Here is a 44,782-nt window from a genome sequence, read left to right on the forward strand (position 1 = left end):
TCATGGATGGCAGCCAGCCCCGGGTGATCGAAAACGCAGAAGGCGCGCGGACAACCCCGTCCATCGTCGCATTCACTGAAAACGAACGACTCGTTGGCCAACCAGCCAAACGTCAGGCCGTTACCAACCCCGACAACACCATCTTTGGCGTCAAGCGCCTGATTGGCCGCCGCAATGACGACGCGGATCTGGCCAAGGACAAGAAAAACCTGCCCTTTGCCGTCATCGACGGCGGCAATGGCGACGCATGGGTCGAGGCACGTGGTGAGAAATACTCGCCCAGCCAGATCTCTGCCTTCATCTTGGGTAAGATGAAAGAAACGGCCGAGAGCTACCTTGGCGAAGACGTGACCCAAGCGGTCATCACTGTTCCTGCGTACTTCAACGACGCACAGCGTCAGGCTACCAAAGACGCAGGCAAGATTGCCGGCCTTGAAGTGCTGCGGATCATCAACGAACCGACAGCCGCCGCGCTGGCCTATGGCCTGGACAAGGAAGACAGCCAAACCATCGCGGTTTATGACCTTGGTGGTGGTACGTTTGACGTGACCATCCTGGAAATCGACGAAGGCCTGTTCGAGGTCAAATCCACCAACGGGGACACGTTCCTGGGTGGTGAAGACTTTGACATGCGGATCGTCAACTACCTCGCGGACGAGTTCAAGAAAGAGCATTCGGTCGACCTGACTGCCGACAAGATGGCGCTGCAGCGCCTGAAGGAAGCGGCAGAAAAGGCCAAAATCGAACTGTCCTCCTCCAGCCAGACCGAAATCAACCAGCCCTTCATCTCGATGGGGTCGAACGGTCAGCCACTGCACATGGTGATGAAGCTGACGCGCGCCAAGCTGGAAAGCCTGGTGGGTGACCTGATCAAGGCATCGATGAAGCCCTGCCAAGCCGCGTTGAAAGATGCGGGCCTGTCGGCTTCGGACATCGACGAGGTTGTTCTGGTCGGTGGTATGACCCGCATGCCGAAGGTGATCGAAGAGGTCACCAAGTTCTTTGGCAAGGAACCCCACAAGGGTGTGAACCCGGACGAAGTGGTTGCCATGGGTGCTGCCATCCAGGCCGGTGTTCTGCAGGGTGACGTAAAAGATGTCGTACTGCTCGACGTAACCCCGTTGTCGATGGGGATCGAAACATTGGGTGGTGTATTCACGCGCCTGATTGATCGCAACACCACGATCCCAACGAAGAAATCGCAAATCTTCTCGACGGCAGAAGATAACCAGAACGCTGTTACCATTCGTGTTTTCCAAGGTGAACGCGAAATGGCGTCGGACAACAAGATCCTGGGCAACTTCAACCTGGAAAACATCCCACCTGCGCCGCGCGGCATGCCGCAGATCGAGGTGACCTTTGACATCGACGCCAACGGCATCGTGTCTGTGGGCGCCAAAGACAAAGGCACCGGCAAGGAGCAGCAGATCACGATCCAGGCCTCCGGCGGTTTGTCGGATGAGGACATCGAACAGATGGTCAAGGACGCCGAGGACAATGCCGAGGCGGATAAGGAACGTCGCGAGCTGATCGAGGCGAAAAACCAGGCCGAAAGCCTCATCCACTCGACCGAAAAGTCGCTGGAAGAGCATTCGGACAAGGTCGATCCGACAACAGTCGAAGCGATCGAGCTGGCCATTGCCGCGCTCAAGGACGAGATCGAAACCGAAAACGCCGACAAGATCAAATCCGGCATCCAGAACGTGACCGAATCGGCCATGAAACTGGGCGAAGCGATCTACAAGGCAGCGCAGGAAGACGGCGACGACGAACCGCAGGCGGCTGATGAGCCTCGTGCGGACGAAGACGACATCGTCGATGCCGAATTCGAAGATCTCGACGACGACAAACGCGCCTGATTTTGGGCCTCAGAGGAACCAATCACGAGGCCGGCCACAAAGGGCCGGCCTCAGACGTTCCAGCAAAGGACATAATCCATGGCAAAACGTGACTATTACGACGTTCTTGGAGTCTCGAAAGGTGCATCCGCCGACGAGATCAAGAAAGGTTATCGCAAGAAAGCCAAGGAACTGCACCCTGACCGCAACGCGGACAATCCAAACGCCGAAGCACAGTTCAAAGAAGCGAACGAAGCCTATGACGTTCTAAAGGACGCCGACAAGAAAGCCGCTTATGACCGGTTCGGTCACGCAGCATTCGAAGGTGGCATGGGCGGCGGCGGTGGGCGTCCCGGCGGTGGCTTTGGCGGCGGCCAAGGCGACTTCGGCTCCGCCTTCTCTGACGTATTCGATGATCTGTTCGGCGACTTCATGGGCGGCCAACGCGGTGGCGGCGGGCGCCAACGTGCATCGCGTGGTTCTGATCTGCGATACAATCTGCGTGTCTCTCTGGAAGACGCGTTTGCAGGGCTGCAGAAAACGATCAACGTGCCCACATCCGTGCAATGCGACAACTGCTCGGGAACTGGAGCCGAGGGTGGATCCGAACCGACGACATGCCCGACATGCTCCGGCATGGGCAAGGTCCGTGCGCAACAAGGCTTCTTCACTGTCGAACGTACATGCCCGACCTGCTCTGGTCTCGGCCAGATCATCAAGGATCCATGCAAGGTCTGCTCGGGCGCTGGCCGTGTCGAAAAGGACCGTGCGCTTTCGGTGAACATCCCTGCGGGTGTGGAAACCGGAACGCGCATCCGTTTGGCTGGCGAAGGTGAAGCCGGGATGCGTGGTGGTCCATCGGGTGATCTCTACATCTTTATCGACGTGGCTGATCACAAGCTCTTTGAGCGCGATGGCACAAACCTATTCTGCCGTGTACCGGTGAGCATGGGAACAGCGGCATTGGGTGGATCCATTGAAGTCCCTACCATCGACGGGGGCCGTGGCCGTGTGCAAATCCCTGCTGGTTCACAGTCGGGTCGGCAGATGCGCCTGCGCAACAAGGGTATGCCCGCTCTGCGCGGTGGCGGTGCGGGTGACATGTTCATCGAATTGGCCGTGGAAACCCCGGTCAACCTGACAGCACGGCAAAAAGAGCTGCTGCGCGAATTCGAAGAGCTCTCGGAAGAGAACAACCCGGAATCGTCCAGCTTCTTTTCAAGCGTGAAATCCTTTTGGGATTCGATGAAGGGCTAAAGCCTTATGTAAGGCGGAGTAAACTCCGCCTTACCAGAACTCACCCTCCAGCACGTGGAAGAGAAACCTATGAAGCGGATCAAGATCCGCGTTACGGGAGCGTTGGTAAGGCGGACTTCAATCCCCCATCAACTCTTCTCAATCAACTTCCGAACCTTGGTTAATCCTTCGCTAACCTAAACTGCGACACTCTACGGGCATGTCGCATTTCGCAGAACAACCACTGCCTTTCGATCTCGACGAGGCCACACCTGTCCCGCTTCCCAAGGGACGTACACCATCCTACATGGCGGACCATCGCAAACGGCTGCGCACACGCTTTATGGATGGGGGCGCCACCGCTCTACCTGATTATGAGATGCTAGAGCTGGTTTTGTTTCGCGCCATCCCAAGGCAAGACGTCAAACCGCTCGCGCACACACTGATGGCCGAATTCGGCGATTTCAATCGCGTCATCACCGCCCCGGTTGAACGGTTGCGCGCATTCAAGCGTGTTGGCGATGCCGTCATTTGCGAGCTGAAAATCGTGGAGGCAGCCGCCCAGCGCATGGCGCGCGCCAAGGTGATGAACACGCAAGTGATCACCAGTTGGGATGCCTTGCTGGATTATTGTCACACGACAATGGCGCACAGGGAAACGGAGCAGTTTCGCGTTCTCTATCTTGACCGTAAGAACGTGCTGATCGCGGACGAAGAGCAGGCCAAGGGCACCGTCGATCACGTACCAGTCTATCCGCGCGAAGTGGCAAAACGGGCGTTGGAGTTGAATGCATCCGCGTTGATCCTGGTACACAACCACCCATCCGGTGATCCAACCCCCAGCCAGTCAGACATCGATATGACGGCCAAGATGGAAATGGCCTGTTCCGCCCTTGGGATTACATTGCACGACCACCTGATCGTCGGCAAAAGCCGCGAACTGAGCTTCAAGTCCGAAGGCTACCTCTAGCGCACCCACACCTCGACCCGCCGGTTTGCCTTGCGGCCCCAAGCGCTATCGTCGCACGCCATCGGCAGTGCTTCTCCAAACGCATCTACATCCAATTGGATACGGTCAAAATTTGCTGTCTCTGCCGCCGCTACAACTGCACGACGCACCGCATCAGCGCGGCGCAGGGCAATATCCCGATTTGCAGTTGCAGGACCGTCTCCATCGCTGAACCCAACCAACAGAACCTGTCGCGCGTCGTACTTGCCCTGCTCCATTGCCCGCGCCAGCTGCTGCACATTTGATCGCGACTGTGCATCCAAACGCACCGATCCAGCCTCGAAACGGAAGGAGGTCGTTAGGCGGGCCATGCCATAGAACGTACGCGTCATGCGCTGTAGCTCCTCGAGCGATATCTCGGGCCCGGCGGATGTCACGGCGTTGGCAAAGCGATATCCCTGATCGTTGATCGAAACCTCTTCTGGTGCCTGATCGACGAACCCGGCACGGCGAATGACCACCTGCGCGGACGGACCACGCGTAAAGGCCAGAAACTCTCGTCCGATTTTGGGCAAACGCCTCGCAGGCAAGTACAGAAACATCGGTGCGGTAAGTGGATAATCTTCTGTCTTGATGGTCTCCCGACCCGCAGACAGGGAAAACCCGCAAGCTCCCGTCAACGTAAGTGCACGCGCATTGCCGGTGTCAGCATAGCTGGCGATGCCAATGGCAAATGGGTCGGCCAAAACAGCATTCACGACATCCAAGCCGCGGTCATGGCGCGTGATCACATCCGCAAAAGTGGAGCGTGCGGGACCCATAACATCATCTTCGACCGATTGACCAAGCCCCGTCCGAGCGCCCGGCAGGTGCAACGAAATAGGGGCATTCGCTCCGCCGAGCTCCGCCCAGTTCGTGATTGTACCGGCAAAGACCGCGGCCAGATCCTGGGGAGAGATACGATCAACAGGGTTTGATGGGGCAACGATCGGCACCATGGCATCAAGCGCCAGCACGCGACTGCGGTTGGCTTGCGTCATGTCACCCATCCCGGCATCACGGGCAAGCTGGCGTTCGTCAGGCCGAATTTCACGCAAAGCCATAACGATGTCCGCATCATTGGCGAGTAGGTCCGCGAAACCCTCATCTGTCGTGGATACGTGAAAAAAGAAGCGCGCAACGGGCTTTCCGGTTTCTGTATCTGCCAACTCATAAACGAAGTTGCGCGCGTCGATCTCTTCCCGCTCAGCCTCGTAATTGTTGCGCAGCGCAAACCCTTCGATCAAGGCAGGCATCAGAACAGCGCCCATAGTGGATGAACCGGATACGCTGATCTCGGCCACAAAGTCCTGAAGGCTGGGGCAGGCGGGTCCATCGCACAGCACACCAGATCCGTCGACGGTTAGTTCACCATAGACGGTTTCAATGCGGTAGAACTCACCATCAAATCCCAGAAGCGTCCCGCTCAGTTCAACTTGCCCATCGGGCGACGTGAGCGTGACATCCTGTGCAAGAAGGACGGTTCCCCAAAAAGAAAGTGCGGCGAAAATCGCCGCACGTATCGAAGCCATGGTAAGCCTTTGTCGCTGCGGTCAGTTGCTGGCGACTTTCATGTCTGAAACCAAATTGTTCAACACCAGAAAACTGCCAACTGCGTCACAACCGGGCACGGCCAGGGTCAAATCCTGAGTTTTCATCTTGCCGCCGGTCATCATTTCCAGCGATTGCGCCTCAACTTCCAGCCCACAGTTGGCCGCGGTCACCTCGGCCTCAACGGTCAGATCAATCGTGCCGGACCGCGCCGATATTCCCGACGGAAAGGTATAAACTTCGGCCATCAAGGGTTCCAAAGACTGGCTATCGCCAAGACGAACGATGTATCCGTTCTTGCCATCGGTCATGCCGTCGGCGTTCTGAGCAACACCTGACCAGACATGGCCATCCTGCCCATAGTCGGCCCCGAATTCGCGAGCATGCAGTTCAAAACCTGCGCGCCCACGCCATTGCAAGGTCGTGCGCTCGTACTGTCCCAGGTCAGGCACGGTTGCTTGAGCGACCGCACCATCCCCGTTGGTCAAAGCAAGGATAAACACCGCCTGCTCGGTCAATGCCGGGACGGTAACAGTCAGTCCACCAGCAGAATCCGTTGTTTCGGTGAACATCATGCCGTTGTGGTGCACCGTCAGCCGTTCATTGACAGCACATGGCGCGTCCAAAGTCAGGGTGACCATGGCAGCTGGCTCTACCTGAGCATTTGCCGTGACTTTGCACTCTGCAGCCTGCGGAAGGATATCGGCACCCTCCAGCAATTCAGCAGTGGCAGGGGCCGAAACACGATGCACGAGACTGTCCACGCGTGGTACTGGAGTTGCAGCGGCATCACTGGCGGACGTCAGCTCGATCTCTTGAACCTCAAGAAGAATGTCCGCACTGGCGGTGCTACTAAGCTGTTTGCCGGACGGAATGATTGAAGACTGGGCTACCGGGCGGGCGACCGCACCATATCGTTCGCGCGCCGTCTCACCGCTTTGCATGACAAAACCGATACCGACTGCGATTGCCAGTGTCGCGATTCCGGTCGCGATTTCTTTTGTATGTCCCATCGTCCCATTCCCTTCCCACGGATTGGTTAAGAAAGGGATTCGCACAGCAACACGGCCAGGTTGTGACCGACCTTAGGACTCTTTGAGGCAGGAATGCGGCGGCTGGATCAGACCAGCGCGCCGTGGCAATGCTTGAACTTCTTGCCGGAACCACATGGGCAGGGTTCGTTCCGACCCGGATTTCCCCATGTGCTTGGATCGTTTTCATCAAAGCCGTTTTCGACCGCTTCGGCGGTTGGCGCAGGCGGTGCATTAGTCTCTGCCGCGTCTTGCACCTGTTGTTGCTGCGCCGCCATCTGGTTGAGCATCTGCTCACGCTCTTCATCGGTCAGTGGCCGAATGCGGGACAGCTTGTTGGTCACTTCAGTACGCAGGCTTTCGAGCATTGTTTCGAACAGCTGGAACGACTCGTTCTTGTATTCATTTAGCGGGTCACGTTGTGCGTAGCCGCGGAAGCCGACAACCGACCGCAAGTGTTCAAGCGTCAGAAGGTGCTCTCGCCATTTGCCATCAATTGCTTGCAGAATGAGCTGCTTTTCAATGCTGCGCATGCTCTCTTCGCCGAACGCTTCTGCCTTTTCAGCCATCAACTTGTCGCTGGCTTCGATCAGTCGTTCGCGGATCTGCTCATCATCCACGCCTTCTTCTTCGCACCAGGCCATCACAGGCACGTCGATCCCGAGGTTTTCGATCACGGCAGCATAGAGGCCTTCGGTGTCCCACTGATCGGCATAGCTTTTGGCGGGCATGTACTGATCAATAAGGTCATCAATAACCTCGTCGCGCATATCAGACGTGATTTCCGACAGGTCCTCGGCTTCCATGATCTCGCGGCGCTGGGTGAAGATAACCTTGCGCTGATCATTCATCACATCGTCAAACTTCAGCAGCTGCTTGCGGATATCGAAGTTGCGTCCCTCGACTTTAGCCTGCGCACGTTCGAGCGACTTGTTCACCCACGGGTGCACAATTGCTTCGCCTTCTTCCATCCCGAGGGTCTTGAGAACCTTGTCCAAGCGGTCGGACCCAAAGATGCGCATCAGGTCGTCTTCGAGGCTCAGATAGAATGACGTGCGACCCGGATCACCCTGACGACCGGAACGGCCGCGCAGCTGGTTATCAATGCGGCGGCTTTCGTGACGCTCTGATGCCAGAACGAACAGACCACCGGCGGAAAGCACCTTCTGCTTTTCGTCTTCGTGCTCTGCCTCAATCCGCTTGCGCACCTCTTCGGGATCGGCCTCGGGATCAGCGGTGATCGCCTCGAGTACTTTCATTTCGACATTGCCGCCAAGCTGAATGTCGGTGCCACGGCCCGCCATGTTGGTCGCGATGGTCACGGCGCCCAACTTGCCGGCATCCGCGATAATCTGCGCCTCTTGCTCGTGCTGGCGCGCGTTCAGAACATTGTGCTCAATACCTTGCGCCTTCAACGCCTCCGAAAACATCTCGGACTTGTCGATTGATGTGGTGCCGACCAGAACCGGTTGCCCTTTTTCATGGGCCGCCTTGATCTCATTGATCATGGCATTGTACTTTTCCTGCCCTGTACGAAAGACCTGATCGTCTTCGTCCACGCGCGCAATCGGTTTGTTGGTGGGGACTTCGACCACACCAAGTCCATAGATCGTCTGAAACTCTTCGGCCTCCGTCGCTGCTGTCCCAGTCATACCCGCCAGCTTGTTGTACAGGCGGAAATAGTTCTGGAAGGTTACCGACGCGAGCGTCTGGTTCTCGGGCTGAATTTGCACGCCTTCCTTGGCCTCGATGGCCTGGTGCAAACCGTCGGACAGACGGCGACCGGCCATCATACGCCCGGTAAACTCATCGATCAAAACAACATCACCGTTCCGAACGATGTAGTCCTTGTCTTTTTGAAACAGCTTGTGGGCGCGCAAACCCTGATTGACGTGGTGCACGATGGACGTGCTTTCTGGATCATAGAGCGACGCCTCAGGCTCGATCAGACCACGCACGCGTAATTGTTCTTCCAGAAACTCGTTGCCTTCGTCCGTGAAGGTGACGTTTTTCTGCTTCTCATCAAGGGTAAAGTGATCTTCCTCGATCAGGGGAATGATACTGTCGATGGTGACATACATCTCGGACCGGTCCTGCAGCGGGCCCGAGATAATCAGCGGTGTCCGCGCCTCGTCGATCAGGATGCTGTCGACCTCGTCCACGATGGCGTAGTTGTGGCCGCGTTGGACCATATCCTCGATCGTGGGCTTCATGTTGTCGCGCAGATAGTCGAACCCAAGCTCATTGTTCGTCGCATAGGTCACGTCGCACGCATAGGCTTCGCGCTTGGCATCCTCGTCCATACCGGCGATGGCTATACCAGTGGTCAGACCAAGGGCGGAAAACACCTTGCCCATCCATTCAGCGTCACGCTGCACAAGGTAGTCGTTCACGGTCACAACATGGACGCCCTTGCCGGTCAGTGCGTTCAGATATGTCGCAAAGGTCGCGGTCAGGGTTTTGCCTTCACCTGTCTTCTGCTCGGCAATATTGCCCTGATGCAGAAAGATCGCGCCAAGAAGCTGAGTGTCATAGGCGCGCAAACCAAGGGTCCGCTTGGCGGCTTCACGGCAGTTCGCAAAGGCTTCGGGCAGCAGGTCATCCAGACTTTCACCGCCCATGGCACGCTCTGCCAAAGCCTGCGTCTTATCCTTCAGCTCTTCGTCACTCAGCGCTTCAAACTCTGACTCGAGTGCATTGATCTTTTCGACCAGCGGACGCGCGCCCTTGACCTTGCGATCATTGGGTGTGCCAAACACCTTCCTGGTGAGAGTTCCGAAACCGAGCATGCGTTCTCCAGCCGATCAATTCATGTTGTGCAGCAATTGCTTGCCGGACGCGCGCCAAGCCCATAAATACGGTGGGCGAAAACCGGCCCGGGCCGCGTCCATAGGGCGATGTAAGGGTCACGCGAAACCGTGTCAATGCGCGCCTCAGGTGGGGCGCTAAAGCCCAAGGACTGTTCCATGAAAAAACGTTTCCTTTCCCTGCCAGCGCTTAGTCTGGTCGCCGCAATGGCGTTGCCAGCCGCTGCACAGGATGCAGACACGGTTGTCGCGACTGTAAATGGTACTGATATCACCGTTGGTCACATGATCGTGGCCCGGGCATCTCTGCCGCAACAATTCCAGCAACTGCCCAATGATGTGCTGTTCAGTGGCATCTTGGAACAGCTGATCAACCAGACGCTGCTGTCGCAAGCATTTGATGGCGAATTGCCCAAACGCACGGGCTTGCAGATCGAGAATGAAACGCGATCCCTGACCGCCGGCGAAGAACTGGAAAGCCTGTTTCAAGAGAAGCTGACGGACGAGGCGATCCAAGCTGCATACGACGCCAAATACGAAGGCGCTACGCCTCAGGAGGAATACAACGCCTCGCACATCCTTGTGGAAACCGAGGAGGAGGCAAAGGCGATCAAGGCCGAGATCGAGGGCGGCGCAGATTTTGCTGCAACAGCACGTGAAAAGTCGACCGGCCCATCGGGTCCTAATGGTGGTGAACTTGGCTGGTTCGGCAGCGGTGCCATGGTCCCCAGCTTCGAGGCCGCGGTCATCGCCCTAGAAGTGGGCGAAGTGTCGGACCCGGTGCAAACCCAGTTCGGCTGGCACGTGATCATTCTGAACGAAACCCGCACCCCGGACGCCCCCAAGTTGGATGACGTGCGCGAAGAGTTGACCGAAGAAGTGCGCACGGCCGCCGTTGAAACCTATGTTGCGGAATTGATTTCTGGTGCACAAATTGATCAATCAGGTGCGGCAGAAGTTGATCCATCGGTGCTATCCGACTTGACCCTGGTGGAATAATATATGGCTGGCACATTGCCGCGGTCGCCTCTTGCGCCCGATCACTTCCCCGATCTGCCACCCATTGACGGCGTGACCTTTGCAGCTGTCGCTGCGGGAGTGCGCTATTCCGGGCGCCTGGATGTCATGCTCGCCATGTGCGCGCCGGGCACGACCATTGCAGGAGTATTCACAAAGTCGTCTACTCGCGCAGCCCCCGTTTTGGACTGCCAGGCGAAGTTGGGAGAGCGAGGTGACGCGGGCGCTGCCATCCTGGTAAATGCCGGGAATGCCAACGCTTTCACGGGCCGAAACGGAACGGACGCCGTGGCAACCTTAGTTGGCGCAACGGCCAACGCGGCAGCCCTACCGGAAAGCCGCATCTTTACCGCATCCACAGGGGTCATTGGTGAGCCTCTGCCACATGACAGGATCACGGCACATCTGGCGAATTTGGTCAATAGCCAGTCACCCGCCGCGATTGGGGATGCCGCTGCAGCCATCATGACCACGGACACCTACCCAAAGGGTGCCACCCAAACGGTGACCGTCGAGGAGAAATCTGTGACAATCGCAGGCATCGCCAAAGGCAGCGGCATGATCGCACCAGATATGGCGACGATGCTGGTGTACATCTTTACAGACGCAAAGATCGAACAAGGGGATTTGCAAGCGTTGGTCGCTGATACCTCTGACCAAACCTTCAATTGCATTACCGTGGACAGCGATACGTCGACCTCAGACAGCCTGCTTGTTGCCGCAACCGGGACGAGCCGTGTGGATGTTACCGACAATGCCGACTTCGCGAACGCGCTCCATGCGGTCATGCTGGATTTAGCACACCAGGTTGTCCGTGATGGGGAAGGGGCGACAAAGTTCGTGGAAATTGAAGTGACCGGATGCGCGGATAAGGCAGCCGCCAAGACCCATGGTCTGTCCATCGCCAACTCGCCGCTTGTGAAAACAGCCATCGCGGGGGAGGATCCCAACTGGGGCCGGGTGGTCATGGCCGTCGGTAAATCCGGCGCTCCTGCAGATCGCGATACGTTGTCGATCTGGTTCGGAGATACTCTGGTGGCAGAGAACGGTTGGGTCAGTGCAACCTATCGCGAAGAAGACGCAGCCGCGCACATGAAGGGTGATCACATCCGCATTCGCGTCGACTGCGGCATGGGATCTGGAAACGCCACCGTTTGGACCTGCGATTTGACCCACGGGTATATCGACATCAACGCGGATTACCGGTCGTGAAAACCGTTCTTGTTTCTGCTGTCGCGCTGATTGACGTGGATGGCCGCGTATTGATTGCCCAGCGCCCTGAAGGAAAATCCATGGCGGGACTGTGGGAATTCCCGGGGGGCAAGGTCGAAACCGGGGAAACGCCAGAAGCAGCGCTAATCCGCGAATTGCAGGAAGAGTTGGGCATCAACACGTGGCAGTCCTGTCTGGCCCCTCTCACTTTCGCCAGCCACAGCTATGATGATTTTCATCTTTTAATGCCGCTTTTTGCCTGCAGGAAATGGGAAGGTACGCCGCAATCACAGGAAGGGCAGGCTTTAAAATGGGTCCGTGCAAAAGATCTGAAGGACTATCCAATGCCCGCGGCTGACCTGCCCTTGATCCCCATTCTCCGGGACTGGCTGTAACATCGGGTAACATTTTTCTTAAACTGTCAAAAAAAGTGACGATTTTGTAACATTGTTGATGACTTATTAACCTTCGCACTTATAGTTGAAGCATAACTTTCTTTTTGGGGAGGAAAGTCATGCTACGCACGATTGCTATGGGCAGCGCCATACTTATCCAGGGTATCTATGTCAGAACCCTACCGGACGGACGAGTGACTGTCAGAGTTGACGGAGCTCACTATTCTGGAACTCCTGTTTCGCAAGCTGCTTAACGCGACAATCTGAAAAAAAAGGGACGGTGTTTTGCACCGTCCCTTTTTTCTATTTTCGTATTTGGATTGCTTAGTCCAGCGTACGCGTAATCTCTTCACGCTCGAAGATTTCGATCACATCTTGTGGACGTATGTCGTCGTAGTTTTCGAATGCCATACCGCATTCCTGACCCGACTGAACCTCAGCGACCTCATCCTTGAAGCGTTTCAGCGTTTTCAACGTACCTTCGTGGATAACCACGTTGTCACGCAGCAAACGTACACCTGCGGATCGACGTGCCACACCTTCGGTAACCAGACACCCGGCAACCTTGCCGACTCCAGATACCTTGAAGACTTCCTTAATCTCGGCATAGCCGATGAAGTTTTCGCGGATCTCGGCGCTCAGCAGGCCGGAAGCGGCGGCTTTCACATCGTCCACAAGGTCATAGATGACCGAGTAGTAACGAATTTCGACACCCTTCTGGTTTGCGGTGTTCCGGGCGGATGCATTTGCACGCACATTGAAGCCCATAATCGGCGCTTGGCTGGCTTCAGCCAAACCGACATCGGTTTCGGTGATGGCACCAACACCCGAGTGCAATACGCGCACGCGGACCTCATCATTGCCGATTTTCTCCATTGCCTGAACGATAGCTTCGGCAGACCCCTGCACGTCCGCTTTGACCAGAATTGGCAATTCGCTGACATTCTCGTCCGCCTTGGCGTTCGCCATCAGCTGTTCGAGGGTCGTCGCCGCACCAGCCGCGGCACGCTTGTCCTTGGCTGCTTTCTCGCGATATTCGGCGATCTCACGCGCCTGCGCTTCGGTCTCTGTCACGTTCAGAACGTCGCCTGCTTCGGGCGTGCCGTTCAGGCCCAGAACCTCGACCGGCACCGACGGTCCAGCCTCTTTCACGCGCTCACCCTTGTCGTTGATCAGCGCGCGGACCTTACCGTACTGCTCACCCACAACAAAGATATCGCCCTGACGCAATGTCCCGGTTTGAACCAGAACGGTCGCGACCGGACCGCGGCCAACATCAAGCTGCGCTTCGATCACAGCACCTTGGGCGGCGCGATCAGGGTTGGCTTTCAGTTCGAGGATCTCAGCCTGAAGCGCGATCGCTTCCAGCAGTTCGTCAAGGCCTTGACCGGTGATGGCGGACACTTCAACATCCTGCACTTCACCGGACATCTTTTCGACGATGACCTCGTGCTGCAGCAAGTCGGTACGCACCTTGTCCGGGTTCGCCTCGGGCTTGTCGCACTTGTTGATCGCTACAATCATCGGCACTTCAGCGGCCTTGGCGTGGTTGATGGCCTCAATGGTCTGCGGCATCACAGCGTCATCCGCCGCGACCACCAGAACCACGATATCCGTCACCTGTGCACCGCGGGACCGCATCGATGTAAAGGCCGCGTGGCCCGGCGTATCCAGGAAGGACAGCACCGCGCCGCCATCGGTTTTCACCTGATAGGCACCGATATGCTGGGTAATGCCACCGGCCTCACCAGCAACAACCTTGGCATCGCGGATTGCGTCCAGAAGCGATGTCTTGCCGTGGTCAACGTGACCCATGATGGTGATCACGGGCGGACGACCTTGAAGATCCTCGTCCTTGTCTTCGACTTCCTTGATCACGTCTTCGACGTCGGCGTCGGATACACGTTGCACTTTGTGTCCGAACTCTTCGATGATGAGTTCAGCGGTATCCGCATCAATGGTCTGGTTCTGAGTGACCATCATGCCATTGTTCATCAACGCCTTGACCACGTCACCGACGCGTTCAGCCATGCGGTTCGCCAGCTCGGATACAACAATCGCTTCGGGCAGTTGCACTTCGCGCACAACCTTTTCACGCTCAACCGAACCGCCCATCGCTTTTTGACGCGCGCGTTCCTGTTTGCGTTTCATCGCAGCCATCGACCGCTGGCGACCGCCATCTCCCGACAGGGCCTGGTTCAGGGTCAGCTTGCCAGAACGGCGTCCGCCATCATCACCACGTCCCCGGTTGTTGGGGCGCTGGTCGCGATCACGATCCGTCTTGCGTGGCGTGGATGCAGGTTGTGCCTGACGCTGTGCGGGCTTCTGCGCCTCGGCCGGAGCCGCGGCAGCAGCCTGAGCGGCGGCAGCGGCTTCGGCCGCCTTGCGCTTCTCTTCTTCTTCCTTGGCCTTCAGGGCCTGCTCGCGCTCGCGCTCGGCCTGCTCCTTGGCTTCTGCTTCGGCACGGCGACGCTCACGTTCAGCCTCGCGCGCCTTTTCCTCGGCTTCGCGTTTCGCTGTCTCTTCGACCTCGCGTGCCTTGGCAGCTTGCACAGCCTTCAGGCGGCGCTCCATCTCGGCATCAGAAATACCAGCAGGGCGACGGCTTGGATCACCAGCAGAACCACCACCAGCGCCAGCAGGCTTTGCAGCACCCGGCTTGGGCACCACAACGCGCTTGCGTTTGGTTTCGACGACGACATTCTTGGTCCGCCCGTGGCTGAAACTCTGTTTCACATTGCCCGGACGCGCGCCGCTGCGCAGACCCAAAGTCTTCTTCCCGTCAGTATCGCTCATAAAGCTCGTCTATCCTTCCCGGCGGCCCTTGCCGCCGTCATATTCGCGCACGCCGCGTAAACGGTTGGCTTCCTCTACAACACGTTGCGTGAGTCCACCAGAGGCGAGCGCCCCATGTATCACAGTTTGACGGCCAAAGGCCAAACCCAGCTCATCTGCCGTCAGCCAGCCGATATACGTCCCGAAATGTGGCGTACTCAGCTTGGACTTCCCACGGCCGGATCCATCGACCGCCTGGACCAGAACCTGCGCCTCTTCCATCTGGAGCATGTTCTTGACCTTTTCATATCCCGCCACGGCACGTCCGCCCTTGCGGGACAATGCGATCAAATCGACCACGCGCCGCGCCAGCTGCCGCTCAACCTCATCGACCAGATCGTCTTGCACCTGCACGGGTTGCTTGGCGCCCCGTGCAAACAGTTTCTTCTTCACTGCCTTGTCCAAGGCCGACCGGTCCGCCGCAACATAAATACCACGACCAGGCAATTTGCCTGCAATGTCCGGCACGATCTGCGCATCCGGACCCACGACAAAGCGGATCAACCCATGCTTGGGTTGCACCTCGCCCGTGGCAATGCACTTGCGCTCCGGTCCATCCGACCGATCCTTTGAGACGCCACCGCGACCCATCAGGCCCACCCGAGGCCTGAGATCAGGCCTCAGCCTCCTCGGTTGCTTCTTCGCCGTCTTCTTCTGCAGCTTCAGCTTCCAACTCGGCGGGGTCAACCCAACCCAGCAGGATACGCGCTGTCATAACCAGTTGCTGTGCTTCTTCCAAAGACACGTCAAAGGGTTCCAGAACACCATCGTCCTTGTGGCGTTCGCCATCGACGGTTGTCCAGCCACCGGCCAGTTCCCAGTCTGCGCAAGTTGCAAAATCTTCGAGGGTTTTGACGTCGTCCTTGGCGAGCGCCTCTACCATTTGGGGTGTAAGCCCATCGAATTCAATAAGGCTGTCCTCAACGCCCAGCGCGCGGGCATTGTCGAGCGCTGCCTTGGCTTGGGCTTCAAGCACGTCGCGCGCACGGGCCTGCAATTCTTCGGCCGTGCCTTCGTCCACACCGTCGATGACCAGCAGTTCGTCCAACTCGACATACGCAACCTCTTCAAGGTTGGTGAACCCTTCGGACACCAACAGCTGAGCGAAGAATTCGTCCAAATCCAATGTGTCCATGAACAGCTTGGTGCGCTGTTCGAATTCGGCCTGACGGCGCGCCGATTCTTCGGCTTCGGTCATGATATCGATGTCGAGGTTTGTGAGCTGAGATGCCAGACGCACGTTCTGACCGCGACGACCAATGGCGAGCGACAGTTGCTCTTCGGGCACGACCACTTCGATCTTGCCGGCCTCTTCGTCCAGAACCACCTTGCTCACCTCGGCGGGCTGCAATGCGTTCACAAGGAAGGTTGGCTGATCTTCATTCCACGGAATGATGTCGATCTTTTCGCCCTGCAGCTCGTTCACAACCGCCTGCACGCGAGAGCCGCGCATACCGACACAGGCACCGACAGGGTCGATGGAGTTGTCATAGGAAATGACAGCGATCTTCGCGCGCGAACCGGGGTCGCGGGCCACCGCCTTGATCTCGATGATGCCGTCGTAAATCTCCGGCACTTCCATCTTGAACAGCTCTGCCATGAATTCCGGTGCGGTGCGGCTCAGGAAAATCTGTGGGCCACGCTGCTCGCGGCGCACATCCTTGATGTAGCAACGAATGCGATCATTCGGGCGATACGATTCGCGGCCGATCTTTTCGTTGCGGCGCAGGATCGCTTCGCCTGCACCCACATCAACGATGACGTTGCCATATTCTTCACGCTTGACCAGCGCATTAATGATAGTGCCTGCGCGATCTTTGAATTCTTCGTATTGACGGTCACGCTCAGCTTCGCGGACCTTTTGCAGAATCACCTGCTTGGCAGATTGCGCGGCGATGCGGCCCATCTCGACCGGGGGGACTTCCTCGACAAAGGTGTCACCAACTGCCGGATTCTCCATGTACTGCTTGGCCTGCTCAACCGTGAATTCGGCCTGGTAGTTTTCCAGCTCTTCTTCTTCGACCACGGTGCGGACGCGGGTAAAGGTCGCCTTGCCGGTCTTGCGATCGATGGACACACGAATGTCCATCTCGGCCCCGTAGCGGGACTTGGCCGCACGGGCGAGGGACTCTTCCATCGCCTCGACCACCAAACCGGGGTCGATCATCTTTTCGCGCGCAACGGCTTCTGCGGTCTGCAGCAGCTCAAGCTGGTTTGCGGATGTAATGGCCATCAGCGGTCCTCCTCTGACCCTTCGGTCTGAATCTCGTCAAAATTGTCTTCGTTCAACACGCCCGCGGCTTTGCGTTGGCGCAGCATTTCCTTGATCAGCTCATCCGTCAGGACCAGCTTGGCATCACTCAACCATTCGAACTTGAGGCCAATGGTGATCTCTTCGCCGTTCCCACCGCCGGGAACGTTGATCAGCACCTCATCATCCTCGACACCGGTCAGCACACCCTTGAAGCGGCGGCGGCCGTCAATCAGTTCATCGGTTTCCAGTTTCGCCTCGTAGCCTTCGAACATGTCGAAGTCCTTGAGGCGCGTCAGCGGGCGGTCAATGCCGGGCGACGACACTTCGAGTGTATAGGCATCCAATATAGGATCCTCGACATCCAAAGTCGCGCTGACTGCGGTCGAAATCGCGGCGCAATCATCGACCTCAATCCCACCATCGGGCTTGTCCGCCATGATCTGCAGCGTCGTTTCCTTGCCGCTCATCAGCCGAATGCGCACCAGCTCATAGCCCAGATCCTCGATCACCGGAGTGATGATCTCGGCCAATCTGCGGTCGATGGCTGCTTTGGCAATCAGGTCGTTGGTCATAGTGTCCAAGCACAAAAAAACGGGCGCGCGGCCCGTCGATGTTTCCCGGTGGAGCGTTGGGTTTGGACCCCAGCGCGCCGCTGTTGAAAGGCATATACGCATGAGGGGGTGAGTCTGCAAGCCCCATGCGATTTAGCTCAGGCCATCCACCATCGTTCCGCCATGCGCAGGTTGTCCAGTGGCCAGGATTTTCCGACTGTTACGGGCACGGTGACAGAGCGGCTTGCGATATGCGTCGGGGAATGAGTGTTGGGCAACGTCTGAAAATCACGTGGGTCGGCATAGTCATCCAAGAAGATCACGTCGGCCACATCCACCAACCCATCACGCAGCGCCTCACCTCGTACACTGTCCGCACTGAACTGCACGAACTCAACGCTGTCGAACCAACCCGCGTTCTGCTTCCAGTGGTTTTGCACCCGGGTGCCGATGAAGTGACGGCTGTCATCGAGCTTCTGAACTTCGTACATCCCAGTGCCCGCAGCACCGCGCACCTCGAATCCCGGTTGTGCCAACAGATAGGGCAAGCTGGGGTTGGGCGTGTCCAAAGTGATCTGAAGCGTCAGCGGGTCCAACACCTCAGACTCCCAGATCAATCCTGATACAGCCGACGCATCAAACGCGCTTCCATCGTGGAATGTCACACCTTCACGCAAATCGAATCGCCATACACGCGCCTCGGCATCCGACGACCATTCCGTCGCCAATTCGCCCCGCAACGTTCCATCGGCTGCAATTTCAGTCAGGTTATCAAAGACTGTCGCCGCGACGGCCTGATCGAACAACTCAGGCGACAAAGCCGCCCGCAACCGTCCACCTCGTCGCGGCAGCGCAGACGCACCTGTTGCCGTCAGCAACGCTGCGGCAGCACCGGAAGCAAAGAGCGCGCGACGGTCGATCCGGGTCATTTTCCTGCGATCCTGTCCATAGTGCGCACCAGTTCAGCCGAAATCCCCGGTTCAGACAAGGCATGACCGGCATTTCGGACCATTTTCAGCTCACCCATCGGCCAAGCCTGAGACAACGCATAAGCACTGTCCGGAGGGCAGATCATATCATAACGGCCCTGAACAATGGTGCCTGGAATATGTTTGATCCGACCTGCATGAGCGAGGATCTGGCCATCAAACTCCAGGAATCCGGCATTGGTGAAATAGTGATTCTCAAGCCGTGCAAAGGCGCGAGCATAATCTCCGGGGGCTTCACCCCCCGACCCGGAGGAATGGATCGAAGCCAGCGCATTCTCCCACGCTGACCACGCGCGGGCAAAGCGTGTTTCGAGCGCGACATCGCCGGAAAACAGTCGGCGGTGGTAGGCGCCAATCAGATCGCCACGTTCGTCTTCGGGGATCAGCCCTTCGAAGCGGGCCCAAACCTCGGGCCAGAACTTGCCTGCCCCGCCACCATAAAACCAGTCCAGCTCGGCTTGCGTCATCAGGAACACGCCCCGCAGAACCAGATTCCGCACGCGTGACGGGTGCGCTTCGGCATAAATCAGGGCGAGGGTTGCACCCCAACTGCCGCCAAAGACAATCCAGGCGTCAATGTCCAGCGTCCTTCGAATCATTTCGATGTCATCGACCAGATGCCAGGTCGTGTTGTTCATGACGGAGGCATGCGGACGGGACCGACCACAGCCGCGCTGATCAAACAGGACAATGCGGTAGTGTTCGGGGTCGAAGTACCGCCGCATCGCCGGACTGCACCCGCCACCGGGACCGCCGTGCAGAACGACAACAGGCACACCATCCGGATTGCCGCATTGCTCGACATAAATCCGGTGCCCCTGCCCAACTTCGAACATCCGTTGGTCGTAGGGGTCCATAGGCGGATACAGATATTGTACCGCGCGCTTTTGATCGCTGTGTTTGTCCATTACTGACCTACATAGGGCTTGAGAGCCACATGAGCATACGGAGACGCAAATGCAAACGCATCAAACCACCGTTGACCCATCGGAAATCGCAAAATTCGAGGCGATGGCAGCGGAATGGTGGGATCCGAACGGGAAATTCAAGCCGCTGCACATGCTGAATCCGTGCCGTTTGGACTATATCACCACCCAAATTGCCACGGAGTTTGATCGAGAACTGACCGCGCCAAAGGCGTTCGAAGGGCTGCGGCTTCTGGATATTGGTTGTGGTGGCGGGCTTTTGTCAGAGCCGATGGCGCGGCTTGGTGCCGATGTGGTGGGCGCCGATGCGGCGGAACGAAACATTCCGGTGGCCAAGGTTCACGCAGAACAATCCGGCCTGACGATCGACTATCGCCACACGACGGCCGAGGATATGGCTGCCGCTGGTGAGCAGTTCGACGTTGTTCTGAATATGGAAGTGGTCGAACACGTCGCAGACCCCCTCAGCTATCTGACCGCCTGCCGTCAGCTTTTGAAGCCGGGCGGGCTGCATATCTGCTCGACCATCAATCGGAATCCAAAATCCTATCTGATGGCAATCATCGGAGCCGAACATGTGATGCGCTGGCTGCCCAAGGGTACACATGAGTGGAACAAGTTCATTACCCCCGATGAACTGTTTGATCTGATGCGGAACGCGGGCCTCGACCCCGTGGACCGCAAGGGGTTCATCTTCAATCCACTGACGTGGGGTTGGAAACTATCGGACACCGATCTGAGCGTGAACTACGTCACGGCCAGTCTTAATCCGGCTTAGGCTTGTTAGACATCTGCTCGCGCAGCTGGCGCAGGATGGGTAGCGTGGCACGTACGCTGTCCTCGCCCAGCTTGTCGATAACCTCGCCTACCATGGGAGCGATCGCGCTTAGCGCTTGATCACGGGCGCGACGTCCCGCGGGACTGATGGCGATCATCTTGCGGCGCGCATCATCCCAATCAGGTCTAATATGAATGTAGCCGGCCCATTCCAAACGGCTCAGCGTGTTGGTCATGGCCCCACGGGTGACATTGAATGTTTCAGCCAGTTGCGCCGGGCTGCGTTCGCCTTCGTGCCAAGCCAGATGATTCAACACGGAAAAATGGGAAATCTCCATTCCCTTGGGCAACACGCGGCTTAGGCGGTTGCGAACCATCTGGTCCGCCGCCAACACCTCGCTGAACAGCGAAATCGCAAGTGCGTGTTTTTCTGTGCTCATGCGCCATCAGGGGCCCTCGAACGAACGCGCGTTGTCCCGTGAAGGGATACGGCGGCGGGCCTCGGCCACCTTTTCCAAGTCCAGATCAAAGACATAAATGCCGGGCGCTGTGCCTGCGTCAAGTATGACCTCGCCCCACGGATCGACAACCAGACTGTGCCCATAGGTGTCCCGGGTCTTGTGAAGCGCGCTGGAATGCGTGCCTGTCTGGGCGGGTGCGATCACCCAAGCCCCACCTTCGATCGCGCGCGCCCGCAACAAGCTGTGCCAATGGGCCGCACCAGTGACGGGCGAAAAAGCCGCCGGAAAGGTCAGAATGTGTGCCCCCGCCGTAACCAGGGCATCCGCCAATCTGGGAAAGCGCATATCGTAGCAAATGGCCATGCCCACGGCGCCAAAGTCGGCCTTGGCCAATACAGCGCGGGTGCCAGGTTGGTATCCTGCCGACTCTTGGAACGTCTCTGTATTGTTGATCACGACATCGAACATATGAATCTTGTCGTAGTGCGCGATGATGTCCCCGCGGGGACAAATCAGGAAAGAGCGGTTTAACAACCGTTTGTCTTCCGTATCGCTCTTAAGCCCGAGCGATCCGATTAGAATGTGTACACCGTTTTGCTTGGCCAGATCACGTAGTGCGGCAAGGGTCGGATCGTCATCCTGATGGTGCAGAACATCATGCTGATGCATGCGGCTTGTGCTGACGCAGTTCGTGACCTCCGGCGTCAGGATGAACTCGGCACCCATATCAACAGCCTGCTGCACCATCTGAACGGTCCGGGGCAGGTTTGCCACCGGATCGTCAGATACATTCAGCTGCAGCAACGCCGTTTTCATTTATGCGGCAAGCAACGGATCAAGCTTGCCTTCACGCTCAAGCGCATAGAGATCGTCGCAGCCACCGACGTGAGTGTCGCCGATAAAGATCTGCGGCACTGTCCTGCCGCCATTGGCGCGTTGGATCATCTCAGCCTTGCGCTTTGGCTGGGCCAGTACATTCACTTCTGAAAAGGTCACGCCTTTTTCTTTAAGCAAGCGTTTGGCCGCGTGGCAAAAGCCGCACAGAGGCGATGTATAGATTTCGACAGCTTTCATGGCGCAAGTCCTTTTGGCGCAAATATCAGGTTGCGGCGTATTTAGGCATCTTTCGCAACCCGCGCCAGTACAGCCACGCACACCTCTGTTGCACCTGCCGCACGGCAGGCTTCGGCACAGGCAACGAGCGTTGCGCCCGTTGTCATGACATCATCGACCAGAATAACACGCCGATTGACGATGCGATGTCGACGGCGCGGCGTGACCCGGATCGCGCCATCAAGGATATCGGCACGCTCAGCCTTGGTTTTTCCATCAAGTGATGGCGTGCGACGCGGACGTTCGAGCAGATCGGCACACGCCTCATGTCCAGTCATCGACGACAGGTGTGCTGCAATCAGAGCAGACTGGTTGTAGCGGCGCTTGACCAACCGCATCCAATGCAGCGGCACCGGTGCAATGAGCGCATTGTCGGCGGCCATGTCGGCCACGGCTTGCCGCATCCATCCCGCTGCAGGCTTGGCGATTTCCTGTCGATCCCCATGCTTGAGTTGCAGAACCAGCTTGCGGCCCATTCCGGTGTAAATCAGCGCCGCACGTCCATGTTTCCAGGGCTTTGGAGCGCGCAGGCAGGTGTCGCAATGCACCACTTCATCCTGTGAGGAACCCGGCAAAGGCATGCTGCAACTGTCACACACCGTGCCCCCAACAAAGGCGGTTTGACCCCAGCAGGCACCGCATAGCCCAAAGTCACTGTCCACCATCTCTCCGCACCCGAGGCAACGCGGCGGATAGATCGCGGTGAGTGCGGTTTGTAAAAGCCCCATGCCTGTCCTACCTATGCCGCCATGATGCAGCCCGCTCCATTGACCGATTTACAGGCGTTGACCCGCAATCGTGCCCGCGCCGATGCCTCTGCCCTTTTCCTGCAAGAGGCAGCGCGGGATGAGGTCGAGGATCGTGTGGCGATGGTTAACAAATCCTTTTCATCAGCCGGAATCGTGGCCGCATTTCCAGACATGTGGCAGGGACGCCTGGGCGCGGCACAGGTTGTCGAAGAGGCCGAGACACTGCCCTTTTCACAGGGTGCACACGATTTGTTGATCCATAGCCTTGGCTTGCATTGGGCAAATGATCCCGTTGGTCAGCTGATTCAATGCCGCCGCGCCTTGCGGCCTGATGGGCTATTGCTGGCCGTGGCTTTGGGTGGGCAAACCTTGCACGAGTTGCGATCTTGTCTTGCTGAGGCCGAGATTGCCGAAACCGGGGGCCTGTCCCCACGTGTCGCGCCGATGGCAGAGGTGCGCGATCTGGGCGCTCTCTTGCAAAGGGCTGGATTGGCCTTGCCGGTGGCAGACACCGTTCCACTGCGCGCACAGTACCAATCCATGTGGCACCTGATGCGTGACTTGCGCGCCATGGGCGAAAACAATGCACTGAACGCGCGGCCTCGCATTCCAATTCGACCCAGTATTCTGAAACGTGCGGCCGACATCTACTCAACGACGTTCCCAGGGGACGACCATGGAATTGTGGCAAGCTTCGAACTGATCGTTCTGACCGGATGGGCGCCCGATGAAAGTCAGCAGAAACCACTCCGTCCCGGATCGGCACAGGCGCGTTTGGCGGACGCACTTCGCACGGACGAAACGTCGCTGCCAGATTGACCTGTAAGTAAAACCGTTTATCTGAGGCCCATTGCAGACCAGGATATGACCCAGATGCTTGATACCAGCAAAACCGCGACCCGCCCAACCCACGCGGCGGACGATCACCCGGCAATCCCGCCGGCGCGTGTGGGCATCCTGCTGGCCAACCTTGGGACGCCAGACAATTACGACTACTGGTCGATGCGCCGCTATCTGGGTGAATTCCTGTCGGACAAGCGTGTCATCGACTACTCACCTTGGATCTGGCAGCCACTGCTGCAATTGATCATTCTGACCAAGCGTCCTTTTTCGTCAGGTGCCGCATACAAGTCGATCTGGAACGAAGACGCAGGCGAAAGCCCCCTGATGACCATCACCAAGGACCAGACCGCCAAGATCAAAGACGCCATGCATGCGCAGTACGGCGATCAGGTCATGGTCGATTTCTGCATGCGTTATGGAAATCCATCGACCAAATCCAAGGTGCGCGAGATGGTGGAGGCGGGGTGTCAGAAGATCCTGTTCTTCCCATTGTACCCACACTATGCCGGCGCCACCTCAGCCACTGCAAACGACCAGTTCTTTCGTGCGCTGATGGAGGAAAAGTGGCAGCCGACCACGCGCACAGTCCAGCCTTACTTTGAGCATCCAAAGTATATCGAAGCGCTGGCCCAATCCATTGAGCGTGCCTATGGCAATTTGGATACGCGTCCGGACATTCTGGTGTGTAGCTATCACGGCGTGCCACTGCGCTACTTGATGGAGGGCGATCCGTATCATTGCCAGTGCCAGAAGACGACACGCCTGTTGAAAGAGCGGCTTGGCTGGAGTGATACCGAGATTACAACAACCTTCCAGTCAAAGTTCGGGCCGGAAGAGTGGCTGAAGCCTTACACTGTAGAAGAAGTGGCGCGGCTTGCCGAAGCTGGAAAAAAGAACATCGCCGTATGTGCGCCTGCATTCTCGGCGGATTGCATCGAAACGCTTGAAGAAATCAATGAAGAGATCAAGGAAAGCTTCGAAGAGGCTGGTGGGGAAACGTTTACCTACATCCCATGCCTGAACGATGACGATGCGCACGTTGATGCACTGAGCGCGGTAATCCAGGAAAACCTACGCGGTTGGCTGGACTAGTTTTCCGGCATCTTAACGAAAAAAGGCGGCTCGTGATGAGCCGCCTTTTTAATAGTATGAATCCGTCAATTAGTCGGAAACAGCCGCCGCGACGAGAATCAGAAGCAGCAGGGGCAGAACGATGCCGCCCGAGGAGCTTTGCGTCTCTTCAACGATTACAGGTGCTTCGATGACAGGCTCGGCAGGTGCGCCAGCAAATGCGGTCGAAGCAGCAGCAGTCAGAGCAGCAGCGAGAACGAGTTTTTTCATATTAACCTCCAGTTACGCGCACCAACAACTATCGTTGGAACGCACCCAAGACTTACCTCGTGAGTCTCTGTAAACAGCAATACCGGGCGATTGCAAACCGTGTTTCAAGCACTTAGCTGCCGATCCGCCGCAATGTCGTCAAATTAGCAACACTTGCGTTCCGACATTCGCCATTTCGTACAGCTCTTCGATATGTTCGTTGTACAAACCGATACATCCATTCGAAGATTTGCGACCAATCTTGCGCGTATCGTGGGTGCCATGAATCCTGTAGTAGGTCCAACTCAGGTGCAATGAACGCGTACCAAGAGGGTTCTGCGGACCGGGACCAATATAGTCCGGCCACTCCGGATTCCGCTTCTTCATGGACGGCGTTGGACGCCAATCCGGTTTCGGATCTTTCAGGATTACGCGAGTACGACCGCGACGGGTCAGGTCTTCGGTCAGTGGCACACTGGAAGGATAGAGTTTGTAGATTGTCTGCTCTTCGTTCCAGTAGTGCACTGCACGGCTGTCGATATCGACCAGGATCGCGCCGTTGCGCAGATTGTCGAAATAGGGTTGCCAGTCCAGCGAACGGAAGCTGGAAATATTGCGCCGCGCGGACAGTGTCGGGTCGCGTGAGGCCTGACCCGCGGGAATGTTCTGCGCCAGCGCAGGAGCGCCAATCAACGCGGCGGAGCCGGCTAAAAAAGCACGCCGACTTGGTGTGTTAAACGATTTCTTGGACATTGAATGCCTCTCCGGTGGTGTAATCCTGCCAATCGGCGGAAGAATATTGCCTGAAAGTCGCAGTCGCAAATCAAACAGATGTCATCACGCAGCATCACGCCGATGTGGGTTTGTAATGCAACGTTCAAGCCGCTATCGAGTTAAAAACAACAAAGATGATGTGCAGGAACAATGCGAATTTTCTCGGTCCTTCTGGTCGCTCTTCTTACTCTCGCGGCGTGTGCAACACCCGACGCACCGACGCTGGATGATGATGGGCGTGCGGCGCCCAAACTGTATCGTATCCGCAGCGGGGATACGGCCAAGCTCCAGTTCCGTATGCTGGATTCAGTCAATGCATTGCGCAGCTCACAGGGTGCTGCTCCGGTTGAACTTGATCCTCAGTTGAATGCTGCGGCCGCGACGCACTCTCGGGATATGTCTTTGCAGAACCGCCCGTGGCACTTCGGGTCTGATGGCTCATCCCCAATCGATCGTTTGCAGCGCGTGGGCTACACAGGAAGCCTTATCGGCGAAAACATCTCGGAAACATACGAGACTGAGCTTGAAACCCTGGCCGCGTGGATGGAGCAGCCCGACACGCGCCGCACCATCCTATCCCCGCAGGCACGCGACATGGGGTTCGCCTGGTTCCAGGAAAAAAATGGCAAGATTTGGTGGACCATGGTGATGGGCAACCCCGCCAACACGCCCCTGATCCCTGCAGCAAACCCATCTGCGTCGCGGTTGGTACCGCCTGATCCAGAGGAAACGGCAATTGGCGAAACAGATGAAGACACTGTGATCATCACGACGCCAGCGACTTAGGGCCCTCTACGGATTGATCTGGATGGGGGTGCCGTTGCGCACCATAGCATAGACATCTTCCATCTCTCGGTTTGGAACCGCGATACAACCCCACGTCCAATCACTGCGTTTCCGTTTGAACGGGCTGGACTCACCGTGAATAAAGATGTCGCCCCCGGGTGGCTTGCCCAATGCCGCCGCTTCCGCCCGGTCCAGTGCGTTCGGGTATGAAATACCCAGGGACAAATGAAACTGGCTGTTCGGATTGCGTCGATCAATTAGGTACGCACCCTCGGGCGTACGGCCATCGCCTTCAAAGAACTTGTCCCCGATGGGTGCAAATCCAAGGTCGATCTCATAGTCCTTAAGCACTTTGTCATCGTGCAGAAGGTACATGCGTCGCGCTTCCTTATTCACCACGATGTAGGTGACGTCAGGCCCGCTATATGTTCGAAACTTGCTGCGAGAAGAACAGGCACCCAGCGTCATGGCTGCGGCCCCGCCCATCATCAGATGTCTGCGCTTCATGAATGTTCTGTCCCAATAGGTTGTTTTTTTGTATTTGCCCGGAAATTACCACGGTTTACATCAGCGCGCCTAGCAAGATTTAGCCGGTAGAGATCACCAGAACGTGATCACTTGTCCTTCAGCTGCGCCTCTATCGCGTCCAGACGCTTCAGAACTTCGTCCCGGTAGCTATCCGTTGCCGCATTGCTTTCCTCCGCATGCGCATCCTGCATCGAATTGACGATCAGACCGACCAGAAGGTTCACCACGGCAAAAGTCGTAACCATGATGAATGGAACAAAGAACATCCAGGCGTAGGGATACACCTCCATCACCGGGCGGACGATGCCCATGGACCACGATTCAAGGGTCATGATCTGAAATAGGGAATACGCACTCAGGCCGAGATCACCGAACCAGTCGGGAAAGCTAGTGGAGAATAGCTTGGTTGCCATCACGGCACCAATGTAGAAGATCAACGCCATCAACAGAAACACGCTGCCCATGCCGGGCAGGGCGGTCACGAACCCTTCGACCACGCGCCGCAAGCTGGGGGCGACGGAAATGACGCGCAACACGCGCAGGATACGCAGCGCGCGCAAAACAGACAGTCCGCCTGCATTGGGCACCAAAGCAACCCCAACAATCACAAAGTCGAACACATTCCATCCATTACGGAAAAACCGGCCGCGGTAGGCGATCAGCTTGGCGATGATCTCGACGGTGAAGATGCTCAGGCATGCCTTGTCGATGGCCACGATCAACCCGCCCGCGACCGACATGGCTGTCTCTGATGTCTCAAGCCCAAGTGTTATGGCGTTCAGGATGATGATCGCGATAATTGTGTTCGTAACACGCGGGCTTTCCAGCCAGCGGGCAAGGGCGGTGCGGTCCATATGTGCTCTCCTTCACGCGGCGATATGGGCCAAACGGAAGGCACCGACAAGTTCCACATGTGCCGACCAGCGGAACTGGTCCACCGGCTGCACCCAATCCAGCACATATCCCGCATTGCACAACGTTTCAGCATCACGCGCAAAGGTTTGTGGGTTGCAGGAAACGTGCGCAATCACTGGAACTTGCGCCGCGGCCAGCTCTGCAATCTGCGCAGCAGCACCAGCACGCGGCGGGTCGATCACGACGGCATCAAATCGTGCCAATTCATCCGGTAGCAACGGGCGACGAAACAAATCTCGGGTTTCGGTGACGATCCGTTTCAGCCCATGTGCCTGCCGCCAACCCATGTCGAGGGCATTCATCATTTCTGATGACCCTTCCACCGCATGCACTTCGGCGCCGTCCGCCAGCGGCAGGGCAAAGGTTCCACAACCTGCGAAAAGATCCAGAACGGACTTGGCCTGACCAACGATGTCATTGACCAGATCCACCAGGGTATTCTGCCCATGCTCCGTGGCTTGGAGAAATGAGCCGGGCGGCGGAACCACCTGAGCCTTTCCCATCCGTTGCGCGGGAGGAACACGCATACCGATCAACTCGTCGTCCCAAGTTAGCCGGGCCAGACGATACTGTTCGCAGAGGGCTGCCAGTGCGATACGCAGCGGGCCGTCCAGCGGCTTGCCCCCTATCACCGCCACGTCCAACCCTTCCAGACTGTTTGTCACCGTGACCGCAAGCGCTGCCTTACGACTGGCCCCAACCAAGGCAAGGTCTTCGGACAATTTCAAGCCGCCAAGCACGGAAGGCGTGACAAGGATGCACTCTGGAACGGGAATGATGGCATCTGATTTGCGAGCATGGAACCCGGCCATGGCCCCCTTCTTGGTCCGACGTGCGGCGAAAACTGCGCGGCGTCGGGAACGGTCAGGCGAAGTTATTGTTGGTCGAACATCAGTCTCTAAACTGTGCTTTTTGAGTGTCGAGACCACGATATCACGCTTCCAGTCAGCTACGAGCTGATCGCTTGCATGCTGCATCTGACAGCCACCACAGGATCGGAAATGGGGGCAGGGCGGCGACACGCGATCAGGTGACGGCTTTTCAATCCGCGGCTCTGTCAGATGTGTGCCATCCAATGTCCCGCTTACCAATTCACCCGGTAAGGCGAGCGGCACAAAGATCGGTCCGGACGCGATGCCATCGCCCTGATGACCAAGTCGTTCAATCGTCACAGTTGTCATGTGCCGTGGCCTAACCGGACCTGCCCGCTTGCAAAAGCCCTATTCAGCAGCACGCGTGCTGATAAAGCCGCCGGACTGGCGCTGCCAATACCGGGCATACAGCCCGCCCTTGGCCAGCAAGGTGTCATGCGGTCCCTCTTCAACAATGCGCCCCTCATCCATGACAATGATCCGGTCCATTTCTGTCAATGTCGACAGGCGGTGGGCAATGGCCAGAACAGTCTTGCCCTCCATCACGCGGGACAGCGCTGACTGTATCGATGCCTCAACTTCGCTATCAAGCGCACTTGTCGCTTCGTCCAGCACCAGGATCGGCGCATCCTTCAGGATGGCCCGAGCCAAAGCGATGCGCTGGCGCTGACCGCCAGAGAGCTTCACACCGCGCTCACCAAGGTGAGCATCGTAGCCGGTGCGTCCCTTGTGGTCCTGCAAATCTAGGATGAAGTCATGCGCCTCTGCCTTCTTGGCGGCCGCGATCATGTCTTCTTCGGTTGCGTCAGGGCGGCCATACAGAATATTTTCACGCGCGGATCGATTGAACATGGCCGTTTCCTGCGTGACCATGCCGATATTGTGCCGCAGGCTGTCCTGGGTCACGTGGCTGATGTCATTCTCATCGATCAGAACTTGGCCTTCTTCCCCTTCGTAGAGACGCAAGAGAAGCGATACGAGTGTGGATTTGCCTGCGCCTGAGGCACCCACAATTCCGACCTTTTCACCGGCTGCAATGCGCATGTTGATATCGGTGATCCCACCTGCTTCCCGCCCGTAGGAAAAACCAAGATGATCAAAGCGGATTTCGCCCTGAACGTCCGTGAGTGGTTGAGCGTTGGGCGCATCTTGCACGCGGGCACGGGGCGTCAGGGTGCGCATCCCATCCTCGACCTCGCCCACGTTGGAATAGATCGCCATGAGGGTGAAACTGACCCATCCAGTCATCTGCGCAATACGGATCGCGATGGCACCCGATGCGACGATATCGCCGGGAGTCGCGATCCCTTGCCGCCACATCAGGATCGTGCCGCCCAACAGAAATACGGGCAACAGACCCGCGAGCGTCATAAGGGCAAATCGGAACCCTGCGGACAAGATACCAAAGTCCACCGCAGTTTTGCGGAACCGACCCATGGCATCCAAAGCGGCCTGATCTTCGTGTTCATCGTGGGCGAACAGTTTGACCGTCTTGATGTTGGTAATGGTGTCCACGACCTGCCCCGACACCATGGCGCGCGCCGACGCCCGTGCAGCAGACCGCTTGCGCACACGCGGAAGGTACCACCGGATCAAAGAGAAGTAGGCGACCAGCCAGATGGCAAAGCCAATTGCAACTCGCCAATCAATTGCAAGAAGCAACACGATGGAGCCGACCAAGGACGCGAGCGCGAAGGCCACCACGTTGATGAATTCCGATACGATATCCGTTACTGCACGCGCGGCCTGCATCTGTTTTTGCGCGATGCGGCCTGCGAAATCGTCATCAAAGAACGTTACAGACTGGCCCAACGTCCAACGATGAAGGCGCGACAGAACCAAAGGGTTCACATTCGGCTGCACAATGATCGCATTTGTGGCCGCACTGAGCCCGAACAGGATTGGCCGGGCGATCAGGAAAAAGGCCAGTGCACCCGCCACAAGACCAATGTTAGAGACTGAAAAGAACCCGTCAGTCCCCAATTCGACGGTTGCATCGATCACCATGCCAAGGATCAGCGCTGTACCCGCCTCTAGCGCGCCAGCAGCAGCTGAACAAAGGGCAGCCAGCCAAAGGGCTGGCCACGCCCCCGACACACACCAGCGGAGGAAGGGCCACAGCGTTTGCGGTGGTGGCCCTTCTGCCCGTCTGAACGCTTCTATCCAGTTTGAAATCTTCACTCTGCCGCCTCGGTCGCGAGGAACCCGCCTGATTGGCGCGCCCAGAGGTCAGCATATAGCCCGCCCCTGGCCAAAAGCGCGTCATGCGACCCGTCTTCGACGATTTTCCCCTCATCCAGGACCAGGATACGATCCATTTCAGCAATGGTGGACAGGCGGTGCGCAATCGCAATCACCGTCTTGCCCTCCATCATCTGGTAGAGCGTGTCCTGAATCGCGGCCTCAACCTCGCTGTCGAGCGCGCTTGTCGCCTCGTCGAGCACAAGGATCGGTGCGTTCTTGAGGATGATGCGGGCCAAGGTGATGCGTTGACGCTGACCACCGGACAATTTCACACCTCGCTCGCCAACTTGCGCATCATATCCTTTGCGCCCCTCAGGGTCGGCAAGATCCAGGATGAAGTCATGCGCCTGCGCCTGGCGGGCAGCTTCCAGCATCTCCTCCTCCGTCGCGTCGAGGCGTCCGTAGAGGATATTGTCTCGCACCGAGCGGTGCAGAAGCGAACTGTCCTGCTGCACCATGCCGATGTTCAGGCGTAAGCTGTCCTGGGTCACCTTGGCGATGTCCTGCCCGTCGATGGTGATATGCCCATCTTCGGCATCGTAGAAACGCAAAAGCAACTTCACGAGCGTCGACTTGCCTGCACCGGATCGCCCAACCAATCCGACCTTTTCACCGGGGTGAATGACTGTCGAGACCGCTTGCAACCCACCGCTGCCGCGCCCGTAGTGGTGCGTCAACCGGTGCAAGGCAATCTCGCCTCGTGTCAGCTCAAGCGACTTGGCATCAGGCGTGTCCACGAGGGTAACGGGCTGGGCAATCGTCTCCATCCCCTCGGAAATGATACCCAGGTTCTGAACCAAAGATGTCATGGCCCACATGATCCAATAGGTCATGTTGTTAAGCCGCAGCGCGATGGTCAGGGCGGCGGCCACCATCCCCTCGGTCGTGAACCCGCCAATCCACAACCAGATCGCGAGCGCACCCATCGACACAATCATCGTGGCGTTCAGGACCGTCAGGCACACATCCATTTTCACGACGATGCGCATCTCTTTCATGAATGTTTGGCGCGCATTCTCAATAGCATCTTTGGCGTAGTCGACCTCGCGATCATGATGAGCAAACATCTTGACCGAGTGGATGTTGGAATAGCTGTCGACAACCCGACCGGTGATCGCGCTGCGCGCATCCGAACTGGCCTTGGCCGCAGGGCCTGCACGGCGGATGACCCAGCGCAACAAAAGCAGATACCCCACAATCCAAAAGATCAGCGGCAGCGCCAGCCACAGATCGAAGCTGATCAAAAGGATGACCGCACCAACCACAGAGGTTGCAAAGAATGACCCGGCATCAAGCACTTGGAACATCGCCTCGCCCGTGGCGGGTGGCGTTTGCATGATGCGGTTGGCGATGCGTCCGGCAAAATCATCCTCGAACCAGCCAACAGACTGGCGCAGAACGTGGCGGTGCGACCGCCAGCGGATCAGCGTGCCAAGGTTGGGCAAAAGCGTGTTGTGCAACAGCGCCACATCGACAAAACCCATGACGGTTCGCAGCACCAGAACCCATAGCGCGACAAGTGTGAACTCAAGACCATATTCCGGAATGATCATTTCCGGCGTGCCCTGTGCAAGCAGGTCCACGATCCGGGCCACATACCAGATCAGCAGTATTTCCCCGAATGCCACCACCGTGCTGAAGACAAAGGTGATTGCGATCACCGCCCGGAACGGCCTCAGATACTCGCGCAGAAACGGCCACAGCTTGGTCGGCGGCGTGTCGTTTTCAGCGTAGGGAAGATAAGGATCGACGAGCGATTCAAAGAACTTGAACATGACGGGTTCCGTAGAATTTTAATGCAATAGGCATGTGACACGGGCAATGGCCCGGTGCGTCACGAAGGACAGTCAGCGACGATCAGGCGTCGTTCCAGATTCCTAGTACCATCTTGCACTCCATCAGGTTCCCACATGACATAGCGTCAGGACTGTAAATTGTCACGGGTGCAGCAAGTCATCTTTTGTTTTTGACAAGTTGGAGTCGAGCCAGGCCTGCTTCAACGTCTTGAGTTCGGCGCCCAGCGCCGGGCCGCTGAGATGTGGTAAATCACTGGCGTTAATCGGAAAAACAGCACTCGCACCAGTGGAAATATCATCAATTTGTGCAGTCGCAATTGGCGCATTTTCATAGGCGGACCGAAGCAGAAACGCACCTCGCCCGGCGTCCACCCCACCCATCTGACCAAGAACCTTAGGGCCGCCGACTGTCGCAGACAGAGCGAGGATCGAATCGAGATGGCGCTGATCGCGTCGCGACAACCGCAGGCGGTCCTCAACGTCGTGACCACCCAACGCTGCCAAGCGTGCAATAGGATCAATCGGCGCATCAACTATCTGCTCCAAATGAACCAACGGCCCAATGTAGGTGGGGTCAGCGCCAGGTAAGATCTGCGCCAAAACACCGGTCTGTTGCATGATTGACAATGCCGGAGCCGGATTGCCAGCGCCAAGCAGTTTCAACATCTCGGATCCAACCCGTTCAGCCGAAAGGCTTTGCAGACCGTCCAGGTTTTCGGCGATGCCTGCCAGCGCATCGGCATCCCAGGCAGCATCTGCTGGGGCGTATTGCGCGCTGAACCGAAAGAAGCGAAGGGTGCGCAAGTAATCCTCGCGAATGCGCTGCCCTGCATCTTCGATGAACCGAACGCGACCAGCACGCGCATCCTGCATACCATGAACTGGATCAACCACCTGACCATGCCGGTCCGCGTATAATGCGTTCATAGTAAAATCGCGTCTGCGTGCATCGGCCGCCATGTCGGTTGAGAATGCGATGACTGCTCGCCGCCCGTCTGTCTCAACATCCCGGCGGAATGTTGTCACTTCGAATGGCTGATCCTTAACCACCACCGTGATTGTGCCGTGGTCGATACCCGTGGGGATGGCCCGAAACCCGGCTTTTTTGGACAGTTCCATAACCTGATCCGGCACGGCATCCGTTGCGATATCGATGTCCGAGATTGGAACGCCCATCACCGCATTACGCACACAGCCACCAACGAAATAGGCGCGGTGGCCGCCATTTTCCAAAGCAACACAAAGCGATTGCGCAGCGGGATCGTTCAGGAAATCCGTTTCCCGGTCTAACTGTGTGGCAGAAGGTCCGTCCATGCCCGCAATATACGCGCGGTTGCGCCCCAGATGTAATAGGGCCCGTAAGGGACTGTGTAGTACATGCGCTTTTGACCGCGCCAACGGCGGGCTTCGACGATGTAATTCTCGGGTGTCAGCACGTGGGCCAAAGGAACGCGAAACACCTCGGACACTTCGCCAACTTCCGGTTTGACGTCGAACTCGTCCTTCACAAAGGCAACGACCGGGGTCACGTTGAACGATGTCACCGTTTCATGTGGGGCAAATGTGCCAAGCACATCCACGTTACGATCCAGCAACCCAATCTCTTCACGCGCTTCCCGAAGTGCGGTTTCAATCAGGTCCCGATCACTTTCGTCACGTTTGCCCCCGGGGAAGGAGATCTGCCCCGGATGATGCTTCAAAGCCGAAGAGCGCTTGGTCAGGATCAACTCATATCCGTTTCGCCCTTCAATGATCGGGGCCAGAACAGCCGCAGGGCGCAACTTTCGACCGGGCGGCAATGCAATACCCTTGTTCAGATCGAAATCCGAAGATGCGGCGCCTGAGTGCTCAAGCGCCGCACGTGTCTGATCAAGAAGATCAGGCACCGTCCTGGGTTTCCGCTTCGAATCCCACTGTGGCCGGGTCCAGATCGTAGTGCGCGCCGCAGAATTGGCAGTCTGCGGTGACGCGACCGTCTTCCGTTGTCATCTTCTCGATATCCCGTGCCGAGTAGATGGAGAGGCTTTGGCGCACGCGATCCTCTGAGCAGGTGCATCCGAACCGGACAGGTTGCGTGTCAAAGACGCGTGGGGTTTCCTCATGGAATAGGCGCAGAAGAAGATCGTTGGGCGCCAGTTGCGGACCAATCAACTCCATCTCCTCGACAGTATCCAACAGGATATTCACACGGCTCCAGTTCTCGGACTCATCGCCTTCGAGCAGATCTTCAGATCGCAGTACATCACCATTTCCTTCGGAGGTCGCGGCAAACGGCGAAGCCTTGGGCATGTGCTGCAGCATGACGCCGCCTGCGCGCCAGTGTTCAGGCGCACCCGGTTCCGTCGACTTGCCAAAGCTCAACTGGAAGCGGGTTGGCAACTGTTCGGATTGGGCAAAATACGTCTCGGCACAGGATGCAAGTGATCCGCCGTCCAACGGCGTGATTCCCTGATAGGGCGTCATCCCGGTGCCTTGGTCGATCATGATTGCAAAATAGCCCTCACCCACCTGGTCGAAGGGGGCGCTATCCGTCAACCGGTCGCGGTCAAAGCTGGCATAGGCGCGGATACGTGCAATGTCGCCTTCCTTCTCGGGCCCATAGTAGTCAGTTGCGATCATGCGAACCGGTCCCTTGGACTGGACCTGCAACGACAGTTTCCAACGCAGCTTGATCGTCTGGCCGATCAATGCGGTCAGCAAAGCCATCTCTGCGACCAGCGCTTCGACCTGTGCGGGGTAATCATGTTGTTTCAGGATGCCATCCAACACTCCGTCCAGACGCGCAACACGTCCGCGAATGTCGGAAGCATCAAGTTGGAATGGCAGGACGGTATCGTCCCACGCGAGTTGCGAACCGAGTGTCATTGGGGTTTCCTTTGGCGCCAGTCATTGGCATATCGCGACTATATAAGGCAGAGAGCAAAAACTGAAAGGGGGGCGCATGATCCGACGATTTGGCCAGCAGCCCGACCCGAAGCACAGGTACACGATCAGGCCTGGCGCCTACGCCATCCTGCCACGCGGCCCATCGCTTTTGTTGACTTTGCAGAGTACCCCTGAGCGAGAGTTCCAGTTGCCAGGCGGCGGCATTGATCCGGGCGAAAGTGCCATACAGGCCCTGCATCGCGAGGTGTATGAAGAAACCGGGTGGCGCATTGCATCACCTCGCAGGTTGGGCGCCTTTCGGCGGTTCACCTTCATGCCGGAATACGACCTGTGGGCCGAAAAGATCTGCCATGTTTTCGTCGCGCGCCCCGTCATGCGACTATGCGATCCTATCGAGCCGGATCACACCGTCGCGTGGATGGCGCCGGAAATTGCGATGGATGCAGTCTATAACGACGGAGACCGGATGTTCCTGAAACGCTACTTCGGCTGATCCGGGCCCCGATATTCGAATAATATCCCGGATACATCGTCTGGGAATGTCGCGTCGCCAGCAAATTCAGTGAGACGCCAAAGCAATGCTTCGAAAAATGCGGGTCCTGTTATGTCTGACAGGTCCCGCATCATATCTTCGAGGCCTGACTCTTGCAGCATCTCACCATCGTGCCGTGGACATTCGGTAACACCGTCGGACAAGAGCAAGATACGATCACCGGGATGCAATTGGGTTTTGAACTGCGTGAATGAGATTCCTGACATCAACCCAACGGGAAAACCGCCAGGCCCATCCTGTTCAATGGACCCGTCGTGTCGTTGTACCGCAGGATGCGGATGACCGGCCTGCGCCATGCGAACATGACCCGTGTTCAAATCTACATCGGCCAGAAGGAGTGTAAAATAGTGCTCAGTCTCCATCTCATCGAGGACAAGATCGTTAAGTGTCTCAATCACATCTTCCGGCGGCAAAAACGCATATGTTCCATCATCACACCGTTGCAAGGCAACGTTCTGATCGGGCGCGGCCGCAGACAGGTAGCCTGCGAGTCGGGCCGTCATCAGGGCGGAACTGATCCCATGCCCGGATACATCAATCGAGAACAGGCCCAGATGCCCCACCTGAGCAGGAAAAAATCCGACAAGATCACCACCAACGTGACCGCTGGACCGCAACATCAGACTCAAATCGCCTGTTTCAAACGATTTGTACCGTTCGCGTACAAGCGACTGCTGAAGCTTCTTGGCCTCTTGCAAATCACTGTCGAGCGAATCGTACACACGTTGCAGTTCATCCAGCGTGTCGGTGATCAGCCGGTTCTTTTCCGTCAGCTCACGCTGCATATTCAGAATGCGCTCACCCGCCGCGATCCGCGCCCGCAGCTCATTTGCATCAACTGGCTTCGTGACGAAATCATCGGCACCCGCCTCAAGACCCATCGCGATCTCGGCTTTCTCGCTCTTCGACGTTAGAAGGATGAAGTAACCGTATCTGTCCTGGCTCAGCTTTCGGAATGCATCGCAGAATTCCAGCCCGTTCATGCCCGGCATCATCCAATCGCTCAGCACCAGATCGGGAAGCGTGTGCTTGCAAATCTCAATCGCTTCTTCGGCTGATCCCGCCTCGTGAACCTCGAATCCCCAGCGTTTGACCGAACTGGACAGAATCTTGCGTTGCAAACGACTGTCATCAACGATCAACACCCGCTGGGGCGCCTCGGTATCATCGGGTGCAGGAGGCACCTCCTGCTGGATCAACTCAACGTTCATTTGCTGTGTATTCCAACTGCTTGAACGCTTGATAGTCAGGGCCGCTTAACACCCGATGAAGCGCTGTCGCTGATTGCCTAAACCTTTAATGGTCACCATTCCTTAAGGGTGCGCGTGCTCAAAAGCGGGCGCAATTATTGGAGACAGCCATGATTGATTGGGAACGAGTAAGCACTTTGCGTGCCGAAATCGGAGAAGAAGATTTCGAAGAAGTTGTACCGCTTTTTATTGAAGAGGTGACTGGCATCATTGACGGTCTGCGTGATGCACCGGATTTGTCCCGTCTCGAAGATGATCTGCACGCGCTCAAAGGCAGCGCTTTGAATCTCGGTTTCACCGACTTTTCGACACTCTGCCACAGGGGTGAGGCCATGTCGGCAAAAGGTAAAGCGTCCGAAGTGGATATCACCGCCATTCTGGACAGTTTCGATGCGTCCAAAGCTGCTTTCACTGATGGGCTTTCATCGGGTCAAGCGGCCTAGATCACGAACTGGGCCAGTGTCTCATCATTGGTGATATCAGTGTAGGTGAAGCCACCGGCATCAAGTTCAGCCAGGAAGCGATCGAAATTTTCAGGCCGTTTCGTTTCGATCCCGATGAGGACCGAACCGAAGTTACGCGCTGACTTTTTGAGATATTCAAACCGCGCGATATCGTCGTCCGGGCCGAGTATGTTCAGAAAATCTTTCAGCGCGCCCGGGCGCTGCGGCATGCGAAGAATAAAATACTTCTTCACACCAGAGTAACGCTGCGCTCGTTCCTTTACTTCCGGCAAGCGTTCAAAATCAAAGTTGCCACCAGAGGTCACACATACAACAGTTTTTCCCGCAATCTTGTGCGCGACATCGCCCAGCGCTTCGATAGCCAAGGCGCCCGCCGGCTCCAGAACAATCCCTTCGACATTCAGCATATCGATGATTGTGGTGCAGATACGATCCTCGGGAATATCGATCACGTCGCCGGGATCGGCCGACTTCAAACGCTCGAAAGTGCGGGTGCCGATGGTCGCAACGGCTGCCCCATCGACAAAGTTGTTGATGGGTGAGACATCCACCGGATTGCCCGCAGCGATCGCCTTGGCGAGCGAAGGTGCGCCAGACGGCTCAACAAAAGTGTAGGCAACGCGATCTTCAAAAAAACTGCGTGTTCCGGCCGACAATCCACCTCCACCAACGGGCAAGATGATGTGATCCGGCATGCGGCCCAACTGCTCTTCGATCTCGACAGCGACGGATGCTTGTCCTACGATCACGTCGTCATCATCGAAGGGCGACAGAAAATGTGCGCCAGCCTCTGCGCAAAACGCCTGAGCCGAGGCAAGAGTGTCATCGAAATAATCGCCGGTCAGGCGTACTTCGACATGATCACCGCCAAACATCTGAGTTTTCATAATTTTCTGCTGCGGTGTCGTGACAGGCATGAAGATGACGCCGTGCACCCCGAAATACTTGCACATGAATGCGACGCCCTGCGCATGATTGCCGGCGCTTGCACAGACAAAGACGGCGTCGCCCCGCATCACCTTGCGCATCGCATTGAAGGCGCCACGCAGCTTGTAAGACCGAACCGGGCTCAGATCCTCGCGCTTCAGCCAAACATCCGCCCCAAAGCGTCCAGACAGCACCTCGTTCCGCAACAGGGGCGTCGCCGGAAAAACCGCACGCATCGCGGCGGCACCGGCGCGTGCATCGTCCTGAAAGCTCATGTCTTGACCCCTTTGCCGCAATCTCACTGACGTAGCGGCGGGGACAGGACGGGTCAATCTTGCCCCTGTGCCGCAAAACAGCTATCGGCACGCAACTCTTGCAAGGGAAGACAGACGATGAGCGCACCCAAGAAAGTTGTGCTGGCCTATTCCGGCGGCCTTGATACTTCGATCATCCTGAAATGGTTGCAGACCGAATACGGCTGTGAAGTTGTGACCTTCACCGCCGATCTGGGTCAGGGCGAGGAACTGGAACCTGCCCGCGCCAAGGCCGAGATGATGGGTGCGTCGGCCATCTATATCGAGGATGTCCGAGAAGAGTTCGTGCGCGATTTCGTTTTCCCGATGTTCCGCGCCAACGCTCTGTACGAAGGATTGTACCTGTTGGGGACATCCATCGCGCGGCCCCTGATCTCTAAACGGCTGGTAGAAATTGCCGCTGCCGAAGGTGCCGACGCTGTAGCTCACGGCGCGACCGGCAAGGGCAATGACCAGGTTCGGTTCGAACTGGCTGCCTATGCCCTGAACCCCGACATCAAGGTGATCGCCCCGTGGCGTGAATGGGATCTGTCCAGCCGCACCAAGCTGATCGACTTTGCCGAAAAGAACCAGATCCCGATCGCCAAGGACAAGCGTGGCGAGGCGCCGTTCAGCGTGGACGCCAACCTGTTGCACACATCTTCCGAAGGCAAAGTGCTTGAGGATCCAGCCGAGAATGCGCCCGACTACGTCTATCAGCGCACCGTGAACCCCGAGGATGCGCCCGACACGCCCGAATACATCGAAGTGGGCTTCGAGAAGGGCGATGCAGTCTCTATCAACGGGGAAACGATGTCTCCGGCCACTGTGCTGACCAAGCTGAACGAGTTGGGTGGCAAGCACGGCATCGGTCGTCTGGACCTGGTTGAAGGCCGCTTCGTGGGCATGAAGTCGCGCGGAATTTACGAGACACCCGGCGGCACAATCCTGCTGGAAGCGCATCGCGGGATCGAACAGATCACATTGGATCGGGGTGCCGCGCACCTCAAGGATGAGCTGATGCCACGCTATGCCGAGTTGATCTATAACGGCTTCTGGTTCTCGCCCGAGCGTGAAATGCTGCAAGCCCTGATCGACAAGAGCCAGGAACATGTAACGGGCACCGTTCGCCTGAAGCTTTATAAAGGTCTGGCGCGTACCGTTGGCCGGTGGTCAGATCACTCGCTCTATTCAGAGGCGCACGTGACCTTCGAAGACGACGCAGGCGCATATGACCAGAAGGACGCTGCAGGCTTCATCCAACTGAACGCCTTGCGTCTGAAATTGCTGGCCGCACGCGAGCGTCGGCTCAAGTGATCTTGTGTGCGGCGAGCGCCTCGTAATGGGGCATCGCCGCGTTTACCAAATCAGCATAGGCACCGTCCAACACCGGCAAAGGCCCCTCCGGACCATCAAATCCGGTTGAGGCATGCACGGCATTGTACCAATGCGCGGCCCAAATGCCGTCTGCCGAGTGACCCCCGGCAGGCCAGGACAGCATGTTTTCGGTCCAGGGCAAACCGATCTTGTTACAAAGCTTCGGCAATATATCGCTTGGATTGGCGCGAATGTCGCTTGAATCCACAACCACTCCGCCGCCCACCTGATCAAAAATTCGGCTCTGTTGAACGAAACCCAAATCGTCAAGAATGGGTGCTTCGCGCTTACGCGCGTAACTGGCCACCACGCGCACCGGGTGGCGGATTAGAAAGACATGTTGAACGGCTGTCATCCACGCATCATCCCAATCAGGTAACATGTGATGAGTCATGTGCTTTTGGTAAAATACAGGCTCTAACACTGGCGAAATCAGCGTTTCTGCAACTTGATCGGGACAGCGGTCCTGCGACGCAAGCACCGCATCACGCATCGGGTGATCAACTTCGGTCTGATCCAGATATGCGGCATAAAATGGTTCATCCACCACTCGGCAATCACCGCGTGCGGCAAAGCTGTACATCATGGCGGTCGACAGGTTGCGTGGACCGGACCACATGGCAATGCGTATCGTCATTCCTCGAGGCTAGGTTGCTTTGACCGTTTGGTAAACAACCTCACGCTTGCGCGACCTCTCTGTCCTGTGAGTTGAGAGTATTAAGCAGTGAGGTAAGTCTATCACCAAAGAGGAGACATGCCATGACATCGCTTCGCACGTTCAAAACTGTATCTCTTGGCCTGATGATTGCGCTCGGGTTGCTTGCACAATCGAAAGGCGGCCACGCTCAGCAATTGGAAACGATCACCGTGGCTGGCGGCTGTTTCTGGTGCGTTGAGGCCGATTTTGAGAAGGTGAACGGTGTCACGGAAGCCGTATCAGGTTTTGCCGGTGGTTCAGTCGCCAACCCGACCTACAAACAGGTCGTCAAAGGTGGCACCGGCCACTACGAAGCCGTGCAAATCACCTATGACCCAGCCAAAGTATCTGTGGCGACGCTATACGATCTGTTCTTCCGCTCGGTTGATCCTACAGATGCGGGTGGGCAGTTCTGCGACCGCGGCGACACTTATCGGACCGCCATCTTTGCAACACCCGGCCAAACAGCAGCAGCTGAGGCCGCCAAGGCCGAAGCGCAGGCCGAGCTGGGCCAAACAATCGTAACGCCGATCTTGGGTTCAGCTGAATTCTACCCAGCAGATGGCTACCATCAGGACTACTACAAGCAGTCGGGGCTGATCCTCACGCGCTTCGGGCCAAAGTCCAAAGCGAACGCTTACAAAGCCTATCGCGAAGCGTGCGGCCGTGATGCGCGGGTCAAACAGCTGTGGGGTGACGCCGCCCCATTTGCAGGAAGCTAACTGAATTTTGCATCCTCGATCTCTTTCAGATCGGGGATGACATCGGCGGTGCCAAGACGGGTCACCATGAGTGCGCCCGCCCGCGTGGCAAGATCTAGTGCCTGACGCATGGGCATGCCACGATCCAAACCAGCCACCAGGTATCCCGTAAACGTGTCCCCGGCCCCTGTTGTGTCGATCGGGTTCACAGGAATGGCCGGAACGTGCGTTTCTTCACCTTCCGCATTCAGCCATCTGCACCCATCCGAGCCCAGAGTAACAACAATATCGTCCACGCCCAGCGCGGTAAGCGGTTTGTCCAGGTTCGCCTCCAGCTGCTCGGCTTCAACCTCGTTCAACACAAGCAGATCAACAAAGGCGAGGACCTGTTGCACGGCCGTCGCATCAAACGGCGCAGCGGCATATACCACCTTCAAGCCCAAACGCTTTGCCATCTCTGCCGCAACAAGCTGGCCGTTGGTTTCATTCTGGGTCAGGAACGTGTCACCAGGCGAAGCTTCGGCCAGCGCACCACCGATCATTTCGTCGGTAATCGCCTTGTTAGAGCCTGCAAACAGCACGATTTGGTTTTCGCCATCGTCAGCAACCGCAATATTTGCGTGCCCGGTTGAGGTATCGTTCAGCACTTCGATCCGACGCGTGTCCACACCGTATTCCAGCAAACGTTCAACCGTCCATCTGCCATCAGCTCCCACCGCCCCAATGTGGGCCACCCGCGCGGCAGCACGGGCGATGGCAACAGACATGTTGGCGCCCTTACCGCCCAAACCTTGGCTAAAATCGCTTGCGCCCAAGGTCTCTCCTGGTGCGGGTAGATGCGGCACGCGATAGACATTGTCGATGTTGATCGAGCCAAGGTTCCAGACTGCCATCAGCCCACCTTGCACGCAGCGAGAACTGCCATGTTCAAAATATCATTGGCCGTGGATACCGACGAACAAATCTGGATCGATCCACCCACCCCGGCCAGGATCGGCCCGATAACGGTCGCCCCGCCCATCTCTTGCATCAGCTTGACCGAAATGCTGGCCGAATGGCGCGCCGGAACAACAAGGATGTTGGCCGGTCCAGTCAAACGCGAGAATGGGTAAGCCGCTTGCGCCTGTGCATTCAGGGCGACATCAACGGTCATCTCGCCCTCGTATTCAAAATCCACACCGCGCTCATCCAGCACAACCGGTGCCTTGTGCATCTTTTCGGCCCGCTCCGACACGGGATACCCGAATGTCGAGAAGCTCACGAAAGCCACGCGTGGTTCCAGCCCCATGTTACGGGCAACCACGGCTGCTTGCTCTGCGATGTCAGCAAGATCCTCTTCATCCGGCCACTCATGCACCAGCGTGTCCGTGATGAATACGATGCGCCCTTTATGAATAAGCGCTGTAACACCTGCAGCCTTGCTTTTTTCGTCCACATCAAAAACGTGTCCGATCCGGTCCAGAATGTGCGCCGATTTGCGTGTCGCACCGGTCACGATGCCATCCCCATGCCCGTGCGCCAGCATGAGCGCTGCAAAAACATGACGGTCCCTTGCCGCGAGCCGGTGGATGTCCTGCCGGTCAAACCCACCGCGCTTCAGGCGGTCATAGAGATGAGACTTGTATGCATCGAGATGAGAGATGTTCGCTGCATTCACCACTTCCAGTTCGCGCACGGCGTCCCCAAGGCCCGCCTTCTCGAGCTTTTCTTTAACGTCATCCTGACGACCGACAACAAGCGCTTTGCCAAATCCATTGCGCTGATACATGACTGCAGCGCGCAACACCCTTGGATCGTCGCCTTCAGCAAAGATCATGCGCGCTTGGGCCGCACGCGCCCGAGCGTTGATGCCCGTCAGGATACTAGCCGTCGGATCCATGCGGGACTTCAGGCTAAGTTCATACGCGTCCATGTCGATGATCGGACGACGAGCTGCACCTGTATCCATCCCGGCTTTGGCGACGGCAGGTGGAATGCGGTGGATCAAACGCGGGTCAAAAGGGGTCGGGATGATGTAATCACGACCGAAGGACAACGATTTGCCATAGGCCAACGCGACTTCGTCCGGTACATCCTCGCGCGCCAGCGCAGCAAGCGCATGGGCACACGCAATCTTCATCTCGTCATTGATGGCGCGGGCGTTGATGTCCAAGGCACCGCGGAACAAGTACGGGAAGCCAAGCACGTTGTTGACCTGGTTCGGATAGTCACTGCGCCCGGTCGCAACGATCGCATCCATCCGCACTTCATGCGCCTCTTCGGGCGTGATTTCAGGATCGGGATTGGCCATGGCAAAGATGACCGGATTGTCCGCCATGCTTTCAACCATCGCCGGAGTCACCGCCCCTTTGACGGACACACCCAGAAATACGTCTGCGCCTTTCATGGCGCTCTCGAGCGTGCGCAGTTCAGTTTTTACTGCGTGGGCTGACTTCCACTGGTTCATCCCCTCGGTCCGGCCTTGGTAGATAACGCCCTTGGTGTCGCAAACGATGCAGTTCTCGTGCCGCGCACCCATGGATTTCAGCAGCTCAATGCAAGCAATCCCCGCAGCACCTGCCCCGTTCAGAACAATCTTCACATCCTCAATCTTCTTGCCCGAGATGTGCAGCGCATTGATCAACCCAGCCGCGCAAATCACCGCGGTTCCATGCTGATCGTCGTGGAAGACCGGGATATCCATCTCTTCCTTCAGACGCTGTTCGATGATGAAGCATTCGGGCGCCTTGATGTCTTCAAGGTTGATACCGCCGAAGGTCGGACCCATCAACTTGACCGCTTGGCAGAAGGCATCGGGGTCTTCGGTGTCCAATTCGATGTCGATGG

At 57.3% G+C, this 44,782-nt stretch carries 42 protein-coding genes and 1 pseudogene; 14 read left to right on the plus strand and 29 right to left on the minus strand.

Features of this window, described 5'->3' with window-relative positions; genetic code table 11:
- Positions 1-2: 2 nt before the first annotated feature.
- The 3 genes from dnaK (at position 3) to radC (ending at position 4,044) form a co-directional block, all read left to right on the plus strand.
- Positions 3-1,859 carry a molecular chaperone DnaK gene (gene dnaK / locus AC6RA8_RS05810; protein WP_500351178.1) on the plus strand — a complete coding sequence of 619 codons (1,857 nt, stop codon included), beginning with the start codon at positions 3-5 and terminating at the stop codon, positions 1,857-1,859.
- A 78-nt stretch (positions 1,860-1,937) separates the two neighbouring features.
- Positions 1,938-3,095: a molecular chaperone DnaJ gene (dnaJ, locus tag AC6RA8_RS05815; RefSeq protein WP_500351179.1), complete on the plus strand. Its 1,158-nt coding sequence runs from the start codon at positions 1,938-1,940 to the stop codon at positions 3,093-3,095.
- Positions 3,096-3,294: 199 nt separating this feature from the next.
- Positions 3,295-4,044: a RadC family protein gene (gene radC / locus AC6RA8_RS05820; RefSeq protein WP_500351180.1), complete on the plus strand. Its 750-nt coding sequence runs from the start codon at positions 3,295-3,297 to the stop codon at positions 4,042-4,044.
- Here the strand turns inward: radC and AC6RA8_RS05825 are convergent.
- From AC6RA8_RS05825 to secA, 3 genes are all read right to left on the minus strand, one after another.
- Entirely contained in the window at positions 4,041-5,594 is a 1,554-nt protein-coding gene (locus tag AC6RA8_RS05825) for a substrate-binding domain-containing protein (protein WP_500351181.1), read from the minus strand. The two genes, radC and AC6RA8_RS05825, sit on opposite strands and share 4 nt — an antisense overlap.
- 21 nt (positions 5,595-5,615) lie before the next feature.
- Complete coding sequence (locus tag AC6RA8_RS05830) at positions 5,616-6,626, minus strand: hypothetical protein (protein WP_500351182.1); 1,011 nt, start codon at positions 6,624-6,626, stop codon at positions 5,616-5,618.
- Between the two features lie 107 nt (positions 6,627-6,733).
- On the minus strand, positions 6,734-9,433 hold the full coding sequence (gene secA, locus AC6RA8_RS05835) for a preprotein translocase subunit SecA (protein WP_500351183.1): 2,700 nt from the start codon (positions 9,431-9,433) through the stop codon (positions 6,734-6,736).
- Positions 9,434-9,610: 177 nt separating this feature from the next.
- Here secA and AC6RA8_RS05840 point away from each other — a divergent pair, with 177 nt between their 5' ends.
- The 3 genes from AC6RA8_RS05840 to mutT are packed head-to-tail and all read left to right on the plus strand — an operon-like array spanning position 9,611 to position 12,075.
- Positions 9,611-10,450, plus strand: a complete 840-nt coding sequence (locus AC6RA8_RS05840; protein ID WP_500351184.1) for a foldase protein PrsA — start codon at positions 9,611-9,613, stop codon at positions 10,448-10,450.
- 3 nt (positions 10,451-10,453) lie between these two features.
- Positions 10,454-11,680, plus strand: a complete 1,227-nt coding sequence (gene argJ, locus AC6RA8_RS05845) for a bifunctional glutamate N-acetyltransferase/amino-acid acetyltransferase ArgJ (RefSeq protein ID WP_500351185.1) — start codon at positions 10,454-10,456, stop codon at positions 11,678-11,680.
- On the plus strand, positions 11,677-12,075 hold the full coding sequence (gene mutT, locus AC6RA8_RS05850; protein WP_500351186.1) for an 8-oxo-dGTP diphosphatase MutT: 399 nt from the start codon (positions 11,677-11,679) through the stop codon (positions 12,073-12,075). Before argJ ends, mutT begins: the two co-directional genes overlap by 4 nt.
- A gap of 324 nt (positions 12,076-12,399) precedes the next feature.
- Here mutT and infB read toward each other — a convergent pair whose 3' ends face one another.
- From infB to pip, 6 genes are all read right to left on the minus strand, one after another.
- Complete coding sequence (infB, locus tag AC6RA8_RS05855) at positions 12,400-14,871, minus strand: translation initiation factor IF-2 (RefSeq protein WP_500351187.1); 2,472 nt, start codon at positions 14,869-14,871, stop codon at positions 12,400-12,402.
- Positions 14,872-14,880: 9 nt separating this feature from the next.
- Complete coding sequence (locus tag AC6RA8_RS05860; protein ID WP_500351188.1) at positions 14,881-15,501, minus strand: RNA-binding protein; 621 nt, start codon at positions 15,499-15,501, stop codon at positions 14,881-14,883.
- A gap of 22 nt (positions 15,502-15,523) precedes the next feature.
- Positions 15,524-17,143, minus strand: coding sequence for a transcription termination factor NusA (nusA, locus tag AC6RA8_RS05865; protein WP_500351189.1), 1,620 nt, complete (start codon positions 17,141-17,143; stop codon positions 15,524-15,526).
- Complete coding sequence (gene rimP, locus AC6RA8_RS05870; RefSeq protein ID WP_500351190.1) at positions 17,143-17,736, minus strand: ribosome maturation factor RimP; 594 nt, start codon at positions 17,734-17,736, stop codon at positions 17,143-17,145. The genes nusA and rimP overlap by 1 nt, the downstream gene beginning before the upstream one ends.
- A 137-nt stretch (positions 17,737-17,873) precedes the next feature.
- Positions 17,874-18,644 (minus strand): ABC transporter substrate-binding protein, encoded by a 771-nt coding sequence (locus tag AC6RA8_RS05875; RefSeq protein WP_500351191.1) that lies wholly within the window; start codon positions 18,642-18,644, stop codon positions 17,874-17,876.
- Positions 18,641-19,612 carry a prolyl aminopeptidase gene (pip, locus tag AC6RA8_RS05880; RefSeq protein WP_500351193.1) on the minus strand — a complete coding sequence of 324 codons (972 nt, stop codon included), beginning with the start codon at positions 19,610-19,612 and terminating at the stop codon, positions 18,641-18,643. Before pip ends, AC6RA8_RS05875 begins: the two co-directional genes overlap by 4 nt.
- A gap of 49 nt (positions 19,613-19,661) precedes the next feature.
- Here pip and ubiG point away from each other — a divergent pair, with 49 nt between their 5' ends.
- Positions 19,662-20,408: a bifunctional 2-polyprenyl-6-hydroxyphenol methylase/3-demethylubiquinol 3-O-methyltransferase UbiG gene (gene ubiG, locus AC6RA8_RS05885; protein ID WP_500351195.1), complete on the plus strand. Its 747-nt coding sequence runs from the start codon at positions 19,662-19,664 to the stop codon at positions 20,406-20,408.
- Here ubiG and AC6RA8_RS05890 read toward each other — a convergent pair.
- The 5 genes and pseudogenes from AC6RA8_RS05890 to AC6RA8_RS05910 all read right to left on the minus strand — a co-directional run.
- Positions 20,395-20,847, minus strand: a complete 453-nt coding sequence (locus tag AC6RA8_RS05890; protein WP_500351197.1) for a MarR family winged helix-turn-helix transcriptional regulator — start codon at positions 20,845-20,847, stop codon at positions 20,395-20,397. The genes ubiG and AC6RA8_RS05890 overlap by 14 nt on opposite strands.
- Before the next feature lie 6 nt (positions 20,848-20,853).
- The gene (locus tag AC6RA8_RS05895; protein WP_500351198.1) at positions 20,854-21,684 is read right to left on the minus strand and encodes a carbon-nitrogen hydrolase family protein; all 831 of its coding nucleotides are present in this window, start codon (positions 21,682-21,684) and stop codon (positions 20,854-20,856) included.
- A complete protein-coding gene (grxC, locus tag AC6RA8_RS05900) occupies positions 21,685-21,942 on the minus strand; it encodes a glutaredoxin 3 (protein WP_500351200.1) in 258 nt (85 codons plus the stop codon).
- 41 nt (positions 21,943-21,983) lie between these two features.
- Positions 21,984-22,457, minus strand: coding sequence for a ComF family protein (locus tag AC6RA8_RS05905; RefSeq protein ID WP_500351234.1), 474 nt, complete (start codon positions 22,455-22,457; stop codon positions 21,984-21,986).
- Positions 22,458-22,520: 63 nt separating this feature from the next.
- Positions 22,521-22,709: pseudogene (locus AC6RA8_RS05910) on the minus strand (double zinc ribbon domain-containing protein); the annotation flags it as partial.
- Between the two features lie 21 nt (positions 22,710-22,730).
- Here AC6RA8_RS05910 and AC6RA8_RS05915 point away from each other — a divergent pair.
- On the plus strand, positions 22,731-23,549 hold the full coding sequence (locus AC6RA8_RS05915) for a methyltransferase domain-containing protein (RefSeq protein ID WP_500351202.1): 819 nt from the start codon (positions 22,731-22,733) through the stop codon (positions 23,547-23,549).
- Between the two features lie 54 nt (positions 23,550-23,603).
- Positions 23,604-24,665 (plus strand): ferrochelatase, encoded by a 1,062-nt coding sequence (hemH, locus tag AC6RA8_RS05920; RefSeq protein WP_500351203.1) that lies wholly within the window; start codon positions 23,604-23,606, stop codon positions 24,663-24,665.
- Positions 24,666-24,734: 69 nt separating this feature from the next.
- Here the strand turns inward: hemH and AC6RA8_RS05925 are convergent, their stop codons facing one another.
- Positions 24,735-24,914: a hypothetical protein gene (locus AC6RA8_RS05925; protein WP_299203229.1), complete on the minus strand. Its 180-nt coding sequence runs from the start codon at positions 24,912-24,914 to the stop codon at positions 24,735-24,737.
- Positions 24,915-25,052: 138 nt separating this feature from the next.
- Positions 25,053-25,646 (minus strand): L,D-transpeptidase, encoded by a 594-nt coding sequence (locus AC6RA8_RS05930; protein WP_500351205.1) that lies wholly within the window; start codon positions 25,644-25,646, stop codon positions 25,053-25,055.
- A gap of 171 nt (positions 25,647-25,817) precedes the next feature.
- Between AC6RA8_RS05930 and dalA the strand changes: the two genes are divergently transcribed.
- Complete coding sequence (gene dalA / locus AC6RA8_RS05935) at positions 25,818-26,453, plus strand: divisome-associated lipoprotein DalA (RefSeq protein WP_500351206.1); 636 nt, start codon at positions 25,818-25,820, stop codon at positions 26,451-26,453.
- A gap of 6 nt (positions 26,454-26,459) precedes the next feature.
- On the opposite strand, the gene AC6RA8_RS05940 is transcribed toward dalA, so the two are convergent.
- From AC6RA8_RS05940 to hslO, 8 genes are all read right to left on the minus strand, one after another.
- Complete coding sequence (locus AC6RA8_RS05940) at positions 26,460-26,960, minus strand: L,D-transpeptidase family protein (RefSeq protein ID WP_500351208.1); 501 nt, start codon at positions 26,958-26,960, stop codon at positions 26,460-26,462.
- A gap of 107 nt (positions 26,961-27,067) precedes the next feature.
- A complete protein-coding gene (locus AC6RA8_RS05945) occupies positions 27,068-27,835 on the minus strand; it encodes an ion transporter (protein ID WP_500351209.1) in 768 nt (255 codons plus the stop codon).
- A 12-nt stretch (positions 27,836-27,847) separates the two neighbouring features.
- Positions 27,848-29,077: a class I SAM-dependent RNA methyltransferase gene (locus tag AC6RA8_RS05950; RefSeq protein WP_500351210.1), complete on the minus strand. Its 1,230-nt coding sequence runs from the start codon at positions 29,075-29,077 to the stop codon at positions 27,848-27,850.
- A gap of 39 nt (positions 29,078-29,116) precedes the next feature.
- Positions 29,117-30,949 (minus strand): ABC transporter ATP-binding protein, encoded by a 1,833-nt coding sequence (locus AC6RA8_RS05955; protein ID WP_500351211.1) that lies wholly within the window; start codon positions 30,947-30,949, stop codon positions 29,117-29,119.
- Entirely contained in the window at positions 30,946-32,787 is a 1,842-nt protein-coding gene (locus AC6RA8_RS05960; protein WP_500351213.1) for an ABC transporter ATP-binding protein, read from the minus strand. Before AC6RA8_RS05960 ends, AC6RA8_RS05955 begins: the two co-directional genes overlap by 4 nt.
- A 162-nt stretch (positions 32,788-32,949) precedes the next feature.
- A complete protein-coding gene (locus AC6RA8_RS05965; RefSeq protein WP_500351214.1) occupies positions 32,950-34,122 on the minus strand; it encodes a CCA tRNA nucleotidyltransferase in 1,173 nt (390 codons plus the stop codon).
- Complete coding sequence (locus tag AC6RA8_RS05970) at positions 34,095-34,694, minus strand: CoA pyrophosphatase (RefSeq protein WP_500351216.1); 600 nt, start codon at positions 34,692-34,694, stop codon at positions 34,095-34,097. Before AC6RA8_RS05970 ends, AC6RA8_RS05965 begins: the two co-directional genes overlap by 28 nt.
- A complete protein-coding gene (gene hslO, locus AC6RA8_RS05975; RefSeq protein WP_500351217.1) occupies positions 34,687-35,673 on the minus strand; it encodes an Hsp33 family molecular chaperone HslO in 987 nt (328 codons plus the stop codon). Before hslO ends, AC6RA8_RS05970 begins: the two co-directional genes overlap by 8 nt.
- A 76-nt stretch (positions 35,674-35,749) precedes the next feature.
- Between hslO and AC6RA8_RS05980 the strand changes: the two genes are divergently transcribed.
- Positions 35,750-36,187 (plus strand): NUDIX hydrolase, encoded by a 438-nt coding sequence (locus AC6RA8_RS05980; protein ID WP_500351219.1) that lies wholly within the window; start codon positions 35,750-35,752, stop codon positions 36,185-36,187.
- Here the strand turns inward: AC6RA8_RS05980 and AC6RA8_RS05985 are convergent.
- Positions 36,175-37,458, minus strand: coding sequence for a PP2C family protein-serine/threonine phosphatase (locus AC6RA8_RS05985; RefSeq protein ID WP_500351221.1), 1,284 nt, complete (start codon positions 37,456-37,458; stop codon positions 36,175-36,177). The genes AC6RA8_RS05980 and AC6RA8_RS05985 overlap by 13 nt on opposite strands.
- Before the next feature lie 149 nt (positions 37,459-37,607).
- Here AC6RA8_RS05985 and AC6RA8_RS05990 point away from each other — a divergent pair, with 149 nt between their 5' ends.
- The gene (locus AC6RA8_RS05990; RefSeq protein WP_500351223.1) at positions 37,608-37,940 is read left to right on the plus strand and encodes an Hpt domain-containing protein; all 333 of its coding nucleotides are present in this window, start codon (positions 37,608-37,610) and stop codon (positions 37,938-37,940) included.
- On the opposite strand, the gene ilvA is transcribed toward AC6RA8_RS05990, so the two are convergent.
- Positions 37,937-39,163: a threonine ammonia-lyase IlvA gene (gene ilvA / locus AC6RA8_RS05995; RefSeq protein ID WP_500351225.1), complete on the minus strand. Its 1,227-nt coding sequence runs from the start codon at positions 39,161-39,163 to the stop codon at positions 37,937-37,939. The genes AC6RA8_RS05990 and ilvA overlap by 4 nt on opposite strands.
- A 117-nt stretch (positions 39,164-39,280) precedes the next feature.
- On the opposite strand from ilvA, the gene AC6RA8_RS06000 reads away from it, so the two are divergent.
- A complete protein-coding gene (locus AC6RA8_RS06000; RefSeq protein ID WP_500351227.1) occupies positions 39,281-40,498 on the plus strand; it encodes an argininosuccinate synthase in 1,218 nt (405 codons plus the stop codon).
- Here the strand turns inward: AC6RA8_RS06000 and AC6RA8_RS06005 are convergent.
- The gene (locus tag AC6RA8_RS06005; protein ID WP_500351235.1) at positions 40,491-41,189 is read right to left on the minus strand and encodes a sulfotransferase-like domain-containing protein; all 699 of its coding nucleotides are present in this window, start codon (positions 41,187-41,189) and stop codon (positions 40,491-40,493) included. The two genes, AC6RA8_RS06000 and AC6RA8_RS06005, sit on opposite strands and share 8 nt — an antisense overlap.
- A 128-nt stretch (positions 41,190-41,317) precedes the next feature.
- Between AC6RA8_RS06005 and msrA the strand changes: the two genes are divergently transcribed.
- Positions 41,318-41,977 (plus strand): peptide-methionine (S)-S-oxide reductase MsrA, encoded by a 660-nt coding sequence (gene msrA, locus AC6RA8_RS06010; RefSeq protein ID WP_500351228.1) that lies wholly within the window; start codon positions 41,318-41,320, stop codon positions 41,975-41,977.
- Here the strand turns inward: msrA and AC6RA8_RS06015 are convergent.
- Both AC6RA8_RS06015 and AC6RA8_RS06020 read right to left on the minus strand, forming a co-directional pair.
- On the minus strand, positions 41,974-42,849 hold the full coding sequence (locus tag AC6RA8_RS06015; RefSeq protein WP_500351230.1) for a ribokinase: 876 nt from the start codon (positions 42,847-42,849) through the stop codon (positions 41,974-41,976). The genes msrA and AC6RA8_RS06015 overlap by 4 nt on opposite strands.
- The coding region (locus tag AC6RA8_RS06020; RefSeq protein ID WP_500351232.1) for an NADP-dependent malic enzyme at positions 42,849-44,782 on the minus strand (1,934 nt) is incomplete at its 5' end. The genes AC6RA8_RS06015 and AC6RA8_RS06020, both read right to left, overlap by 1 nt.

The sequence above is a fragment of the Tateyamaria sp. genome (assembly GCF_059783535.1).

Bases quoted from the DNA above. Each gene is read 5' to 3' on its own strand.
- AC6RA8_RS05930 (WP_500351205.1), bottom strand. From the start codon at position 25,646: ATGTCCAAGAAATCGTTTAACACACCAAGTCGGCGTGCTTTTTTAGCC.
- AC6RA8_RS05950 (WP_500351210.1), bottom strand. From the start codon at position 29,077: ATGACAACTGTGACGATTGAACGACTTGGTCATCAGGGCGATGGCATC.
- secA (WP_500351183.1), bottom strand. From the start codon at position 9,433: ATGCTCGGTTTCGGAACTCTCACCAGGAAGGTGTTTGGCACACCCAAT.
- AC6RA8_RS05825 (WP_500351181.1), bottom strand. From the start codon at position 5,594: ATGGCTTCGATACGTGCGGCGATTTTCGCCGCACTTTCTTTTTGGGGA.
- AC6RA8_RS05990 (WP_500351223.1), top strand. From the start codon at position 37,608: ATGATTGATTGGGAACGAGTAAGCACTTTGCGTGCCGAAATCGGAGAA.
- AC6RA8_RS05875 (WP_500351191.1), bottom strand. From the start codon at position 18,644: ATGACCCGGATCGACCGTCGCGCGCTCTTTGCTTCCGGTGCTGCCGCA.
- argJ (WP_500351185.1), top strand. From the start codon at position 10,454: ATGGCTGGCACATTGCCGCGGTCGCCTCTTGCGCCCGATCACTTCCCC.
- AC6RA8_RS05925 (WP_299203229.1), bottom strand. From the start codon at position 24,914: ATGAAAAAACTCGTTCTCGCTGCTGCTCTGACTGCTGCTGCTTCGACC.
- grxC (WP_500351200.1), bottom strand. From the start codon at position 21,942: ATGAAAGCTGTCGAAATCTATACATCGCCTCTGTGCGGCTTTTGCCAC.
- AC6RA8_RS05840 (WP_500351184.1), top strand. From the start codon at position 9,611: ATGAAAAAACGTTTCCTTTCCCTGCCAGCGCTTAGTCTGGTCGCCGCA.
- dalA (WP_500351206.1), top strand. From the start codon at position 25,818: ATGCGAATTTTCTCGGTCCTTCTGGTCGCTCTTCTTACTCTCGCGGCG.
- AC6RA8_RS05860 (WP_500351188.1), bottom strand. From the start codon at position 15,501: ATGGGTCGCGGTGGCGTCTCAAAGGATCGGTCGGATGGACCGGAGCGC.
- AC6RA8_RS05890 (WP_500351197.1), bottom strand. From the start codon at position 20,847: ATGAGCACAGAAAAACACGCACTTGCGATTTCGCTGTTCAGCGAGGTG.
- hslO (WP_500351217.1), bottom strand. From the start codon at position 35,673: ATGACACTCGGTTCGCAACTCGCGTGGGACGATACCGTCCTGCCATTC.
- hemH (WP_500351203.1), top strand. From the start codon at position 23,604: ATGCTTGATACCAGCAAAACCGCGACCCGCCCAACCCACGCGGCGGAC.
- AC6RA8_RS06000 (WP_500351227.1), top strand. From the start codon at position 39,281: ATGAGCGCACCCAAGAAAGTTGTGCTGGCCTATTCCGGCGGCCTTGAT.
- AC6RA8_RS05985 (WP_500351221.1), bottom strand. From the start codon at position 37,458: ATGAACGTTGAGTTGATCCAGCAGGAGGTGCCTCCTGCACCCGATGAT.
- AC6RA8_RS05945 (WP_500351209.1), bottom strand. From the start codon at position 27,835: ATGGACCGCACCGCCCTTGCCCGCTGGCTGGAAAGCCCGCGTGTTACG.
- AC6RA8_RS05965 (WP_500351214.1), bottom strand. From the start codon at position 34,122: ATGGACGGACCTTCTGCCACACAGTTAGACCGGGAAACGGATTTCCTG.
- AC6RA8_RS05905 (WP_500351234.1), bottom strand. From the start codon at position 22,457: ATGGGCCGCAAGCTGGTTCTGCAACTCAAGCATGGGGATCGACAGGAA.
- AC6RA8_RS05915 (WP_500351202.1), top strand. From the start codon at position 22,731: ATGATGCAGCCCGCTCCATTGACCGATTTACAGGCGTTGACCCGCAAT.
- nusA (WP_500351189.1), bottom strand. From the start codon at position 17,143: ATGGCCATTACATCCGCAAACCAGCTTGAGCTGCTGCAGACCGCAGAA.
- AC6RA8_RS06015 (WP_500351230.1), bottom strand. From the start codon at position 42,849: ATGGCAGTCTGGAACCTTGGCTCGATCAACATCGACAATGTCTATCGC.
- pip (WP_500351193.1), bottom strand. From the start codon at position 19,612: ATGGACAAACACAGCGATCAAAAGCGCGCGGTACAATATCTGTATCCG.
- msrA (WP_500351228.1), top strand. From the start codon at position 41,318: ATGACATCGCTTCGCACGTTCAAAACTGTATCTCTTGGCCTGATGATT.
- infB (WP_500351187.1), bottom strand. From the start codon at position 14,871: ATGAGCGATACTGACGGGAAGAAGACTTTGGGTCTGCGCAGCGGCGCG.
- AC6RA8_RS05940 (WP_500351208.1), bottom strand. From the start codon at position 26,960: ATGAAGCGCAGACATCTGATGATGGGCGGGGCCGCAGCCATGACGCTG.
- AC6RA8_RS05960 (WP_500351213.1), bottom strand. From the start codon at position 32,787: ATGTTCAAGTTCTTTGAATCGCTCGTCGATCCTTATCTTCCCTACGCT.
- AC6RA8_RS05980 (WP_500351219.1), top strand. From the start codon at position 35,750: ATGATCCGACGATTTGGCCAGCAGCCCGACCCGAAGCACAGGTACACG.
- ilvA (WP_500351225.1), bottom strand. From the start codon at position 39,163: ATGAGCTTTCAGGACGATGCACGCGCCGGTGCCGCCGCGATGCGTGCG.
- ubiG (WP_500351195.1), top strand. From the start codon at position 19,662: ATGCAAACGCATCAAACCACCGTTGACCCATCGGAAATCGCAAAATTC.
- rimP (WP_500351190.1), bottom strand. From the start codon at position 17,736: ATGACCAACGACCTGATTGCCAAAGCAGCCATCGACCGCAGATTGGCC.
- AC6RA8_RS05830 (WP_500351182.1), bottom strand. From the start codon at position 6,626: ATGGGACATACAAAAGAAATCGCGACCGGAATCGCGACACTGGCAATC.
- radC (WP_500351180.1), top strand. From the start codon at position 3,295: ATGTCGCATTTCGCAGAACAACCACTGCCTTTCGATCTCGACGAGGCC.
- AC6RA8_RS05895 (WP_500351198.1), bottom strand. From the start codon at position 21,684: ATGAAAACGGCGTTGCTGCAGCTGAATGTATCTGACGATCCGGTGGCA.
- dnaK (WP_500351178.1), top strand. From the start codon at position 3: ATGGATGGCAGCCAGCCCCGGGTGATCGAAAACGCAGAAGGCGCGCGG.
- dnaJ (WP_500351179.1), top strand. From the start codon at position 1,938: ATGGCAAAACGTGACTATTACGACGTTCTTGGAGTCTCGAAAGGTGCA.